This window comes from Roseivirga spongicola (assembly GCF_034376045.1).
In the GTDB taxonomy this organism is placed as follows: Bacteria; Bacteroidota; Bacteroidia; order Cytophagales; family Cyclobacteriaceae; genus Roseivirga; species Roseivirga spongicola.
In genome coordinates this window covers 1,211,099-1,268,769 of sequence record NZ_CP139724.1, presented here as the reverse complement: position 1 = coordinate 1,268,769, position 57,671 = coordinate 1,211,099, and the positions used below count along the sequence as shown (strand labels likewise).

Genomic DNA, 57,671 nt, shown 5'->3' with positions numbered 1-57,671 from the left:
ACTACGGTAATGGTGGTACTAAACATGGTGGAAAATGCGGCTATGGCAATTATAAGGTACGCCCAGTCTCCAATAGCACTGGTGTAGAGCCTTACCACCTGATCTGAAAACTCGGCACTATTACTAGATAGCTCCACACCCGACCCGTACATTACGTATGCCCCTAGCGTAAGAAAACATAAAGCCAGAAAGGCGGTGATGAGGTATCCGAAATTGAAATCGAAAAGTATTTCTTTCAACTTAGGTTGATAGCCGGTTTGCTTCATCCTCTCAACCGCCCACAGGCTATTCCAGGTACTCAGGTCGACCGCAGTGGGCATCCATCCCATAAGGGCAATTAGGAATATTATGCCTTCTCGTTCCATTAGTTCTTTCGGAACAAAGCTTTCTATGGGCTGAATTTGACCTTTCCCCAATACCCCAAAGAAGGCCACCAAGGTAGATATAAGGAGTACTGAGCCAATAATTTTTAATAAGCCATCTAGCAAGCTATACTTACCAAAAGCCAGCAGTAGAGTACAAAACGCTAAAATACACCCAGAGAGAATGGTGGGGTCGAAAGACCAACCCATGAGGTTATTGAGCATGCCAGCCGTTACAAAAGTAACTGCTGCCGTAACGGTGAACATAGAAGCTAAGCTCAACAGAAAGTAGACCCAAAGCACCCACTTGCCTTCTTGCTGATAGCCCTCTAAAATGCTCTTTTTTGTAGCTCCCGCATACCTGCTTCCGAATTCAAAGAAGGGATACTTGAACAGGTTGGCTAGAATTATAAAAACAATGAGCTGAAATCCATAGTCCGCACCAGCTCGAGTAGATTGGACCAAATGCGAAACGCCAATACAGGTGCTGGCAAATAGAATTCCAGGCCCCATGGCCTTGAGTAGGTGTTTTCTATCGAGAGACATTTCAAAAAAAATTAATCTTCCTAAAATATGGAAAGTGTTGATGATCTCATAAGCAAGTTTGATGACTGAAAACTGTCAATGTGGCTGAATTATTAGTTGATTCTTGATTAATCAAGACATTATGGCGCAAAAAATACGAAAAAATCGCTTGGTACGATTTTCACATATACTGGGGCAAATGATTGATAAAACTAAAAGCTCAGAAGATATGAATATGATAAAAAGAACCCCAAGCATGTTTGTTCCAAACACAATGGACAAATTTTTCGACAAATTCTTTAATGAAGGTTTAGAGAATGGTGCGAATACTTTTAATCCTAGAACCGATATAGCCGAGACTGAGAAGTCTTTCGAAATTGAAGTAGCGGTTCCTGGTTTCAACAAAAAAGATTTCAACATCGATTTGAATGATGGTCTGCTTACCATCAGTGGTGAAAGAAAGTTTGAGAAAGAGAAAAGCGAGAAGAACTTCTACTCTATTCAGACCGAGTATGGTTCTTTCAAAAAGTCTTTCCAATTGCCAGATAATATTGTGAGCGACAAAATTGAGGCAAGCTATGAAAATGGAATTTTAAGCTTGGTAATTCCAAAAGACGAGACCAAGAAGTTAGTGAGTAAGATAACCGTGAAGTAGGTTTGTGTTGTTGAGGTTGATTAGGGGCCGCCAGTTTTGGCGGCCTTTTTTCGTGGTGAAAATTGTTAAATGGAGTTAAGAACTGCTTTATTTTGAATAAATTAAAACTTGCGGTTTTACAGAATCGTTATGAAGTCACATTAGAACGGTAAGTGTATGGTTTCGAGAAGACAGTTTTTTCTAGGTTTATTGGCCTCTTCTTTATTAGGAGGCATAATTGTGTTGGTGGGAATGAGCCTTATTGGTTCTGGCGGAAACGGACAAAACATTGGCCTCGGCAATCCCTCAGCAGTAACTACCTCTTTTGGAGAGATAGATAGTTCTACTAAAGACTACATCGTTCCTGAAGGCATTAATTTCATTAAGGCCTCTAGGGCAGCAGTTCCTGCGGTGGTTCATATCACAAATACTTCTACCTACAACAGGTCTGGTTCATTTTCGAAATGGTTTGGAAGAGGAGAAAGAACTCGTCAGTCTACTGGCTCTGGTGTAATCATTTCCAAAGACGGATATGTTGCCACCAATTATCATGTGGTAGACGGAGCGGATGAGCTTGAAGTACGCTTAGACGATAATAGAAGATATGATGCGGAGTTAATTGGAGTAGATGAAGACACTGATTTAGCTTTGATCAAAATTAAAACCGACAACCTTCCTTATGTTGAGTTTGGCGATTCAGATCAGGTAGACATTGGTGAATGGGTGCTTGCCGTGGGAAATCCGTTCGACCTAAATAATACTGTTACAGCAGGAATTGTAAGCGCAAAAGCTAGAAACATCAACCTGATTCAAAGTGGAAGAGAAAGAAACTACGGAATTGAGTCTTTCATTCAGACTGATGCCGTTGTAAATAGAGGTAATAGCGGTGGAGCACTTGTAAACCTTGAAGGAGAACTTATCGGAATTAACACCGCAATTGCTACCAATACAGGAACTTTTAATGGCTACTCATTCGCGGTACCCTCTATTCTTGTGAAGAAAGTAATGGACGATCTACTTGAGTTTGGCGAAGTTCAGAGAGGCTTGCTAGGAGTTACCATAACAGATGCTGATGGAAGAACAACCGATGAGTTAAGTGGGGTTCTTATTCGCGAAGTAAACCCAGGAGGCGCAGCCGATAAAGCAGGAATAAAGGCGAACGATGTAATTGTGGGAATCAATGAAAGAGCTGTTAGAACCACAAGTGAACTACAGGAATTGGTGGCTAGACAAAGGCCGGGTGATCAGATTGTAGTTAAGTTCAAGCGTAATGGAAAGCAAAAGGAAACCAATCTTACACTTAGAAAGAAAGATGATTTTGTAGCAGATCTTTCACCAGAAGAAATTCAGTTGAGCTACAAAATTGAAGGTTCTACTTTTATAGACATCAATGATAGAATCAAAAGTAGACTGAGAGTAGATGGTGGCGTGCAGCTACTGGAGTTAGGCGAAGGTGCTTGGAGTGAAGCAGGGATTCTTGAAGGCTTCGTAATCACTAAAGTGGGCGATGTGGACATCGAGAACCTTGAAGAGTTTCAGCAATTGATTGACGCTAAAAAGAGAGATTTCTACGTAATGGGTAAATACCCTGATGGAGAAAAGGAGTATTTCAGAATAAACTGGTAAAATATACTCAAGAATTTGAGCCTCCTTTCTGAAGTATCGGAAGGAGGCTTTTTTATTGTCTGCAGAACCAAGTCGCTCATTTTTTGCAGACCTCTAAAAATACTTGTAATGTTGAGCAAAGAACTAATCTAAGGAAACAGAAATGGAGAATTTTGGTATTGAACAGGTTCTAAAGAACCTGGGAGTTCAAGAAAAAAATAATGGAACATCAACAGGCTCAAAGTCTACTGGAAATGGCGAAGAGTTAAAATCTTACACGCCTGTTACTGGGGCATACATTGCTTCTGTAACTGCAACTACACGCGCAGAATATGACCAGGTGATAGATACTGCACAGCAGGCATTCTTGCAGTGGAGAGATGTAACTGCTCCAATGAGAGGTGAAGTTGTACGTCAGTTCGGAGAAAAACTGAGAGCACATAAAGAAGATTTAGGCAAGCTTGTTTCGTTTGAAATGGGTAAGTCTTACCAAGAGGGCTTGGGTGAAGTTCAGGAAATGATCGACATCTGTGACTTTGCAGTAGGACTTTCTCGTCAGCTGCATGGCCTAACCATTAAGTCTGAAAGACCAGGACACCACATGCAAGAGCAGTGGCATCCGCTAGGAGTAGTTGGAATCATTTCAGCATTCAACTTCCCTGTTGCTGTTTGGGCTTGGAACACTGCTTTAGCTTGGGTTTGTGGCGATGTTTGCGTTTGGAAACCTTCTGAGAAGACCCCTCTTACTGGTATCGCTTGCCAGAACTTGATCACCGAAACATTGAAGGAAAACGATATGCCAGAAGGTATTTCTTGTCTAATCAATGGTGATTACACCGTAGGTGAAATGATGACTAAAGATGAGCGTGTACCATTGATTTCAGCAACTGGATCAATCAGAATGGGGAAAATCGTTGGGCAAACTGTTGCCTCAAGACTAGGCAAGTCCATTCTTGAGCTTGGTGGTAACAATGCAATCATTGTCACTCCTGAGGCCGATCTGAAAATGACAGTAATCGGAAGTGTTTTCGGTGCTGTAGGAACTGCAGGTCAGCGTTGTACCTCAACCAGAAGAATCATCATTCACGAGTCTATTTACGACAAAGTGAAAGACGCGATTGTAAATGCCTATAAGCAACTTAGAATTGGCAACCCACTAGATGAAACAAACCACGTAGGTCCACTTATCGATACAGATTCTGTGAATAATTACTTGAATGCCATTGAAGCTGTTCAAAAAGAAGGCGGTAAAGTAATTGTTGAAGGAGGGGTACTTGAGGGCGAGGGCTACGAAAGCGGTTGTTATGTAAAACCTTGTATTGTTGAAGCTGAAAACAGCTATGCAACTGTTCAAGAAGAGACTTTCGCACCAATTCTGTACTTAATGAAGTACTCAGGTGATGTGAATAATGCCATTGCTATCCAGAATGGTGTGAAGCAGGGTCTTTCTTCAGCCATTATGACTAACAACGTACAGGAAGCCTATACTTTCCTATCAGCCACTGGTTCAGATTGTGGAATTGCCAACGTGAACATTGGTACTTCAGGAGCAGAGATTGGTGGTGCATTTGGTGGTGAAAAAGAAACTGGTGGCGGACGCGAGTCTGGCTCAGATGCTTGGAAAGGCTACATGAGAAGACAAACCAATACCATAAACTATACTGACAAGCTTCCGCTTGCTCAAGGTATTAAGTTCGACCTAGGCTAAACCAAGCTTTTATGTTGAAAATGGAAAGCGTCACTTTTCTTGTCTAGAGAGGTGACGCTTACTGTTTGTACCCTTCCTTCTCGATTCATTACAAAATCGTTCCAAGCATCTCCCTTACCACCAAACTGGTGGAACTCAAGAATTTCGCCCTGAGAGTAGCTCTCTCTCCCTACCAGCCATTCCTTAAACCACCTTCTTCTTTCATCTCTAACGGGCTGCGGATAAAGCGTAGACGATGACCAAATATGAGGAGTGTTTTTGAGTTGCTGATGATCCAATTCTTTGCCAGACCAAACCAACTGGTGCAGTTTGACTTCATTTCCTGAATGATCTATCAGAACAAGAGTGAATGGTTCTATTCCATCGAAATTATAAAGCTCTACAAAGTCTTTGACTGAATTGATTTCAAAGAATTGCAAAAGCATAATTCCTCTACTAATACGGTATGGTGGTTTATGGCTATGCTTCTCAAAACCACCATTCAATAAAACCAGAGTGAAATTTTCTTTATCTGTGGCAAACCAAGTGCCCCCAGCTTTGGGGTCTTGAGGAAAATATACCAACCTGCCGCCTAGATTCTGAGAGGTGAGTTCGTGTGTTGCCCTTTGAGGGTCTTCATCACGATTAGAAGTAATAATGAAATCTTCTTCGCCCTTAGGCAAGAAAGTTACTGTGCACATGCAAGCTGTTTTTGATACCTAACTGTAGAATAGGCAACACCAAAGTTGGCCGGAAGTTCCACTTCGGTGAAACAGGCGCCAATGGCGATTTTGATAATAGCCATATGATGTATGGCATGTTCAATATTATACTGAAGCTCTCTGAAGTATGAGCTGTTCATAGTCTGATTTTTACCTCCCTCGGCTCCATAATTAACCTGTAGAGTGATCGGAAAATCTTTTGTTATGGCATCAATCTCTTGCTTTAGCGCATGCATCTTTTCTATGGCCAACTGAGAGTTCGACTCAATCACTTTATCATGGCTCCGCTGATCATAGTTCACAAAGCCAGAGGCCGAACCAAGCATCATTAGGTCGAAAAATTCAATAATATGTCTAACATGCTTTCCAATTGTATTGCCCGAAAGCACATTGAGTCGCTCACTAAACTGATCGCCTTTAAGTTGCTTAGAAACGTCTATAAGCTGATTTAAGATAGATTTTGATACTTCTTGAAGTTCCATTTAAAAAAGTCTTGATTAAAATTAGGGCTTTTTGAGAGCTAAAAAAGGGAAATAGTGTTCTGGCTTAGTTTTTAATAATTTTCAACCATTCCATTTCAGCCTTAGGCAGCAGTTCTGTTTCTTCTTTATTCCAAAGTTTGAGAGTGTTTGTAAGCCTGAAATTGTAAAACAAATAGAGCTTGCCATCTACAATCTTGAATGTCTCCGGGTCAATTTTCACCTTGTCTCCATCTGCCATGGCATAAGCACAATAGCCCCCATATTGTGGCTCATATTTAGCTGGGTTTTCAATAAATGCTTGCTTGTTGGCTTGCGAGCTGAAGTAATAAACAATCCCATTATGGTTATAGGCTATTGATTCTTTACCCTTTTCTGCTGAGTCCGCTTTAAAATAACTTACAGGATCGTAACCCTGAATAGCCACGCCTTTCTGCAAATTGTAGTGCTTTTTAGCGTATGGTGGGTCTTGTGCCGAAAGTTGCCAGCTTGAGAGTAGGAGGAGTAAAAAGACGACTTGTTTCATGGTATTTGTTTCGGCAGATAAACGAGAAAACTGTTTGGCGCGGTTGTTCTTAAAGATCATTTGGCCGACAATTCAGGTTGAAATAAGAACAGATTACTTAAATTAATCACGAAATTTCGGGAAATGAAATTCGAGAGTAACATATCGGAGCACCCTCTATTGGCTCAGTTTACTGTTGAGCGCGCCTTGGCTTCTATTTTCTGGATGGATGAAAATGGCAGGATTCACTTTGCCAACGACACTGCCATAAATCAATATGGTTATTCGCTGAAGGAATTTCAACGGCTATCTATTCTCGATATCAATCCAAATTTTGACGAGAAGCGCTATGCAGAAACATGGGCGAAATCTAAGGAAGTTCAGAACCTTAGCTTTGAGTCTAGCCATGTAAAAAAGAATGGTGAGGAGTTTCCGGTAGAAATCTTTATTAATCACATTGAGTTCGAAGGAGAGGCGTACAACGTAAGCTTCATTCTGGATATTTCTCAAAGGCAGAGGCAAGAGCGACTCTTAAAGTCTATAACTGAGGCTACAGCCACCAAAATTGGGACTGACTTTTTCCGCACTTTGGTAGAGCGCATTTCGGAGGCACTAAACGTTCACATGGTTTTAGTTTCGGAATGTACAGATCATACCAAATCGAGGCTTAGAACACTGGCCTTTTATAAAGGAGATGAGATTAAGGAAAATGTGGAGTACGATGTGGCCGGAACCCCATGCGACATTATACTTAGAACCAATGAACCGTTGCTCATCAAAGAAAAAACGGACAAGCAATACACCAGAGAAGCTGGGGTTGAGGGCTATTTTGGTGCGCCTATTACCAACAGAGCGGGCGAAGTAATCGGTCATATTGGTCTTTTCAACAACAAAAAATTGGACCTCTCTCCAGGCGAGCAAGAAATCATTAAGATATTCTCTGATAGGGCTGCTGCAGAAATTGAGCGAAATATTTCTAGCGAAAAATTGCTTTCTGCAATGGAGGAGGTCAAAAGCCTAAAAGACAAACTAGAGGCCGAGAATACTTATTTACAAGAAGAGATTCAGCTAGAACATAATTTTGAGGAAATCATTACCCAAAGCGATCGTTTTAAATCGGTTTTAGCTACCTGTGAGCAAGTGGCAGCAACAGATGCGACAGTTCTGATTCTGGGAGAATCTGGCACAGGAAAGGAGTTGTTGGCAAGGGCGATTCACAATATTTCACCCAGAAGAAATAGGCCTTTAGTAAAAGTAAACTGTGCCGCACTGCCAGCCAATCTGATTGAGAGTGAGCTTTTCGGCCACGAAAAAGGAGCTTTTACAGGAGCTATCAGTCGTAAAATTGGCCGTTTTGAACTAGCCGATCAGGGTACACTATTCCTGGATGAAATTGGTGAGCTTCCACTGGAGCTGCAATCAAAACTATTGAGGGCATTGCAAGAGGGTGAGTTTGAAAGACTCGGAAGCACCACCACTCAAAAAGTAAATGTTAGAGTCATTGCTGCTACCAATAGAAGACTTGAAGAAGAAGTAGAAGAAGGCAGGTTCAGAGCAGATCTGTTTTACAGATTGAATGTGTTCCCTGTATATAGCATTCCGCTTCGCGAGCGAAAAGAAGATATAGCGCTTTTGGTTAAGTACTTCACAGAGCGCTTTGCAGGCAAGCTAGGTAAGCGAATTACCAATATTCCTAAAAGAGCGCTAAACGCACTTTTGGCTTATGAATGGCCTGGAAATATTAGGGAGCTAGAGAATGTAATTGAAAGGGCTGTAATTCTATCGCCCGAGAATAAGCTAGAGCTTGGAGATTGGATTCCTAAAAAAACCAAAGTTTCTAACTCTGTAGAATTAGAAACTTTGGCTCAGTTTGAAAAGAAATATATCCTTGAGGTTTTAAACCGAACATCTTGGAGGGTAAGTGGCGAAAAAGGAGCTGCAAAAATCCTTGGTATGAAAGCCACTACGCTGGAGTCAAGAATGAAAAAGCTCGGAATTAAAAGAGGCTCTGTTTAAAGTTTCAGTACAATATCAATTGCAGGAAAACCTCCCTCAAAGTACATCAAATCTATGGTTAGCTTTTTGGCTATGTACCTTAAGCCTCCCGAGATTATGGCCTCTTCACCAGAAGTTAAAATGTAGTTTTCCGTTAGGAGGGCAACCCTTTTATTCAGTCTGGTAATGCCGCCAATAGTGAGAACTCCACTACTATCAATTTCACCGTTTGCAAAAGCATAACCAGTTCCAACTGTTAAATGATGCTCTTTGCTACCGTAAGTAACTAGGCCATTTATTGTACCAGCACTAAGTTCAGCAAGAGATCCGGCAACCGTTAGGTAAGAAACAGATGCTGCTAAATTAAGCTTTGGTGCTACGGGAATACCATATTTGGCATTGGCAAAAAGTATAGGGTTCCCGCTATATAAGGAGATCAATTCTACTCCTCCAATAACACTCAGGCGGTCAGTTATTCCGTAGCTAACTAAGTTAAATAGGCCATAAATATTCTGATAATAGCCTTCGCCCTTCTCATGCGTATAGGCCGATTGGCCAATAAAGTATCTAGTTGGGTTTGGGTTAGGCATTCTGCCCTTTCCATCTAAATAAACCACTCTTTTAACTTCCGATTGCTGAAAAGTAAGTAGTCCGAGACTAACGCTGTTGATTACGATTTCTGTTTCGTTCTCAGAGATCAATTCACCTGTAATCTCCGATTTGTCTTCTAGATATACGATGACTAGTTGTGTGTCTTTTGAAGAGTTTTGCTCTTGTGCGTGTGTAAAGTTGATGGTTGCCAAAAACAGGCAAATCATCGTGACCATTGTTTTCATTGAGTTTCCTGATATTTCGTGAATATTTATTTGAATCGGTTAAGCTTGATCAATAATGACACCAAAATAGCTAAAGCGGTTGATTTTAATAATCTTTTCTTATTCACGAATATTTGTGTATTTCATGATATATCAGGAAAATGAAATTGATAGTTGTTGTCTTATTTTTAATTAAAAAACTGTATTTCAGATAGTTATATTCATTGTTTTCGCTTTGGCACATCAATTGTCAATTAAGTGACGGTTTTGCAGACGGCAGAATGACATTGTATTGAAAGACACTTATTTCTTGTTGGATGCACATCGTACACAAAGAAACTTCGTAAATCTTGAACCATTGATTACATTCAATTGACTAATGAGAACTAAGCTTCCACTTTTTTGGGTCAAAGTATTCTACTATGAGTACTGGCCATTCTGGTTTTTCTTTCTGCCCATGGTACCCTATTGGCTGTACCTGGCAATGAAAGCCAGGTCTTTGACCTACTTTACTGCGGCTAATCCAGGCATTGAACACAGCGGTGTATTTGGTGAATCTAAGATTGATATTCTTAAGAAGATCGATCCACAGTTCTTACCGAAGACACTCCACTTCAAAGCCTCAGAAGATTGGTTGAAAGTGCTAGAGGCAATAGAAACTCATGGTTTCACCTTTCCCATAATTGCTAAACCAAATGTTGGGGAAAGAGGTAGTCAGGTTGAAAAGATTGAGGATGAAGCAGCTTTAAGGAAGTACATGGAAGCTAATCCGGTAGACTTTCTGGTTCAGCAATTCATCGGCTATTCCTTGGAGCTTGGCGTACTTTACTACCGAATTCCTGGGACAGAAAAGAGAGGCATCTCTTCCATAGTGATGAAAGAGTTTCTCACTGTTACGGGAGATGGAAAGTCTAGTATTAGGCAACTCCTTCAGAAAAATGAGCGATACCATCTCCAGATTAAAAGCTTAGAGAAAAAGTTAGGTGTTAAAATGGAAGAGGTTCTTCCTTCTGGCCAAAGCGAATTACTTCAGCCTATTGGTAACCACTGTTTGGGAACCAAGTTTGTAAGCGGACAGCATCTAATTAATGAGCAGACAGTTGAGGTGTTTCATCAGATAGCCTCTAAAATTGAAGGTTTCAACTTTGGCCGATTCGACCTAAAAGTGAGCTCACCAGAAGATTTAATGAATGGAAAGAATATAAAAATCATGGAGCTGAACGGAGTTACTTCCGAAGCAGGCCATATCTATGATCCGAAGTTCAATCTTCTTCAAGCTTACAGAGATGTGGCTAAAACCATGAAAGTGATGTTTGAGGTGAGTCAGCAAAGCAGAAAGCTCGGAGCAAAAGTTACACCTGCTGGTGAAATGATTCGATTGATTAGAAGTCATTTTTCGAGCAAGCCTAATGTAACTAAATCACCCACTACTAACCTAAGTTTGCCAAATGCTTTGGATGGTATTTAGTAGTTTGCTGTTAGCAACACTCATTAGTTTTGCAGGTTCTGTGCAACTAGGGCCAGTAAACTTTGGTACCATTCATACCGCACTCAATAAGAATAAGAAGTCTGCCATACGATTTGGTTTCGGAGGTAGCCTACCTGAATTGCTCTACTGTGGCCTGGCGTTTGCCAGCGCCAATTTGCTAGACCAGTTTGAAGGCTTTCAAAACACTCTGAAATATTTGACAATTGGGGTACTGCTGATTTTCGGCACCTTTCTGATTTTTCAGAAAAGCTCTTCCACTAATTCTAAACTAAACATGAAAAGTGGTAATGAAGTATGGCTAGGGCTTACATTCGGACTTTTAAATCCACAACTATATCCGTTTTGGTTATTTGTAATTACAAACCTTAAAACGAATCAATTACTCACTTCAGACCATTGGCTGGTTCAGTCGGCATTTGTGTTTGGAGCGGCACTTGGTGCCTTTCTTTTGCAGTATCTCGTAGCAGAATTCACCTCTAGAAAGAGGGAGTTCATTTACATGAGATTAACAAAAAACTATAATCAAATATTGGGTGCAATCATTATTGCTATTGCCCTGATACAACTTTTAATGAATCTGTAGTATGCAAAAGGAAATGAAATATTGGTATCTGAAAAACTTCGATTTGTTTTCAGACCTCAGCAAAGATCAAATCAATGACCTTTCGAGTATTGCCCGTTTTGTGCGAATGAAAAAAGGTCAGGCCATTTACTTTAACAATGAGCCAAGTAAGAAGCTATATTTCCTCATTAACGGAAAGGTAAAAATTAGTGAGATTGATGGTTTCGGAAACGAACTGATCAAAAGTATTGTGCTTGGAGGAGACCATTTCGGTGAAATTTCTAATGCTGCTTATAAACAAACTCAAGAGTTTGCAGAGATACTTTCCAGCGAAGTAATTGTTTGCATCTTCAATCAAGACGAGTTTGAAGTTCTAATGCAGAAACACCCTGTTTTGGCACTTTCGTTTGCCAGAAGAATGGCCGAAAAACTGAGAGGGCTAGAGACCAGATACACCAACTTGGTTTTTAAAGACGTAAAGGCCAGACTTAAATCTTTCATTTTCGATTGGGCCAATAAAGAGGGCAAGCAAGACGAAGCCGGTCTTGTAATTAAGAACTATCTAACCCACGGAGAGATTGCCAACATCATTAGTTCTTCACGGCAAACGGTTACCACACTTATTAATGAATTGAAGGAGGAAGGTGTAATTGTGTATTCGCGCAAAATCATCACCATTCCAAATATTCATGCTTTTGCAGCCTAAGTTTTAGATTTCTTTGGTGTTGATGCAACCTGTAGAAGTGAACCCATGTCTCTCTTCTAGGTCATAAAAACTCAATACCATGAAATACTTATTCACTTTTTTCTGCTTAGTAGCAGCATTATCACTTTCGGCACAAGACACAGAGACTAGAAGCTTAAGGAGTTTCGATGAAATTTCTGTGGCACAAGGCATAGATCTTATTGCTGAAAAAGGCTCTGAAAACTCTATTAGTCTGGAAGTATCACGCATCGATTTAGAAGATGTAATTACTGAGGTGAGAGGAGATAAATTGTACGTAAAACTCTCTAGGGGCAACCACAGAAGTAATAGAGTAAGAGCAAAACTAACCTACACCGATGAAATAGAAGAAATTCACGTTTCTACCGGTGCCGAAGCAGATTTTAGGTCTGAAATTAAAGTGACAGACCTGAAGGTAACTACTTCAACTTCCGGAACGGTGTATCTTAAAACTGAGGCTAAGTCAGTTGATTTAGGAGCTACCACTTCAGGGAGAATTAAAATTCAAGGAACCACTGAAGAAGTCGATGTTTCTGCCTCTACTGGAGGAAGCATTGATGCCATGGACTTAACAGCTAACGATGCTTACGCAAGGGCCAATACCGGTGCAGATATTAGGTTGAATGCTGAAGAGAGATTGAGAGCTAGCGCGGGTACTGGCGGTTCGGTACGCTACAGTGGCAAACCAAGAACGGATGTTAGAACCAACACAGGAGGAAGCGTTAGACGCGGAGGATAATTAGCAATTATGAAGCAGCCATACTGAAAATAGATTAGTATTTTCAGTTTTTAAACGCTTCAGATATGAATAGAAAAGTACTATTTGGAGCCCTTATCGGGCTCTTTTTATTGGCTCCCTCTCTTCAAGCTCAAGACGATATTGCCGAAATAAAGAAAACCATCACCACCATGTTCGATGGTATGAGAGCCGGAGATTCCTCTATGGTTCATTCGGTAATGAAAGACGATGTGATCTTTCAGCGAGTCACTCAAAACAGAGAAGGCAAAGCCGTTGTACAAACCAGCAGCTTCCAAAACTTCCTTAACGCAGTTGGCACTCCTCATGACAAGGTTTGGGACGAGCAAATTGAATTCGGAACAATATCTATAGATGGAGATTTGGCTTCTGCTTGGACTCCCTTCAAATTCTACTTGGGCGGAGTGTTTTCGCACTGCGGTGTCAATTCCTTCAAGCTTTACCGTACAGAAAATGGCTGGAAGATATTCCATTTGGTAGACACCAGCCGGAAAGATAATTGCGCCATGAACTAAAATGAAAAACCCCGACTCGAGGTCAGGGTTTTGCAAGCAAAGAGTTAGGTTTCATCCATTTTTTAAAGACACTGAGTTGGATGATTGCTCAGCACCTTGTTTCATTAAATTCAGGGTCAAAGCTAATGAGGCATTCGACTTAAAAAAACTATTTTTAAAGAATCTTGGATTATAAGGAAAAGAAAAGAGCCGCTTAAAAACGGCTCTTTTCATTTGTTAATATTGAACAGAACAAAATCAAGGATTCTGAACTAGCTCTTTATTTACGTTCATAGCGCTGATTGGCAATAAGAACTGCCATTCTGGAGAACCAGCCGGAACCTCTGTAATTCTTGCCTGAGTTAAGCTAAAGCTTCCTCTCTGAGGTCTGAATAATGGTAGGTCTAAACGCTTTAGATCTAAAAAGTTGAAACCTTCTCCCCACAACTCAATTCTTCTTTGTACCAAAATTTCATTGAGAAGTGCTGCACCAGAATTTAAGCTTATTAAGGCATTCGGATCTCTTTGAGAAACTAAGCTGAATAATGCTGTTCTAGCTGCTAAATCGTTGCCCAGGTGAGCATTTGCTTCTGCTTCTATTAAGATCATTTCATCTGCTCTCATCAGTACAACGTCACCATCGCCAATAGTTCCAGAAGGAAGTGCCTCGAACTTCACGTTCATGTACGGATATTTGGCAAAGTTGCTTGGAATATCTATTGCAGCCATCTCTGCAGGAGTAACTGCCCAAAGACCTTTTCTAACGTCAGTGTCAGCAATAAGATCATACAAATCTGCATTGATACACTTAGGGTCGTTTCTGATGTGAGACGAGCTGTAGTTATAAGACATATAGGCAAAGAATGACGCAAAATACTCACCTTGATCTGGAATAACATGGCTGGCCCAAATCCAAGAAGGAGTATCTTGGCTATTGAATCCGTTGGTCATTTGTGCGCTGGTTGTAGCGCTAAAGCCTTGTCTGGCAGCTTGAGCATAGGTAATGGCATTGGCCCACTCTCCCTTAGTAAGTGCAACTCTTGCTAATACACCATTTACTACATTGGCACTAATCTGCGATTTATCGCTAGCATAAGTTTGTCCAGAAGCAGTAATGTTTTGCAAAGAAGAAGTAAGGTCTGTCTGAATTTGAGCATAAACCTCTTCTACTGTAGATCTAGCTTTAGAAGTACCAATACTATTAAGGTCGTCTAGGTTAATTACCACACCTAGCTGGGTGTTGTTTTGGCCTGGCACATACCTTTTTCCATAAAGTTGAACAAGGTTGAAGTGACCAAATGCTCTATAGAATAAAGCTTGTCCTTTTATGTTCTGCTTTTCAGATTCATCACCTTCAATAGCATCAATAGAATTGATGATGTTGTTGGCGTTTACAATCATGGTATAGTAATAGTCATAAGTATGACGAACCAAAGAGCCAGAGTTGTTTCTGTGGTCAATCCACTGATACGCACTAATGAACCAACCACTACCTCTTTGCGGGTTTACTACATCGCTACCAAGAAAGTCGTAATTGATCATGAAGTTGCCATAGCCAGCCCTTTCACCTTGAGAAGCGCCAGGCATGCTATACATATGTCTGTGCATTCCCTCTAGAGCTGCTCTTTGGTTTTCTATGGTGCCCAATACCTGATCGGCTGCTTGCTGATCAGTAGGGAAGGTGTCTAAATAATCTTCGGCACAAGCACTTACCAGTACTATTGCCAAGAGCATTATAATTCTTGAAATGTATTTCATTGTCTTAGTTTTAGAAGTTTAGGTTAACACCCAAAGTCATGATTCTAGATGGAGGGTAAAGCCCAACATCTTGTGTACCGTTGAATGTTTCTAGCGGGTTCATACCTTTTCTAGCGCTAACGAAGAATAGGTTTTCGGCCGATACGTACATTCTTAGGTTTGAAATACCAAGTGATTGAAGAGATGCCTTATCGAAAGTATAACCAAGGTTAATGTTTCTCAGGTTAAGGAAAGAAGCATCAGTTAACCATCTGTCTGATGTGGCAACAATGTTTACATCATTGTTTACAGATACTTTAGGTACATCAGTGATATCGCCTGGTTGTTTCCATCTGTTGGCAATGTCTATATGAACTGCTGCACCGTCATCTGTACTCATTAAGCTCTGATAGTTGGTATCATATATTTTGCCACCAATGCTATAGGCAAAGAGAACAGATAAATCGAAGCCTTTGAATGAGAAGTTGTTAGTGAATGCACCATACAAGTCAGGAATTGAAGATCCGTTATAGGCAAAAAGCGCATTGTTTTGCTTATTGGTAAGCTGAACACCATCGATAGTAGTAAAAAGGTTGGCTGGTGTTTCTTCAGAAGCTGGGTCATACACATAAAGCGGCTCTCCAGTTGCAGGGTCTACACCCCACCAATCTCTCAGCCAGAAGTCATAGATAGATCTGCCTTCAAGCAATTTTTTCGAACCGCTAATAATACCGTTTTCTCTAGAGTCTTCCGGAAGCTTAGTGATCTCATTGGAGAACATAGTACCGTTTAAGCCAAAGTTCCACTCAAAGCCATTGGTGTTAGATCTTACAATGTCTACGTTCACATCGAACTCAAGACCTTTGTTTACCATTTTACCAATGTTTCTGTTTTGAGAAGTGTAACCAGACTCACGAGCAATTGGCACTGAGAACAATAGGTTGTCTGAGTAACGGTTAAAGTACTCAACAGTACCTCTTACTCTATCCAATACTTCAAAGTCTACAGCAAAGTCTACAGAAGTGTTTTTCTCCCATAATAAATCGCCATTACCCACATTGTAGCTAAAGAAACCAGCATTGTTTGCGTTGTTTCTACCAGCAGAATAGAGTGTTTGAGAAGGATAGTATCCACCAACGTTGTCATTACCTGTTTGGCCATAAGAAGCTCTAACTTTTAATTCGTTAAGCCAACCGAAGCTGTTTAGGAAGTCTTCTTCAGAAACTCTCCAGCTACCACCAACAGACCAGAAGTTACCCCATCTTACATCTCTAGCAAACCTTGAAGTACCATCTCTTCTGAAAGAAACAGAAGCATAGTATTTTTCATTATGAGCGTAGTTTATTCTAGAGAAGAAACCCTCAGTTCTGTATTTATCAATTTGAGAGCTTACAGAAGCAATGGTGGTATAGTTATCTAGTACAGGGTTGTCTAGAACAATGTACCCAGTTTTAGCTGCACTAAAATCGTTTATCTTTTCTCCGTAATTCTCATGTCCCACAAGAATGTCGAAAGAGTTAGCTGCACCAATATCAAACGAGTAGTTGATTAGCTGGTTGAAGTTGGTAGTAATATCGAAGTTGGCACTTTTTGTTGCTCTACCTTCAGGAATATAGTCTCCAACATATGGGTTGCCATAGAACTGACCGTTAAATGTACCAATATCAACACTACCACTAATTTTAATACTTAAGTTTTCAATTGGAGTAAAATCTGCGAAACCAACAGTTCTGAAGAACAAGCTCTCATTGTAGTTGCTGTTTAGCAACATTTCTTCAGGAGCATGACGACCCGAAGTGTTGTTTGGTCTTCTTGGAATGCCAAAGCGAGCATCACCTCTGTCAAAGGCTCTTGAGCCTGTTAATGGGTCAATTATGTATTCTCCGTTGGAATCTATAGCATAAACAGGGAAGATAGGGCCCATTCTTCTTGCATTATAGAAAGCGTTAGCGAAGCCAGACCCGCCACTGGTAACGGTGTTCTGAAGTCTTACGTCTCCAGAGTTGTTCATGCCAATTTTCAACCAATCTAGCACTTTAACATCAATATTGGTTCTTAGGGTATATCTCTCAAAGTCTGAGTTTTTGAATACACCTTTCTCGTCTAGGTAGCCTATTGATGCGTAGTAGTTTACTTTTTCTGTGGCACCTTGAGCGCTGAAGTTATACTCTTGTCTGTAGCCTAGCCTTTCAATTGGGCTGAACCAATCCAGGTCATCTTCAGAATATCTGATAGAAGCATTAGGGTTAATAGAACCATCTGTTCCAATAATTGCATTGTCTGCAACATTGGTAGCGTTGTAGAACAAGAAAGGAATTAGGCCATTAGTAGACTCTGTTGCTGCTTGTTCAGGAGTACGGCCTTGAACTATTAGGTCGTTTCTTCTTGCCTCCCAATAAGTTTGGTAGTAATCTAGAGGTGCTTGTCTATCATATTCTTGAATTCCTCTGGCTGTAATTCCCTGCTTAGTTGAGAAAGAGAATTTTGGAGGAGCACCTTTTTTACCTTGTTTGGTGGTGATGATTACCACACCGTTTGCTGCTCTTGCACCATAAAGTGAAGTTGAAGCAGCATCTTTCAAAGTAGAGATAGACTCAATATCGTCTGGGCTTATCCTGTTGATGTTTCCGCTGAAAGGCACACCATCTACTACAAAGAGAGGGTTGTTGCTACCATTTATTGAACCGATACCTCTGAGCCTAATAGCTGGGTTATCTCCAGGCTGACCTGTTGAGGTGGTTACCTGAATACCCGGAGCAGAACCACCAAGAGCAGAAATAGGGCTAGTTACTGGCCTTTCTTTAATCTTTTCTTCAGTGAGTTGTGACACAGAGCCGGTAATGCTTTTGGTGTCTTGTGTACCATAAGCCACAACAACTACCTCTCCAGCATCTACAACATCTGGTACCATAGAGATATTTATTGTGGTTCGGTTGTTCACCGTTTCTTCAATGGTCCTGTATCCTAAGAATCGGAAAACAAGCACATCGGTGTTAGAGCTAACGCTGACCGTATAACGGCCTTCTTCAGTGGAGATCATACCATTAGTAGTGCCCTTAACAGAAACACTTACACCTGGCAATGCTGCACCGAACTCATCAAGAACAGTACCTGAGATGGTACGGTCTTGCCCCATCAAACTACCGCCTAGCAGTAGCAAAATGAAAGAAGCTAAAAGCTTAGTTTTAAGCATTACAGTTAGTTTAATATTGCCTTTAGACAACCAACTCAAATCACATATACAAGAATGTACACATATGGCTATTAGGTGTTACAGATGGTAAAAAGTGTTGTATGATTGGAAGAATTATTTGAAGTGATAGAAGAAGTTTAGAGGGCGAGACTTTATCTGCTGCTTGGCAAAATTCACTTCGTGCTTATTGTTAAATTCTGACTATTTTAGCGATACATTCACTATGTATGATTAAGAGAATCATTCAGTACATTTACACAGGCTGGTGCGCCATTGCTTTCGTAGTTCCTATGCTGGTTTTTGCCTTGCCAATGGTTATTCCCATTGTCATTTCGCGGAAGCTAGACAACATCACCTACTTCTTTATTCGTGTGTGGGTTTACATTTTCAGCCTACTTACTGGTATTTGGTTTATCGGTCACAATAAAAAAGTGGTAGACAGAAAGAAGTCATACATTTTTGTAATTAATCATACCTCTTTTTTAGATGCGCCTGCCATTCCCATTGCTATCCCTAGTAGTCTAGTAGCCTTGGGTAAAAAAGAGCTTTCAAAAATCCCAGTGTTTGGATGGATAACAGGCAGATTTGCCGTTTGGGTAGATAGGTCAGATACCGAAAGTAGAAAAGAAGGGAGCAAAAGATTGAAGGAGTTGCTTTCTGGTGGAACATCCGTTTTGGTAGCTCCAGAAGGAACTAGAAATAACACAGATGATCCTTTACTTCCTTTTCGCTACGGCCCATTTAGATTGGCCATAGAATCACAGATTCCAATTATTCCGGTAATCATTCATGATGCGGGTAAACTGATGAAAAGAGGAAGCCTTTTGCTAAACCCGGGAGTGGTTCATTGTTACTGTTTGCCAGAAATTTCTGTTGAAGGACTAACAGACAGTGACTTAGACCAGCTAACTCAGAGCACATACGAGCTCATGAAAAATAAAATCATTGAGCTAGACAAAGGCTAAGTAGTTTTGGCACTATTTTCGTCAAGTCAATCCCAAAACCAAACATTAGAGCTTATGAACACTTTTTACAAACAACTATTATTTGGGTTCATGGCGTTGATATTAGTAGGCTGCGCCACAGGGAAAAACGCCTTCGATAAGGGCGATTATGAAACCGCTTTAGATAGGGCTGTCAACAGACTTCAGTCTAACCCATCTAACAAAAAGGCGCAAGACGTTCTAATTGACGGTTATCGAGTAGCTTCTCAATATCATCTGAAGAGAATTCAGCAAATGAACAGAAGCTCAGACTCCTTTAAGTATGAGTCTATCTACAATGAATATGCTGCTTTGAACAGGTATTACAGAGATATTCAAAGGTGCCCTGCCTGTTTAGACTTAGTAAATCCAAAGGAGTATCTGCAAGAACAAGAAGCTGCGGCTCAAAATGCTGCAGAGGTTCAAGTTTCTCTAGGAGAAAGTGCTTTAAGTACCAATACTATTGAAGGCGGAAGACAGGCTTTTGGTCACTTCCAATCTGCTTTGCGCTACAGTAACAATCTGCCAGGAATAGACAGTCTATTAACTGACGCAAGAAATATGGGAACTGTGCGAGTTTTGGTTGAGCCAATACCGGTTCACTCAAGAAGCTTAGAGCTTACCAATGAGTACTTTGCCAATAGAATGTTTGAGTTCTTAGATGGCTTTAGCAGAGATAGATTCGTTCAGTTTTACTCTCAGGGCGATATGGAAGCTTATGACATAAGTCCAGACCATATTTTGAGCATGGAATTCGATGACTTTGTTTTGGGGCAAACCAGAATAGAATCGAAGACTAAGGAGATAAAACGAGACAGCGTAGTGGTAGGTCAGTTCAAAGATAAGGAAGGCGTATCGCACGATGTATATGGAACGGTTAAGGCCGACTTCACTACTTATAGAAAGACCTTAGCCTCTACGGGCATGCTAAACTTTGAGATCAGAGATGCCTATAGCAACCAAGTACTGGCTCAAAGAAAGCTGGGAGGCGAGGACATCTGGCAGTATGAGTGGGCATCGTTCAATGGCGATGAGCGTGCTCTCACTAAAGATGAAATAAGAATGTCTAAGCAGAAGGAGATTCCACCTCCAAGTCCGCAAGAGTTGTTTGCAGCGTTCATAGATCGGGTTTACGATCAGGCATTCACACAAGTTAGAACACTCTACAGAGATACAAGATTTTAGTTTAAGGCTCCTTCGGGAGCCTTTTTAGCTACAACCGTGAAATACCTTTTCTCATTTAAGAGACTCTCCCTCTGTCTTTTGTTTGTTCCTTTATCCAACGCATAGCTCTTTCCTCATCTTGTTCTATCGCCATTTCTACGGCTTGTTTCGCTATTTCTAGTAAATGCTCGCTTTGTTTTTTACGGTTGAAGCTTTCCTCTACCAAATCTGCTATTTGTTGTTGTTTGTCTTGGTCGATAATTGGGATAACCAAAGTTTTGATGGAGGTTTGAGTTATTAAGGGTTGTACAGACCCTCCAGCTAGTTTTTCAAGTAATAACTGGTAAGGTTGTGATGAAAAAAGGATAGAATAAACATATGGATTGAGATCATCAACCAACTTAAAACAAAGTATATTATCTGAATACACTGAATTGACTAAAGACTCATTAATAACCCCAAATAGACCGATAGTTCCAACCCTTGATGTCAACACTTCATTGAGATTCGCACTACATTGAAATTTTGTCGAGTCTACTGAATAGTTCTCGTCTGGAATTATTTCTCCTTTCGAAATATTAGTGTTTCTGAGATAATATGATGAACCCTTTGATTTAGAAATGTATGAATCAGAATATTCTCCGGTTTTGATGTAATCAATTTGATTACCTAATGTTGAGTATCCGTTTTTATACGAAATAATCTGATTTTCAACATCATCATACTTCACCTGATAATACTCTGCATCCAAACGCCCAGAGCTATCAAAGGACTCTGAAAAGTTTTTGACGTTTACAGGTTCTTGACTGGGTTGGAAATCGGCTAGGTTGAGTTCTTGGAGTAGGAGTTGTTCGGCTTGGGTGTAGGCCGATTTTGAATCAATCAAAAGCTCAAATGCCTTATCAAAGCATTCTTTTAAGTTCTCTTGAAAAGGTTTAGAGAGAAGAGGTATTTCAATTTCTTTTACCTCTTCAGGGTTTACATTTGTTTGATTAATGGATTGTCTAGCTCTCCTCTTAATGTCCCAAACTCCTTGTTTACTATTTAAAAAAGCAGAAAGATATTCTGGAAAGATCAAATCTTCATTCGGTATAAACCTTACAAGATATGATGCAAACACAAAGTCTCGATTGTCCAGCTTTTTATATAAACCTGTCCGCCCAACCCATTCAAATGAATTAGTCCTATTAAAAACTACATCCCGATCATTTAAAGTGAATGTTTTGAGCTCATTTTTTGAAATATCAGCGAATTTTGACACTTCCATATCACAGAGCATGTTATGGATTTCATTCATTCTGTAAATTGGATACCCCACTCCATCTTCATTCATGGCAATGGAAACACCATATTGAGCTTTTTTTATTATGTTACCGATCTTTTCATATTTGAGTTTTGAATTTTTAGCAGGCTCTTTTGTATAAAATTGACTATCAATTCTAAAGTCTTTGTTTAAATATGTTGAGCTAAAATCTTTTTCTTTTATCTCTAGCCCTTCTAACAAATCCCTGTATCGGGACTCATTAAAAGGGCTTAGGGCTTTCCCACAAACGAGAGTTTCTCTTTTTTAGCAAATTCCAGAAATGCTTCTGCTATGCCGTCTTTGGTGAGTCCGTCATGGTTAAAGAGGTCGTGTTTTACCACAAGGTGTCCGTGTGAGTCAAGTAGGTATTCTTCAAGGTTCGAAGGAGTAGAGTCGTAATTGTCTATGGGTTCTGCCACTTGTTCTGAGCCCTCCAAAAGTTCAGAACTTTTGGAGGGTTGTGCGTTTGGAAAATCTTTTTTTCGCACAAAAATCTTTTCACCACTGTTGTCTTTGCTTGGCTCTTGCATGGTAGCGAAGAAAATCGGGTAATCTTCTACTTTAGGGCAAAGTTCATCATCCCATTTTTGTACAAAAAGCACTGATGTTTTAGTACCTGTATGGGGTTTAAAAACATTGCCATGTAAACCTACCACAGCCAATATTCGGCATCGTTCGGCTATGTAGTCTCTAATGGCTTTGTCGGAGCTGTTATTGAATCGTCCCTGAGGTAGTACCACCGCCATACGGCCTCCAGGTTTTAAGAAATCCAGGTTGCGCTCAATAAAGAGAATGTCTCGCCCTACTTTGGTTTGGTACTTGCCGTTGGGCTTTTTACCTAAATCGTATTTCGCAAGAATTCTACTTTCCTTGATGTCGCCTGCAAATGGAGGGTTTGCCATCAGCACATCAAATTGAAAATCACGACATTCGTAAATCTCTTTTTCCTTTACATAAATTTTACCGTTTCGTTCCTCTTCAATTGTTACTGTTTTCGGTTTCGGATTAGCTAGGTGCTTACGCAAATTCTTCCAACCGTTACCGTAGACATCATACCAATCCTTGTCATTGTAGTTGTTGTCCCATCGGTCATAGTCCAAGGTATTCATATGGAGCACGTTAGTTTGTCCGTCACCAGCAATCAAGTTGAGCGTTCTGGCTACACGTACCGCCTTTTCGTCAAAGTCTATAGCAAAAACTTTGTTTTGTACATAGTCTGTCTGCTCTGGTAGTTTCTCTTCTGCAGTAAATAAATGGCTCTTAGATAAGCCTTTCGCCTTCAGCTGTTTTTCCCAAACATGAAAGATAGAGTGTACCGGAAAACCACAGCTACCAGCGGCTGTGTCAATAACTGTTTCATCAGCTTTAGGATCCATCATTTTTACACACATGTCAATCACAAAACGAGGCGTAAAATACTGTCCCTTTTCACCTTTACTATCCTTGTTGATGAGGTATTCAAAGGCTTCGTCTACTACGTCTAGATTAGAATTAAAAAGCTTAATTTTTTCCAATGATGAAACACAAATAGCTAAGTGAGATGGTGTGAGCGTTATTTTTGAGCTTTCTGTAAACACCCCTTCCCATTTCTCTTTGGCTTTTTCAAAAAGCGCTTGCATCTTTTGCTTTAGCTCTGTTTCGGTTTCGCCATAGTTTCTGAATTCAAGGTATCTGGATTTGTTACGAGTGCTTTCAAGTTCGTCATAGAGTTTAGTGAAGATGAGCTGAAAAATCTCTTCGAAGACATCGACTCCTGCATTGGCAAGAACCTCATCTTCCATCTCCTTTACTTGGTCTTTAAGTGATTTACGCTCTTTAGAAAGTTTATCATTCTCAATTAAATCGTCAATCGTCCAACGTTCCGTTAAGATGTCAGTTAGCTTTTCAGTAGCTTTTGGAATATCCGGAATATCCTTGAAGTAATTTGGGTCTCTTCGGTTGTAATAAGAAATGGACTCTCCATTACTCCATATTCCAATTGGAGCACCAGTAGCGTTACAATAAGACTTCAATTGCTCTTTACCGTCTTTCAACTTTGGCTTCTTCAGCTCTACCATTATAAAGACAGCTCTAGCATCTTGCTTATCGAAAACAACTATGTCTGCGCGTTTCTTTTCTCTACCAAAGCTTACAGCATATTCAATTTCCATTCGCTCATAGGAATAACCATACTCTTCATGCAGCACCATGAGATAGAGTTGCCTTACTGCTTCTTCTGGCTTAAGCTGAACTTCCTTTCTTCTTACTAGGCAAGTGATAAAGGGAACAAGTTTGCCTCTAGTCTCTCTTAAAGTGATGGACTCTTCAAGTTTCGAAATCTGTGAATCTGAGAATTGAGTGAGTTTGTAATTTGAGTCCTTTAAAATTTGAGCTAATGTTGGTTGCTTGGCTATTTCCATCGTAGAACTTTTCTAAAGTCACAAGTTAATGCTAGCGGTATGAATTTTCATACTTATTTATGAAAAGGGCTCAAGCATTGGTGATTACATGATCTATCTTGAACAAGTAGATAAATAATTGGTTTCTTAACAGTACTTTAACTGTTAATAATGAAAAGTAGATTTTGGCCTGTTTTGAACTTATTGGTTGTTTTCGCCACCATTTTTCTTTCCTACTACTCCAATACGGGAGCCATAAACGGAAATACAATGGGGAGCTTGAGCAATGAGTATGATAACTATTTTACCCCAGCGGGTTATGCCTTTTCTATTTGGGGACTCATTTACATAGGCCTAATCGGAAATGCCATTTACCTGCTCAGAAACACAGATAAGCCAACCACAAAAACTCAGGCCACAGGACTTACTGTTGCAAACCTTGCTAATTGTACTTGGGTGTTTTTATGGCTTTATGAATACACAGCTTTAAGCACTCTTGCTATGTCTGTAATTCTTATTGCTCTAATATCATTGACTGTTCAATTGCGAATCGGATTTCAAAAGCAATCGCTGTGGGTTTGGTGGTCAATCTCCATTTATGCTGGCTGGATTACAGTGGCCATTGCTGCCAATATTACGGCCTACCTCTCAAAGATTGGTTGGAATGAAATACTTTCTGAACCTAACTGGGCATTGACGTTGATAGTCATTACTACGCTCATTTTCACTTTTCTGATTTTAAAGCGAAGACTAGCCTATGCTGGCTACGTAGGTGTTTGGGCATTGGTGGCCATAGCCATGAAGCAATGGGGAGAACAAACAACAATACAATGGTTGGCCATTGCCTGTGCTGTACTGTTGTTTGTTCAGTCAGTCTATAAAGACTATGAATATAGAACTAAGGTACTGGCTTAGTTATTCGTCATTGCATTTAGCAGATCGTGACGCGTAAGAATATGCACTTCGTTTTGCTCATCACGAACCAATACTGCAGGATTGTCTTTAGTGATCACAGAAGAAAGAACATCTAACGTATTATCTGGTGAAACAAACTGGAATGACGGATCCATCACCTCAGAAACTGGCTTAGTTTTCAGGTCCGCATCTTCAATCATTTGAGCCAAAAGCTTGGAGTCAATAAGACTACCAACAAACTCTTTTCCGTTGGTTACCGGAAGCTGAGAAATAGAGTTGCTAGTCATAAGTTTAATAGCCTCGCCAACAGTAGCGGTTTGCTCAATGGTAGTAAGTTTACCATTTCCGTTCTGATGCTGAATTACATCTGCTGCAGAATCGAAGCTTCTGTTTTCAACAAAACCACGAGCTTTCATCCAATCGTCATTGTAGATTTTGCCTAAGTAACGAGTTCCGTGGTCAGGTAAGATAATTACCATTACATCATCCTCTTTCAGGTTCTCTTTGGCGTATTCTAAAGCACCTGCAACGGCAGAACCACAAGACCATCCGCAGAACATTCCCTCTTCACGCGCCAATCTTCTTGTCATAATAGCACCGTCTTTATCGGTTACTTTCACAAAGTGATCAATCATGTCGAAGTCTACGTTTTTTGGTAGAATGTCTTCACCAATGCCTTCGGTTAAGTAAGGATAGATCTCCTTTTCATCGAAAATACCAGTCTCTTTGTACTTCTTGAAAACTGATCCGTAAGTATCAATTCCTACAGAAACAATATCTGCATTTTGCTCTTTTAGGTATTTGGCTGTTCCACACATAGAACCACCTGTTCCAACACCGGCAGCCCAGTGTGTAATTTTGCCTTCTGTATCTCTCCAAATTTCAGGGCCAGTAGTTTCGTAGTGTGCCTGAGCATTTGAAGTATTGTCGTACTGGTTCGGGTAGAACGAGTTGGGAATATCTTGATTCAGCTTTTTAGCTACTGAGTAGTAAGAGCGCGGATCGTCTGGCTCAACATTAGTCGGGCAAACAATTACTTCTGCACCTACCGCCTTTAGAATATCAATCTTCTCTTGCGATTGTTTATCGGCTAAAGTGAATATGCACTTGTATCCTTTTGAAATTGCAGCTAGTGCAAGGCCCATTCCTGTGTTTCCAGAAGTACCTTCAATAATGGTTCCGCCTGGCTTAAGGAGCCCAGCCGCCTCAGCGTCTTCAACCATTTTTAACGCCATTCTGTCTTTCATGGAGTTACCTGGGTTAAAGTATTCTACCTTAACCAAAATAGTACCCGGAATGCCTTTATTTACAGAATTGAGCTTAACCAAAGGAGTATCGCCAATGGTTTCAATGATTGAATTATAGTATTTCATTTTTCCTTTTCTATTATAATTGGTGCAAAGCTAACTTTTCTTCGCTTGCTTGTAAAATCAAGTATTTGTTAAGCTATAAATCGTTAGACCTTAAGAACATATTCACCCTGCTGGTGTAGCGCTCTTTGTATTCAGGTCTTGTGTAAATCTGTACGTGATCACAGTCTTTGAATAACACTGGGTACACATTCATTTCTCCTTCTATTTCTTTCTCCAAAATTGGCGCTGGTGTCATGGCATCTGTATCGCTATATAAGATTAGCGTTGGCAACTTATTGTTCGAAAGCAAATAGGAGAATTTCATTTTGTCGCTCCAACCTTCAACTTCTTTATCGAAGCTACCCCATGCAAGGTTAAAGATGAAGTCAGGAATGCCCATTTCTTTTCCTGCCAAGCGAGAGGTTTCTTTAACATTACTCAAAGGACTGTCCAAAATAAGCTTGTGAACCTTAAGTCCGTTGTCTTTCTGAAATTGTACCAAATCGGGACGGTTAACTGCGACAGCACTGGCCATTGCCCCCATTGAGAAGCCATAAAGCACGAAATCAGTCTGTTCGAACCGCTCGTTTAGCATCTTCATACTGCCTACTATATCTTCAGCAAACTCATAACCCAAGGCTGTTTTGGCTTCTTCCGATTTGCCAGAGTTTCTTAAATCAGGAATGAAGATATTGTACAATGAATCTAAACCTTGCTCTTTCACCAAAGCCAAGTATTTCATGGTTTTCAATCGGTTAGATGTTCTACCATGGTTAATCATTAAGGTCTGTTTAATGCCTTCTTTGCTGGCAGGAACGTACCATCCGTTTAGAGCCAAACCATCAGTTAAAGTTTCATAGTCTATCTCCTCATAATTTGGGAAACCATAATCGGCAGGGTTTCTATTAGAGCCAATTCCATAATTCTCAACCATTTCTGGGTTGCTAGTAACATACTCAAAAGTATAACGATCGTAATCTGTAATTAGGCTTACGAACTTAGGAATGGCTAGAAAATAGAAAGCGAGGACTATCAGCACTATGCTGATGGCCAGAATTCGAAGAAACTTTTTCATATGAGCTTATTTAGAAACTGAAGCTAAAAGGTAAAGAACAGCCATTCTTACAGCCACACCATTTTCTACCTGATCTAAGATGATGGCATGGTCGGAGTCGGCAACATCACTGCTTAATTCTACCCCTCGGTTTATTGGCCCAGGGTGCATGATGGTAATCTCTTTGTTAAGCGAATCGAGGAGCTTTTTGTTCACTCCATAGTACAGTGAGTACTCCCTTAAAGATGGGAAGTATTTGATATGTTGTCTCTCTAGCTGAATTCGAAGAATGTTGGCTACATCGCACCACTCTAGTGCTTTACGAACGTCTAGTTCAACCTTAATTCCTAGCGTATCGATGTATTTTGGCAAAAGGGTAATTGGTCCACAAACCATTACTTCGGCACCAAGTTTTTGAAGGGCAAAGATGTTGGAAAGCGCTACTCTTGAGTGAAGGATATCACCAATAATTGCCACTTTTTTACCTTCAACATTTCCTAACTTCTCTCTGATTGAAAAGGTATCTAGTAAAGCTTGAGTAGGGTGTTCGTGAGTGCCATCACCAGCATTGACAATGTTGGCGTCTATATGCTTTGAAAGAAAATGCGGTGCTCCCGGGCTAGAGTGGCGCATTACAATCATATCTACTTTCATAGATAGAATGTTATTAACCGTATCGAGGAGGGTTTCTCCTTTTTTAACGGAACTGCTACTGCTAGAAAAGTTGATTACATCTGCAGAAAGCCTTTTTTCAGCAAGCTCAAATGAAAGCTTTGTACGTGTAGAGTTTTCAAAGAAAACGTTGGCGATTGTAATGTCCCTTAAAGAAGGAACCTTCTTTATGGGTCTGTTAATTACATCTTTGAACTCTTCAGCTGTCTGAAAAATGAGCTCTATATCTTCTCTAGAAAGATCTTTTATCCCGAGGAGATGTTTAGTGCTCAATTTATCCATTAGTCTTCCTTATTAATTAGCCACACGTTATCTTCTTCTACACCCTTTTGATGCTTCCATTCAACCAATACCCTTTGGCTTTCTATGGTGTTAACCTGTTTGCCCACATAGTCTGGGAAAATGGGTAAATGACTGGAATACTTTCTTTTTACCAAAACCAATAATTCTACTTTGCTTGGTCTGCCAAAAGCGTGCATTGCATCTAAAGCGGCTCTAACGGTTCTTCCGGTAAAGAAAACATCGTCAATAAGTACTACTTTTTTGTTTTCCACCAAAAAATCGATTTTGGTTTCATTGGCACGAACTGGGTTGTCTCTTCTTCTGAAATCGTCTCTGTAGAAAGTAGCATCCAAGTAGCCGAGTTGAATATTGCTGTTGGTAAGCTCTAACAGTTTTTCTTTAATTCTTTCGGCAAGGAAAATACCTCTGGGCTGAAGACCCAATAATACGGTGTTCTCGAAATTTTGATGATTTTCTATCAGTTGCTGACAGAGACGGCCAATGGTTATGGCTAACTGAGGATGACCTAAAAGAAGCCGCTTTTGCATTTCAGGATACAAATATAAGAAAAGGAATTGCTCGTGGAAGAAGGTGCCTAATTTTAATCTTCGGTTGTGGCTAAGGCTTTAATAGAATTAACAAAAAACACTCTTCTGTTCTTAGCATTTGTGTTACCAGGTTTAATAGTTTGGACTCCATATACTAAGAATCTGTTGTCGTACCAACGGGTTACGCCTTGATACCCCTCCTTTGTAAAATTCACCTTATCACCAGGCTCCATTAGCACCAGTGGTTCTACTGAAGGTTCTTCATCTAGACCGTTTAAGTTGCTTAATCTCAATTCCTCTTTATGATAAAGCGCATAATAGACTTGACTTCCTTTTATTTGAAAAGCTCCAAAGTTATCTAAAACGTCTTCCTTTGATTCGTCTATAGTTGCGCTTCTATCCCATACAAGATTTCCCTTTCTGTCTACCATTATGGCAAAGGCATGAGTAAAATCCCAATTAACCTGCCTTGCCGATTGATTGTAGTTCATTAGATTAGGATCGTTTGTTGATAAGTTTCTTGTGGGAAAGCTATTGCGAAAATGTGGACTCAGCCCTGCCTGATTTCTCATATAGCTTTGTGTGTTCATACTTAATGGTTTAAAAAATTCTCCTACCATTATAAGCCCTTCTGGAGTTTCTATTAATTCGCGAAACAACCCATCGGTCTTATATCTCCAATCTTTCGATTCTTGCCTAGCCTTTAATGCTCGCTTTTTGAGCTTTTCGGCTCTTCGTTCTCCGTTGTGATCTAAAAAAGTATCAAACTCTCCAAAGCTCACATATTTCATACTTTGTTGGCCGGTTCTATCTACATGATTAATAAAGATACCTGAGGGGAATGTTCCTGCTTTGATGGCATATAGGCCAATCACTATTTGTTCTTTATTATAAATGGAAGAAGAAATAGCATTCAGCAGATGATGATCTCTAATGGTTTCTATTTCATAGTCGCGAACGGCATTGCCTCCAAAATCATAGGTATTAATGTTAATCGTTCGATCCTTCTTACTGTCATTCTTTGAAGAAAGCACATTGAAGGTCACACTATCTGCATTAATTCTTACCTCAAGAAGTTCAGAGTTGTTTTGATAAACATTAGATAGCGTTCGAACTTTTTGATTGTCTATATCATATGCAAAAACAGCAGGCCTTTCATCTATATATCCGCCAATTATTGCCGTATTTCTTAATACTTCAAACTCTTGAATCTCCAAGTCTACGATGCTACGAGGTTCAAAAGCTTCCATCTTTCTAGTCTCCTGATCGATTACCACCAGTTTTATCTCTCTAGATACCGATGTGTTTTGGAATAGTAGATAGGTTTTTTTCTGAGCATAATGATATCCCTTAAGAAATAGCTGTCTCTTAACGTCTAGTGTATCTGTCCAATCAAGCTTGAGGTCATTATTCAAATGATGGAAAATAATTGGGTAATCTTTGAGACCAGACTGTATTACTGGTTCAATAATTAGTGCCCCTTGCTCTTCTTTAGAAACTACTATATAATCATCATTATTCCAGTCATGAGGTATTTCATATCTGGCCAGGTGATTTATCTGTGCATTTAGCTCTAAGCCCACCAAGACTAGAAAACATAGAGAGAATAGTTTTTTCATGCCTCAGACATCTTGATAATATAATCGAACTCTTCTTTTTTAACTGGCTGAACAGATAGACGAGAGATCTTCAAAAGAGTCATATCTTTTAAAAACTCTTCTTGCTTTATCTCATCTAGTGAAACTGATTTTTTAAGTTTCTGTTTAGGAGCAAAGTCTACTACTACCCATCTATCATCATCGGTAGTGGGGTCTGGATAGTATTCAGTTACGCATTCGGCAATACCTACAATAGATTTTTCTTTTACGCTATGATAGAAAAACGCTAGATCCCCTTTCTTCATCGCCTTCATATGATTTCTGGCCGCATAGTTCCTAACGCCATCCCAGTGGTCTTTCCCCAGCCTTACCAAATCGTCATAAGAATATTCATTTGGCTCAGATTTTATCAACCAGTAGTTCATAATCACTTATTTTTAACTTTGTAAGGCGTAAGACAATAGTTAGTCTTTCCAGCTATAAAAAGCAAGTTTTATACACTCTCATTAACAAAGCATAGTCAATTGGATAACTCAACAATTCTTAAACAACTCAAACTGCAGGCTGCACTTATGGAGCTTCACGATGAAAACTCTTTCAAGATCAGGGGTTATCAGAACGCAGTCTTCCAACTCGATAAATCTGATTTCGATTTGGTGAACATGAGTTTATCAGATTTAGAAGGTTTACAAGGAATTGGAAAAGGAATTGCCACTACCATTCATGAAATAGCCAACAAAGGGGTATCACAAGCCTTGGAAGAATATTTGGCCACAACACCCGAGGGTATTGTTGAGCTGTTAGACATGAAAGGAATTGGACCGAAAAAGATTAAAGTGCTTTGGAAAGAGCTGGGTATTGAGAGCGGCCACGAATTAAAGGAAGCAGCCAACTCAGGTTTGGTAGCTAAATTGAAAGGCTTTGGTGAAAAGACTCAACAGACCATTATTGATGCGCTAGAGTTTAAAGAAGCTAACGCGAACAAGCTCCATTATGCCGATGCAGAAGTGCTTGCCACAGAGATCATCGAAATCTTAGGAGCATTCAAAAATGCCGAGAAAGCCGAGGTAACCGGAGATATGCGCAGAAAGCTAGAGGTGGCCGATACTATAGAAATTCTAGTGGCTTCCAATGATTTCGATGCTCTGGAAGATGAGTTAAATGATAGTGAAGACTTCAGCCAATTATTAGAACTGAGCGGTCCAGTTATCTGGAGAGGCCTTTTCAAAGAACATAAAATCACTGTTGAGCTCATTCTTTGCAAACCTGAAGACTTTGTGAGAGAGCAGTTTTTGAAAACGGGTAATCAGCTTCATTTGAGCATTCCTATTGCGAACAACAAGTCATTAAGAGATATGGCTTATTTGGAAAAATATAGTTCGGAAGAAGAGCTTTATGCTTCGCTGAATATGGCTTATGTTGAACCAGAAATGAGAGAAGGTGGCTTCGAAATTGAACTAGCCAAAAGCAATAAACTGCCTAAGCTGGTTGAAATGGAAGACCTCAAAGGTATTCTACACAACCACTCCACTTACTCCGATGGAAAACATACGCTGCGGCAAATGGCGGAATACTGCAAAGAGTTGGGCTATGAATACCTAGGCATTTGCGACCATAGCAAATCAGCTTTCTACGCCAATGGACTGGACGAAGAAAGAGTTGCAAAGCAGCATCAAGAAATTGATGAGCTAAACAAAGAGCTTGCACCATTTAAGATTTTCAAAGGGATTGAATCTGATATTCTAAACGATGGAAGCCTAGATTATTCTGATGAGGTTTTAGCCAGCTTCGACTTTATTGTCGCTTCTGTTCACTCGGTGTTGAACATGAACAAACAGAAAGCAACCCAGCGATTATTAACTGCCATAGAAAATCCATATACCACGGTTCTGGGTCACCCAACTGGACGACTTTTATTGAGAAGAGCGGGTTACCCGATAGATCATAAAGCGGTGATAGATCATTGTGCAAAGCATAATGTGGTGATTGAAATTAATGCCAACCCATGGCGGTTAGACTTGGACTGGAGATGGGTGAACTATGCGCTGGAGAAAGGCGTTAAGCTTTCCATTAACCCTGATGCTCACCAAATGGAAGGTTATCATCATATGAAATTTGGTTTATTGACTGGTAGAAAAGGAGGGTTAACAGCCGAGATGACCTTCAATGCTTTGAGCCAAGAAGAGATAGAAAAACATTTTGCTGAGAAAAGAGCGAAAGCTCCTGCGCATGCCTAAAAAAGTACTGATTATCCGTTTTTCCTCCATTGGGGATATAGTGCTCACTACTCCAGTCATCAGAGCTATCAAAACTCAGGTAGACGATGTTGAGGTACACTATGCTACTAAAAAGCAGTATCACTCTGTATTGGAAGCAAACGCCTATATCGACAAGTTTCATTTATTAGATGGTGACCTGAAAGCCCTGATTGAGGACTTGAAAAAGGAGAATTTCGACTTTGTGGTTGACCTTCACAATAACCTCAGAACAAGAAGAATTAAGTCTGGCCTCAGCACTGAATCTGCGGCTTTCCCCAAGCTGAACTGGGAAAAATGGTTGATTGTAAACCTTAAGATTGATAAGCTCCCTAATGTTCATATAGTAGATCGATACCTAGAAGCTGCAGCACCTCTAGGGGTGAAAGTAGATGCTCTGGGCTTGGATTACTTCATTCCAGAAAAAGATGAAGTAGAGAAAGATTGGCTACCCGAAACTCATAGAGGAGAGTTTGTGGCTTTTGCAATTGGTGGTAATCATGAAACCAAGAAGCTTCCATTAGATAGAATGATAGAGCTTTGCGATAAAATCAATAAGCCCATTGTTTTATTAGGTGGAAAGGAAGACGCTGAAAATGGGGAAAAGATTGCCGATTTCTTCGATAGGAAGTATGAAACAGAAGACTTTAAAGAACCATTGAATGAGCTAGGTAAGAAAGCCTTAATCTACAATGGCTGCGGTAAGTTTTCCATCAATCAGAGTGCCTCAATACTCAAACAAGCTTCTTATGTTTTCACTCACGACACGGGAATGATGCACATTGCAGCCGCACTGAAGAAGAACATATTTTCCATTTGGGGAAACACCATTCCCGAGTTTGGCATGTACCCGTACCGAACCAAATTCACAATTCTAGAGAAGAAGGGACTCAGTTGCAGGCCATGTTCTAAGATTGGGTATAAGAAGTGCCCTAAAGGACATTTTAAATGTATGAATGAAATTATCTTCGACTTCTGGCTACCTTAGCGATTATGGCTAGCTCAAAAGTATATCGTCATTCCCGACAACGATCGGGAATCTCCTTATTATGTTCTAAAGGCTAAAAGTAGATCCCCAATCAAGTTGGGGATGACGGAAACAATTACTTTTGAGCTAGCCTTATTCAGATTCTTCTATGAAACACAAATCACTGCAAACCATATCCCTAATTCTGGTATTAATCTCACTGATCATGGAAGTGGGTTATAATCAGGCGTGGTATGAGTTTAACAACCCGCAGGCGCTATTTGGTATTTCACTTGCCCTGGTTTTGGTTTCCATGTCGCTTAATGTTAAGATCATCAGAACAATGGGCATACAAGCTCATACTCGTAAAACCAGTCAATTAGCCTTGGTAGTCACTGCCATTTACGCTGTGGCTGTATTTGGCTTTGAGCTTATTTAGTTCCTGCCCGATAGGTACTTCTTTCTCTGCCTTTTGCTCATTTCTTGAGTGATGAGAGCTGCAGGCTGAGACGAGGTATAGCTTTCTCCAACACGCCATGGCTTTTTAGACTCTTTCGTTCTGAAAGAAGGGTTAATAAAAACAGTTTTAAGCCACTCGTTATAGGGTAGTTTGCGATCTACTTCTAAGGTCTGATAACCTATTGAAAGAAATAGTTTACGATTTATATCTACCGTACCAAGGGGTTGACCCGCAAGTATCTTATCACCAGTTTTCACATTTATGCCCTTTTGGTCAAAACCTAAATAATCTGCAAAACTTCCATCGAGATGAACTATTCTTAGCCTGTTTTTCATTTCCCCACCAGGGAGCTTATCTTCCACATACTCAACCTTCCCTCCTCTAACAGCGGTGATTGTGAAGGAGTCTTTCACTTCGAACTCAACTCCGTAAAACGTAGAAATTCCGTCATGATACTTTATGGGAGTAACGAAGGGTTCTTCAGTCTTTAAGTTAGAGCTGGTGAGAGTAACCGATTTGCCATCAGGGACAGGCAGAACGTAGGTATGTCTAGACAGTTTTGGGTTAACTATTCCTTCTGTGTAGTAGAACGAAAAACTACAGTGTCTTGGGCTCGAGAAAAATTCAAACAAATGGTGGACACCTGGCCTGAAGTCACTTACAAAAGGTAACGGAACCGAAGCCTTCAGTCCAACTGTATTTTCGAAGTCAATTACTATTGAGACCGTGTTTGTTCTGTTACTTTTAAACCAGAAACCTTTGGATCTCTCGCGATATACCTCCATCTGATAGGGAAACCCTTCTTGCCTTAGAGAATATGTTTCTTTATCAAAAAAACCTACACCTTCCTTAATAAGTGGCTTTTCAGATACTATGGTTTGGGCTTGTGATAGTATAGGAAGTACAAGAAATATAAATATTGCGGCATTTTTCATGTTGATTATCAATCAATTACCGAGCCAGAAACTACTTTGAACTCTTCAAGTACTTTTTCTTTTCTCGTTTTCCCATTTCTTGTGTTATTAAATCGGTGCTTATGGTTGAAATATAGGTTTTTCCAGGTTCAAGCAACCCTTCATAATTCTTAGTCTTGAACTTTGGCCTTACATATTTATTACTACTCCAGTCTCTATAATTTTTTCCATCATCTGGGTCGATATGCAGATGGCTGACAGTGATCAATAAGGTTGCATCTCCCATTTGATTAGTTTGGGTAGCAATGGCCAGCGGATCTCCAGGGTTTACTTCATCTCCTTCACTTACTTGAACACTTTCATTTCTAAAATTACTGTAGCGGGCTACAGTACCATCTTCATGCCTAATTTTTAAAAAATTTCTATTTTTAGTGTAAGTGTATTTGAGAGTATCAGTTTGATTTTCTTGCTGAATTGCTTCAACAATTCCTTTACGAATGGCGGTGATAGTATCTCCATCTACCAGCTTGAAAGCAAGACCATAGTAATCGGTATCATCCTTTTGGCCAAGAACATCCTTTACCGTATTCGTATTAAAAACGGCTATCTTAGTGCCAGCAGTAGTGGGAAGTAAATACTGTACATCTTTGACCTTTGCATTATGTGTCCCAAACCAATACACCCATCCATAATCGAAGCTGGGTGTATTTGTTCCCATCTTTTCTAAAGTAAATAGTCTTGTTGTACCTGTTCTAATTGTTTTAACGGCTGGTAGTGTTGTACTGGCATTTAGGCTACTAAGCCTGTTAAAGTATACTACTAACGTAATGTATTCATTGGTAGAATTTTTTGCTTCAAAAATATATTTTTCAGTCGTTTTATCATATTTATAAGAAACGCTGACTGGCCTTTGAGCGAAACCTAATGAACTTATTGAGACTAAAAAGATAATTAGAAGTATTCGTTGTGTCATTTTTTCTGTTTTGGATGCAGATTAATGGAAACAACTTTAACAGACAAGATTTTCTATCCTCTTTTCCCAATAATTAAAGTTGAAGGAGTTCAATTGTTTGTCCATGGAAGCACGAATGGCGTCTGTCATTAGGTTGCCTATACTGCATTCATGATTGTGATCTACCTTTCTATCGGCTTTGAGTTCTTCAGCATTAACATCACGGCCTCAGTCCCTAATGTGAGCTTGGATATATAACATTTATCATTTCATCGAAAATAAGACAACTTCCCGCATCGCAGTTTCGAACATTGTCTGGCGAAAGGCTTTGGTGATATTTTTGAAATTTCTCGATAAGATCAGCCCAATCGTAATACCCGGAAATGTAGGGAGGAGTTTTTTTGCAAGAGGGGTATAATGATGTTCAATGTTCCTACACCTTTTGGAACGTTTGTGACCTTCCATTTAACTGAGGTGGATCTGACCCACCGTTCAAACAATTGATTAAAGTCTTCTTCCTCAGCTTTTTCTACAAAATCGACTTGGAGCACCTTCCCTTCCAAGTCAATTGTCAGATTTAGGGTTGCCGAGTGGTAAGTAAGGAGCTCTTTCTTTGAGTTTCTTGGCTTCCTCACGGCTCATTTGATAAACTAAATATTCTTTTAAACTCCTTTCATCCTCAAAGTATATCGAAAGATTTTGTTGCGAAAAGCAATGGAGGCAAATAAAAATAGGATTAGAGTTAAAATTTCTTTTCTCTTCATTTTAGTGAGCTTTTCAATTACAGTTGGTTCCTTTAGTGCCTGTTCTATGTTCAGTGTTGATCGTATTTCGGGTTGGGTTCAGTGCCTCAATGCCGTATAAAGTGAGTGCTTCCAGTTCATTGGCTGGTAGGTTGGGGTGTAGCTCCAGCACCGCGTTCCTTAAGTCGGTCATATTATTGTTGAGCTGTAATGTGTATGGAATTGAATCTATGATTGACTTTATTAATTCGGTCTTTTTTTAGTCATTCATTTTTGAAGACAGGGCCTTTGTAATTTCTAATTTCTGGTAAAATAACGCAATTCGTTTGGAAGCACCCGCTAATCTTATTGATGGTCAAGGATTTGTGATAGTCCTGATATTTTTTCACCAGGTCCAGCCTATCAAGTTTTGGATCCATTGGCGTGGTTCTTTGCAGGAATGGTATAATGATATTTACAGAATCAGTATTCGTTGGAGCGTTGGTAATCTCCCATTTTCCAGAGGTCGACCAAACCCACTTTAAAACAAGATTATTAAAATCACTATCCGTGCTGGATTCTATAAAATATATATTACTAACACTTCCATAGAGATTTAGGCTTACTCGCACAGTGGCCGATTGTACGTAGGGTTCTTTCTCAGTGAAAGACTTGGCCAGCTTGCCATCAAATTGTGAGGTCAAATACTTCTCTAGACTGTCATCGTCATCGAATTCCACCCTTAAAGCCGTTTGAGAATAACTGACTCCTAGAATCAAGAAAAACATGAGTATCCATATATAACTATGTTTCATAATATGATCAATTACAATTGGTTCCTTTAGTGCCCGTTCTGTGATTACTGTTAAGTGCACTCTGAGTTGGCGTGAATGCCCTGAAAGCCGTTGTAACTAACGCACAGGAGCATACATGCCATTTACGATTTCATTTAAAATAATACAGCTCCCCTTTTCACAGTTCTCTATATTGTCAGCGGAAAGACTTTGATGGTATGTTTGAAATTTTCTCGAAAGACTATCCCAACCTTTTAAGGCTGGGTCTGGGGGCGTTTTTTGTAAAAAAGGTATAATGATGTTCAACGTCTCCACCCCTTTTGGAACGCCTGTAACCTTCCATTTACCTGAGGTTGATCTGGCCCACCGTTCAAACAATTGATTAAAGTCTTCTTCCTCAGCCCTTTCAACAAAATCGACTTGGAGCATCTTTCCCTTAAGGTCAATGGTCAGATTAAGAGTCGCTGAATGGACGTAGGGAGGTCTTTCTTTCAGTTTCTTAGCTTCTTCACGGCTCATTTGATAGACTAAATATTTTTTTAAACTCCTTTCATCTTGAAACTCTATTGAAAGATTCTGTTGCGAAAAACAGGAGAGGGTATTTAAGAGTAGAATCACACTTAGAATAGCTTTTCTTTTCATATCAATCATTGTTTCTAATTACAATTGGTTCCGTGAGAGCCGGTTCTGTGATTACTATTAATTGTACACCAACTCGGGTTCTACTCCTGAAAACCATTGTAACTAACGCACTGCAGGATACATGACATTTACAATCTCATGAACAATAATGCAACTACTAGCTTCGCAATTCTCAATATTGTCAGGCGAAAGGCTAGTGTGGTAATTTTGAAATTTTTCAATCAGATCAGTCCAATCTTTATATCCAGCATAAGGGGGGGTTTTTTGCAAAAAAGGGATAATAATGTTTAGAGTTTCCACTCCTCCGGGAGCATCTGTGACCTTCCATTTACCTGAGGTTGACCTGACCCATCGTTCAAACAATTGATTAAAGTCTTCTTCCTCGGCCCTTTCAACAAAATCGACTTGGAGTATCTTCCCTTTCAGGTCAATGGTCAGGTTAAGAGTTGCTGAATGTATATAAGGAAGCCTTTTTTTCAATGGCTTGGCTTCCTCTCTGCCAAGTTGAACTACCATATATTTTGCTAGACTCATCTCATCTTGGAACTCTATTTTCAGTTCTTTTTGCGAAAAACAGGTATTGGTTAATAAAAACATTAGCAAAAACAATACTTCTTTTCTTTTCATAATAATGGGTGTTATTAATTGCAATTAGTTCCTTGACTACCAACTCTATGGTTATTATTTGTTATATGCTGTGTGGGTGTTAATGCCTGAAGACCGTGTAAGGTAAGTGCTTCTAATTCATTGGTCGTAAGATTTGGATGAACCTCTAGTACAGCATTTCTGAAGTCAGTCATATAGTTATTGAGCATGATATGATGTTGTACATCCTTGGGGTTCATCCCATTAGCTATTAAGGAGTCGAATAACTGGAGGTATTCATTTGAAAAACTAGGCACGTGCCTATCCCTAACCATTTCGTAGAATAAGAAAGTAGCATGCAAAAATTCATGGTATAGGGTTGCTGTGACATACTCTTGCGAACTAGAGGTTAGATCAGGGTTAATATAAATTTCAATTAAGAATGCGTTCCGGTTTTCCGTTTCTCCATCAGTTGTAGTCCCAGCATAACTATTGTCCGTAAGTATTTCCAGCTCAAACTCTCCACCACCTATCAATCCCATAGCATTTTCTAGACTGTCCATCAAGTTATTTGTTAGGGTGTCTTGAATGGCATTGTCTATTTTTTCTTTCAGGCAAGGGTCCGTTACGCTGTTCTTTATTTCGGAGATAGGATCTTCCATAGGAGGCCCATCGCCACTGCCCCAATCATCATCATCTAGGTAGTCCATTTGACACTCGTACCAGGTGTATGTACCTATGGGCTGCCACTCGGTACACTCTTCCCAACCTGAGGCATCATAGTCACAATACCTTTCGTAAAGGGTCATTACCTGAATTACACAACCGCCTTGGTCTACATTGCCACCGTTATTAATACCAGAACGGACAATGTCTAAGTTAACATTGGGTGTTCTTTTGAACAGTTTTATCTTGGATGTAGCCACTCCGTTTTCAAAAACGTGCCCTCCTCTAAGGTTTCCAGAAAAGTCTGAGTAAATCATTTTTCCGTCAAACCCTTGCTCCAACAAACTTAGGTAGCCATAGCCTTCTTTTGGCATATCAAAGTCCTCTTCCGGTATAATATTCAATACCACCAAAGTATATTCTTCTTCTAAGGCAATTAACGCAGAGCGATGCACCTTTGCCCCATCAGTAGTATTGACAACGTCTGAAGATGTGTTTTGTGTTACGTTGTCTATCCTATAGTATTGCAAAGGCACATCTATATAGGTTTTACCATTTCTTTCCGATACAATAGCCCGTTCCCAAACTGGTTGCTTAGCCTGATTCGTATGTCCAACAACGGTTGATCTAGGCTTTGATCCAAAAGAGTTCTCGTACCATTGCTTGGCCCTGGAAACTTCATCGGCCAGGTTAGTGCTGGGGCTCAGCTCTGGAGCCTGTTCACAGGCGGTTGCTAGAATTAAAGCAAGCGAAAGGAAGATTATGGCATTGCTGTATTTTATCATTACTTTGTTTTTATTGAATAGGCCAAAGAATAAAAATATTTTTCAACTTATATATCAAAAGGTAATATAATGTGATTATTACAATTTTAGTTTAAACTAATAAATTTAGAAAAGTACTTGGTCATACCCTTGAAAAACCTGTTGCTCTCAAAGCTTGGTGGTAGAGGGAACGCTTTTGGAAACTCCCGCATTTAAATTTCAAGTGGAAACCAGTTCCTCGACTTTTTTCTGCCAGTGCTCAAATCTAAAGGCATTGAGTTGCTTCTCCATAGAAGCGCGAATGGCATCTGTCATTAGGTTACCTATGCTGCCTTCATGATTATTATCTACCTTTCTGTCGGTTTGCATTCTCCTGCATTTACCTAATTGGAAGTAGGCTTCGAGGAAGGATATATCTAAAAGTAAAGTTGGTTAATGCAGCATTATACTCAGTAGCTTCTTGGTTGATTATAGGGAAAGAGGTGTGATTGGTGGGATATGTAAGAGGGGCCATAGAATGGACTGATAACAATCAATATTTTTACTATAATGATTTGGGATACGTGTTTTTTACTGATACGGAGAAGCAATACGTCATAATCCTTCGGGGTTAGCAGACTATTTCGTATGATGAGGATAAGAAAATAGATTGGACAAACTCTAAAAGATGGAACTTCTAGTTGAGAACAAGTTTAAGATCGTAATTCTATTGTTGGTATTGATACTACCTACATACTTTCTAGTGCTAAGTCCAAAAGCTAGAAAGGCTAGACTCAACGTAACTAATTCAAAACGAATAGAAGTTGATATGGATATTGATCAGGTGGTCAAAATAATGGGTTTGCCTAATGAAAAGCTTTCGAGAAAAGAAAACCAATACGAACTTGAAACTTTCTATTATGCCCCTCCCGCGTTTGCCTCAGACGGAATTTTCATCAACTTTAATAAGGAAGGAAAGGTCGAGAAGATCGTTCTATATGAATAGAAAGTTTTGTGTATTTCAATTATTACTAGTAGCTCTTATGCTTCTGTATATACTTCGTTAGGTAATACCAATACTAAAAAGCTAACAACTAATTGTTCTTCTCAACCTATCGACAACATATTATGAATTTGCATTGCATTTTTTCTAATCGAATGAATTGTGATCATTAACTTAATTCACAAGCTTTTCAATCCTCTTTTCCCAATAATCAAAGTTAAAGGAGTTCAGTTGTCTGTCCATTGAAGCACGAATGGCGTCTGTCATTAGGTTGCCTATGCTGCCCTCGTGATTGTGATTCACTTTTCTGTCGGCTTTAAATTCTCCAGCATTTACATCTTTCCCAACTTGGATGTAAGCTTCGCGAAAAGGCACTCCTGAAAGTACTTGTCGGTTCACTTCTTCCACTGTAAACAGGTAATTGTATTTGTCTTGATCAATTTTTGACGCATTAATCTTGATATGCTGAAGCATGTATTCGGCCATTTCCAAACAGGCTTTCAAATCTTCCAGAGCCGGGAAAAGCAATTCCTTGAGCAACTGCATTTCGCGGTGATAACCCACAGGAAGGTTAGCTGTGAGCATAGCAATGTCATTCGGCAGGGCCACAATACGATTGCATTTACCACGTATCAGTTCAAACACATCTGGATTCTTTTTGTGAGGCATAATGCTCGAACCGGTCGTCAGTTCATCTGGGAAAGTAAGGAATCCAAAATCTTGTCCCATGTAAAGACATACATCCATCGAGAATTTACCCAAAGTGGCGGCAATGGATGCCATTCCGCTGGCTAATTGTTTCTCTGCCTTTCCTCTAGACATCATCGCATAAACCACATTATGGTGCATGGCTTCGAAGCCTAACAAGTTAGTTGTCAATTGGCGATTCAAGGGGAATGACGAACCGAAGCCTGCTCCTGAACCTAGAGGGTTTTTGTTGACCATTTGATAGGCCGAATGAAGCGCATTCAGGTCATCGACCAAACCTTCGGCATAAGCTCCAAACCATAGTCCGAATGAGCTCGGCATAGCCACCTGCATGTGCGTGTAACCCGGGATTAGGACCGATTTATATTCTTCGCTCAAAGCGGTCATTCTATCGAAAAGGACCTTTGTTCCCTCCACAATTTCTTTGACCTCGGAACGCATGAAAAGCTTCAGATCCACTAAAACTTGGTCGTTTCTGGAGCGACCACTGTGAATTTTCTTACCAACATCACCCAGCTTTTCGGTGAGCATAAACTCAATTTGAGAATGAATATCTTCCACATCCTCCATCATCTCAAACTCACCAGATTCCATTGTTCTGTAAATGGCTTTGAGTTCGGTATGTATGGCTTCTTTTTCTTCTGCTGTCAGTAAGCCGATAGACTCCAACATGGCAGTATGAGCCAGTGACCCCTGCACATCAAATGGTGCTAGGAATATGTCGAATTCAAGGTCTCTTCCTACTGTAAACTGCTCAACCTTGGCCGAGCTTTCTATGTCTTTTTTCCAGAGTTTCATGTGATGAAGTTGGAAGACGGAAGACGGAAGACGGAAGTATTACTTCGGTCCTCTGTCTTCGGTCTTCATTTAATTTTAGTTGTTACCGTCATTGCGAGAAACAAACTGAGCGTCCCGAGACATCGGGAGCAGAAGTTTGTGACGAAGCAATCTCCTACATTCTCGCAGTGACGTTCATAAATTTCGTTATCAGTTCAATATACAATTCTATTCCCTGCTCAATTTCCTTCAGGTAAATATACTCATCTGCCGTGTGTGATCTTGCAGAATCTCCCGGGCCTAGCTTGAGGCTTGGAAAAGGCATTAAGGCCTGATCGGACAATGTTGGAGACCCATATTTAGTCATTCCGAGGCTTTCTCCAGCTTTCACAATTGGATGATCTGCCTGAATAGACGATGGGTTAAGTCGGGTGGATCTGGCTACCACTTCGCAATCAATCGACTGCTGAATAAATTCCAGCACCTCCTGATTGCTCATGACATCCGTAGTCCGAACATCTACCACGAACTGGCAAAGATCTGGTACTACATTATGTTGAGTTCCGGAATTCACCTGAGTAACAGACATTTTAATCGGTCCAAGCCACTCAGATTCTTGTTCAAAACGATAAGTTCTGAACCAATCAATAACAGGTAAAGCGTTGTAAATGGCATTTTCTCCCTCATTTCTGGCGGCATGACCGGCCTTTCCTTTTACAGAACAGTCAAGCACCATCAATCCTTTTTCGGCAACAGCCATTTGCATCAAGGTAGGTTCTCCTACAATGGCAAAGTCGAGCTTTCCCAATTCTGGCAAAGCCAGAGCAACACCGTTCTTACCAGAAATCTCTTCTTCAGCTGAAGCCAGCAAGATGATATTGTAAGACAATTCCTCTTCATAAAAATGAAGGAAAGTGGCGATTAAAGAGACCAGGCATCCACCAGCATCATTACTTCCTAGGCCATAGAGTTTTCCATCTTCTACAATGGCTTTGAAGGGGTCTTTGGTATACCCTGCATTGGGCTTCACCGTATCGTGATGCGAGTTGAGCAATAGCGTTGGTTTTGAAGCATCGAAACGTTTGTTCTTCGCCCAAATGTTATTCTGTAGTCGCTCTGTTTCAACACCATTAGATTTCAACAGCGATTCAATCAAATCCGCTGTTTTATCCTCCTCTCTGCTCATTGAGGGAGTTTCTATCAGCTGTTTGAGAAGCGATATAGCTAGTTCTTTCAATTCCATGTCAGCAAATCTTTATAGTTACCGTCATTGCGAGGCGCAAAATGAACAAAGTGAAATTTTGCAACGAAGCAATCCCTCGTTGAGTCTCGAAAAGCGATTAGGAGACTGCTTCGTCCTCTCGAATTCTCGAGAGTCCTCGCAGTGACGTTCTGATACGTTATTGCCAGAAACAATCTCTCTGTTTGAAAGCACAATGCAACGGATTCCGTCATTCAGAGTGGAACGTAGTGCAGCGAAGAATCTCCAAGTTCCAGAAATGAGCCCCCATCTCTCATCTTCCCCCGAGGGGGAAGACGGCACATTCTGCTTAGAATGACACTTTTGAAGGCTGATATTTAAGCTTGATTCTTTCATAATCGAATAAGAGTTCCTGCTTCAGCTTGATTCAGGTCAGAGAACTGAATAATTCTTACACTTTTCACTCCTGCATTCAGGGCATCAAAGGCATTGTCCAGCTTTGGAATCATCCCGCTATTGATTACTCCTGAATCCTTGTATTCCTGATAATTTTTAGGCTCAAGCACCGGAATCACTACTTTGTTTTCAAAGTCAGAAAGCACTCCCGGTTGCTCGAAGCAATAAACCAGTTCCACCTCAAATTCTCGGCTCATAGCAACAGCCAATACCGAAGCGATGGTATCTGCATTGGTGTTGAGCATATGCCCTTCACCATCGTGAGTGAGTGCACCGAACACCGGATTCACTCCTTGATTTAACATGCTTTGAAGTAAGGAAGTGTTGACACCATCTGCTGTAATATCACCTACAAAGCCGTAGTCAATCTTCTTGACAGGTCGCTTTTTGGCTAGCATGACATTGCCATCAGCGCCAGTTAATCCAATCGCATTGAAGCCTTTGGACTGCAACTGAGCCACAATTTTCTTATTGGTTAAACCACCATAAACCATGGTCACCAGATCGAGGGTTTCAGCATCTGTGATTCTGCGTCCATCCACCATTTTCGCTTCAATACCCAGCTTGTTCCCAATCTGCGTAGCGATTTTCCCGCCACCATGCACTAAAATGGCCGGCTCAGTTCGTTGAGCAAAATCAGTCAGAAACTGATCCAATGACTTGGGGTCATCGATCACGTTCCCACCTATTTTGATTATGGTTAGTTTGTTCATTTTGTTTCTTTTCTCTGTCGGATTCTGTCATTCAGAAGGAGACCCGCTTTAGCGGTCGACTGAAGAATCCCCAATTAGATGCACCTCTTGGAGATTCTTCGGTCGCCTCATCCCCGATATTCATCGGGATGATTCTCCCTCTGAATGACGCGTACCTTTTACTCTAGCACTACCGTTAAGCTCCTCCTTTACAAGGAGGAGTTTGAGGAGGTAAATAACTCCGCAAACACAGCCTGAGCGCTATACACTCTGTTCTTAGCCTGTTGCAGGTGAATGGCATTTGGGCCATCCAGAATTTCATCTTTAATCACCAAACCTCTTCTGACCGGCAAACAGTGCATCACTTTGGCATTGTTCGTCACGGCCAGTTGCTCATTGCCAAAACTCCAGCTTTCATCCTGGCTCAAAATCTGACCATACTGCTTGTAAGATGACCAGTTCTTCACGTATACAAAGTCAGCACCTTCAAGGGCCTTCATCTGGTCATATTCAACAGGTACTCCACCAGCAAACTCTTCTGCCAGCTCATATCCTTCGGGATGAGTAATGGTTAGGTCTACAGGTGCCTCTCGCATCCATTCTACAAATGAATTAGGAACGGCTTGAGGCAATGCCTTAACATGCGGAGCCCAGGTGATTACCACCTTTGGTCTTTCAGATTTTTTCCAGTTCTCTTCGATAGTCATCCAATCCGCAAGGCTTTGTAGAGGATGTCTGGTGGCGCTTTCAAGGCTGACTACCGGAAGGCCAGAGTACCTTATAAATGCATTCAACAACTGCTCGGAATAGTCGGTATTTCTGTCTTTCAGCTCAGGGAAAGTACGAACCCCCAACACATCGAAGTACTGCCCCATTACGCCAGCGGCTTCTTTAATATGCTCGGCTTTGTTGCCGTTCATCTTCACTCCATCTTCGAATTCGAGTGCCCAGCCATCTTTTCCAATATCTAGCACAATGGCTTCTGCACCAAGGTTCTGAACAGCTACCTGCGAACTCAGGCGTGTTCTCAGACTTGGATTGAGAAATATCAGTCCAGCCCTTTTTCCTCTGGCAAAATCAGGAGTGAAAGGATTAGTCTTGATTTCCAGGGCCCTTTTTACCAGACCACCCGGGTCTTTTACATCTTTGACAGAAGTGAAGTTTTTCATACAAAGTTTTTGTGTTGATAGGTTTCGAAGTTTGGAGGTTGATTAACTTCTAAACTTGTGAACACCTCAACGACTCAACATAAATTATTCAATTCAATTTTTAGTGCTTCAAGGAATTGGATTAACTCCTCCTTGCTAACGGCCAGTGAAGGCAATAATCTCATCGTGTTTTTATCGCCAGCTGAGCCGGTAAATATTTTATGAGCGAAAAGCAGATTCTTTCTTAGCTCAGCTACCGGAAAATCGAAGCTCATGCCCAGCATAAGACCCATTCCACGTACTTCTTTAATTTGTGGAATAGCCTTGAGTTCTGCTATCAACCATTCTCCCAATTCAGCGGCATTCTCCATTAGCTTCTCTTGCTCGATTACTTCAAGTACGGCCAATGAAGCGGCACAGGCCAAATGATTTCCACCAAAAGTAGTGCCCAACATTCCATGCCAAGGCTGAATGTGAGGAGCAATCAAAATCATAGCTACGGGAAATCCATTACCAATTCCTTTCGCCAGTGAAATAACATCAGGTTGAATGCCACTGTGCTGATAAGCGAAGAACTTTCCTGATCGACCTGCTCCAGATTGCACTTCATCCATGATTAACAAGGCACCGGCTTCTCTACAAAGTGCCGAAACCTGCTGCAGATAATCATTGCTTGGTACATAGATGCCCGCAACTCCTTGCATGCCTTCAATAATGACAGCAGCTGTTTGATCATCAAGCTCAGCTTTAAGTGCCTCAATGTCATTCATCGGTACAAAAACCACCTGATGATCTGCATTGAATGGCGCAACAATTTTAGGGTTATCAGTAGCGGCAACAGCACCTGAAGTACGACCATGGAAGGCTTGCTTCATGGCAATCACTTTTTTTCTTCCAGTGTGGAAGGAAGCCAGCTTCAAAGCATTTTCATTCGCTTCGGCACCCGTGCTACAAAGGAATAATTGATAGTCTTCGCAGTTTGAAATTTCACCCAATTTTGCAGCCAGCTCCTCCTGAATAGAATTCTGTACCGCATTGGAATAGAAACCAAGAGCGTTCAACTGATCGGTCAGTCTCTTCACATAGTGTGGATGTGTGTGACCAATTGAAATTACAGCATGCCCTCCGTAGAGATCAAGGTATTCTGTTCCGTCTTTATCCCAAAGCTTTGAACCCAATGCTTTTACTGGCTCAATATCGTAGAGGGGATATACATCGAATAATTTCATTTTCTATCTCTTTGCTGTCATTCCCGTGATTCTGATGCTTCGGAACGGGGATCTCCCAATTGATAGAGAGAGATTCCCGCCTGCGCGGGAATGACGTACTTTCTTAGTTGTTTTTATGGCCTCACCCCAAACCCCTCTCCATGGAGAGGGGCTTTTGCGATGTGCTAGTTTTATATTCTTCAGTCTACTCTTGCAGACTGCTAAGCCTTCCCCCTTGGGGGAAGGTCCCGAAACATCGGGAGGATGGGGGCTCAAAAAGCACTCGCCTTCAATTTCAGCCCGGTGGTTTCTTCTAACCCGAACATCAGATTCATGTTTTGTACGGCCTGGCCGGAAGCTCCCTTTAACAGGTTGTCAATAGCTGATTGAACCATCAGATAACCATTGTGCATTTGTAAGTGAATGAAGCATTTGTTGGTGTTAACCACCTGCTTTACGTCTAAAGGGCTATCGGTTACCCAAGTGAACGGGTGTCCGTCATAGTATTCCTTATATACCCTCACGGCTTCTTCCAAAGGCCATTCGCAGTATTGGTAGGCAGAGATCAGAATACCTCGGGTGAAGTTTCCACGATAAGGAACAAAGTTGATGTTGTTTTCAAACCAAGGTTGATACTGCATCAAAGACTTTCGGATTTCCGCTAAATGCTGATGCTGAAATTCCTTATAAGTAGAAATATTGTTATTTCTCCAGCTAAAGTGAGTTGAGTCTGAAGGCATTACACCGGCACCGGTAGATCCAGTGGTTCCTGAAACATGTACTTCCTTGAGCATACCGTTGTGAGCCAATGGAAGCAAGGCCAATTCGATGGCTGTGGCGAAACAACCTGGGTTGGCTACAAAATTGGCCGATTTGGTGGCTTCTCTGTTCAGCTCAGGTAGTCCATACACTTTGCTGTCATCCAATCTGTAGTCATGAGCGAGGTCAATGATCTTTACGGAATCATCCACTTGATTGGCTTCCATGAACTTCATAGAGTCGCCATGACCCATGCAGAGGAATAAAACATCTAGATCGCTGTGCCATTCTGGTACGAACTCCATTTCGGTCTCACCCAACAGATCATTGTGAGAAGAATAGAGCTTTTTACCCGCCTGACTTCGGCTTTGAACGAAGCTGATTTCAGCTTCTGGATGGTTCAGTAGCAGGCGGATGAGCTCTCCACCTGTGTATCCAGCACCACCTATAATTCCAACCTTAATCATATCTCTTCTTCGTTTACCTGATGGTAAATGGCGTTCTGGTTACCAAATATTTTGGCAAAGCCTCTTACATCGTCACCAGTCCATGATTTATTCATTTCTCCATAGTGGCCGAATTTAGCAGACATCAGGTCATGAGCTGATTCAATACCGTTGACCTGATATCTGTAAGGGAATAGTGTCAGGAATACATCGCCTGAAACATTACGCTGAGTGCTTTTCAGCATGGCCTCAAGGTCACGCATTACAGGGTCCATGAATTGGCCCTCATGCAGCCAGTTGCCATAGAAAGCTGAAACCTGATCCTTCCAATAAATTTGCCACTTGCTGAGCACGTGTTTCTCCAAGGCCTGGTGAGACTTGATCAACAGTACACTGGCTGCGGCTTCAAAACCAACGCGGCCTTTGATACCGATGATAGTGTCGCCCACATGAATGTCTCTTCCTATTCCGAAAGGACCGGCTATTTTCTCCAGTGCCAAAATGGCTTCGGCTGGTTTGTGGTATGCTTTGTCGTTAATGGCTTTGATTTCACCCTTTTCGAAAGTCAGTTTTAATTCCTCTGCCGCTGTCTTTGTAACTTGAGTAGGGAAAGCAGATTCCGGCAGGTTACCATTAGATTTTAGGGTTTCCTTTCCTCCAACAGAAGTACCCCATAGGCCTTTGTTAATGGAATACACAGACTTGGTAAAATCCCAGTCTACACCTTTAGATTGTAGATATTCAATCTCTGCCTCTCTAGAAAGCTGCATGTCACGAATAGGAGTGATGATTTCCGCTTCAGGCATAAAAGTTTGGAAAATCATATCGAAGCGAACCTGATCGTTTCCAGCCCCTGTGCTACCATGAGCAATGGCCTTGGCACCAACTTCCTTGGCATACTGCGCAATGGCTACGGCTTGGGAAACACGTTCAGCACTTACTGAAAGAGGGTAAGAGCCGTTTTTTAGAATATTTCCGAAGATGAGGAAGCGAACTACCTTTTCATAGTAGTTGTCCGTTTCATCTATGGTTTTGTGCGATTTTACGCCTAAGCTTTTCGCTCTATCTTCAATTCTTTTGATTTCCTCAGCATCAAATCCACCAGTGTTTACTACCACCGAATGAACCTCCAGGCCTTTATCTTCAGATAAGTACTTCACGCAAAATGAAGTGTCTAAGCCACCGCTGAATGCTAGTACTACCTTATTATTTTCCATTTTCTTTGTTCTTTTTTCTTTCGTCAATTTTCAACATTACGCTCTTCTTGAACTTGATCCATCGTTCAAAAAGCTTCAGGTCTTTCTCCAATTCCCTTTCGGTCCAAACTGTCCTCTTAGGCTTAGCATTTTTCTCCCAAGCAGGGTTATAGAGCATGGCGGTACAGATACAGTTTTTCCTATTCTTAGCGGTGAGTATATCGAAGTTCACACAGGTTTTACAGCCAGCCCAGAAGTCTTCGTCTTGTGTTAATTCTTCGTAAATGACAGGCTTGTAACCCAGTTCTGAGTTGATTTTTAAGACAGCTGCACCAGTGGTTAAGCCAAAGATTTTTGCTTCAGGAAATTTCTTTCTAGAGAGTTTAAAGACTTCTGCTTTAATGCGTTTGGCCAGGCCGTGACCTCGAAACTCAGGATTAACAATTAGGCCAGAGTTAGCCACAAATTGCCCATGACTCCAAACCTCTATATAGCAGAAACCGGCCCATGTTCCATCTTGTGTATGAGCAATTACTGCCTTTCCCTCGTCCATTTTTTTGGATACATATTCAGGGGTTCTTTTGGCAATACCAGTGCCTCTTTTGGCTGCCGAGGCAGCAATTTCATCGACTATGGTCTGTGCATAGTGCAGATCTTCTGAGGTTGCGGGTCTTACGGTAATTTTTATTTCCATTTTGGATTTAGACTCTAGCTGACGACTGAAGTCACAAGCTAACAAGTAATAAAATAAGGATAATTAAGAAATATAGAAGGTTATGTCACCACGTAGGTAACAATGGAATATGTAGGCGACTAGCGCCTATCTTGCCTGATAGTGCTCACAGCCCTCACTCCTCTAGCGATATTAGAGGCTCCTGGTGGGGTTAATATGTTGGCTGCGTTTTGCATTTGAGGGAACAAAGGAAATAAAAAGTTTGAACTTTGAGTGAATTGCAGAATTTTTTTTGATACTCGGTGTGATTTTTTTCAAAAGCCTGCGATAAATAGACCAAACACAAAACATTGAAAGCAAGAGAAGAAGATTTCTTAGAACTCATCAAGCAGCACGAAAGACTGATTTACAAGGTCAGCTTTAACTACTGCCGCTATGCAAAAGACAGGGAAGATCTGGTGCAGGAAATCATCTTTCAGCTGTGGAACTCTTATCCGGGATTCAAACCTGATTTTAAGGTGAGCACCTGGATGTACAAGGTGGCTTTGAACACAGCGGTGAGTTTTTATCGGAAGCATGGAAAGAAAAAGGAGCAGGAAATTGCTCTGGACGACAGCAATATACACAGTCTGCAAACAGCTTCTACTGATAGCAAAGATGAACAACTCAAAATATTGGAAGGCTTTATTCAGGAATTAGAGCCAGTTAATAAGGCTCTGATTATTCTTCAGTTGGAAGGAGAGAGTATTGCCAGCATTGCTCAGATTGTTGGCCTCTCAGAAACCAATGTGGCCACTAAGCTCAGCAGAATCAAGAAATCATTAGCTCAGAAATTCAAAAGTCAAAATATCTAAGTCATGGAAAACAACGAATTACTACAACTCTGGAAAGGTTATGATCAGAAACTCGATCAGCTTTTGGAGATAGACAAAAAGAGAACCTATGAGAAAGCTCTGGATTCAGCCAAAAAGCGCTTCCATAAACTTACTTATGAACCAATTTTTGAGATTGTTCTGGCCGTCATCTTTATGTCATTCTCCGGTAGGTTAATGGTAGCCGTTTGGGGAGTTTGGCCTCTTACTGTAATAGCTGTGGCATTTCATGCCTTCCTTATCGCCACCATCATTTTCGATTTAAACCTCATTTACAGAGTGAAATCATTGAATTATGATTTACCGATGGCAGAATTGCAGAAGCAGATTCATCAACTCAAAAAAGCTAAAATACTCGAGATAAAGTTGATTCTCTGGGGAGTTGCCACCTTAGCCGGACCATTCGTATTTGCCTTTTTATATGTGCTTTTAGGTCAAGGGTATATTGGTGAAATTCCGAATCAGTTTTGGTACGTGAATGGAAGCCTTTGTCTGATTCTGGCCTTTGTGGCAGTACACCTTTCTGCAGGGCTTTCAACACCTAAAACGAAGCTGCAAAAGTGGTTTACTTCCAAATTAAAGTTTGGAGGGCTTGATGAGTCTACAGCAATTTTAGCTGAGCTCAAGGCTTAAAGAAGATGGACAGAATACGCATTAAAAAGTAGCCGGCAAATGGCAGAATTGGTGTGGCATAAGTGTATGCCCACCATATTTTGGACTTGGTGTCTTCTCCATGAAATGTTGCTGACCAATTGCCCGAAAGAGCATAGGTCATAGGAATCCACAAAACACCCAACACAAGGCTGATCAAAACACAGATTCTAAATACTTTGAGAGGAATAGGGTGAACCTTTCTGGTGCTTCTAATGATGAGGAAATTCAGCGGAAATAGAATGAACATCAGAGCTGTCATAAGATTACCCCACGGTAAACTCCCTCCTTCTACTACTGACATTGTAAGCAATGGTGAACCCGTTGCTAGTGATGTAATCACAAACATTTGGATTAGCACCGAAGCAAGAAAGAAGTATTTGATTCGTTTTTTGTTCATCTTAAACTCTAACTTAAAACAATGAACAAAGCTAACACACTTTTACTGGCAATACTGCTATTCTCAACATCATCCTTCGCTCAAAGGAAGGCTCCTAAAATTCCTGACATACTTTCCGAGAAACACTGGGCATATATTCCTAGTCAAGCTGGAGAAAATGGGTTTTATATGGCAAAGTTTGAAACCACGGTTAAAGACTATCGAGCCTTTTATATGGGTACAGGAGAAGAGTCTGCAGATCATTCACCAAAAACTAAAGTCTGGAGTTTCCAAGATGGATGGGATCAGCCCAATATGGAGTATTACTATAAACACCCTAGTTTCGACAATTATCCTATTGTTGGTGTAGACTTAAGCGATGCGAAAGCCTTTGCCGAGTGGCTTACCGTAGAATATAATAATCAACCGAAACGTGAGTTTGAAGAAGTCATTTTCAGGTTGCCAACTGAGCAAGAATGGGAATGGGCAGCGCGCGCAGGTAATGATATTGCTCCGTTCCCTTGGGGAGGACCCTATATTAGAAACTCTAAAGGAGATATTCTCGCCAATATTTTAAGAGTGAGCGACACAAACATAATCAGCCAAGTTCAAGACGATGGTTCAATTAAATTTAGTCTTGCTCAAGAACAGATGAAGAGTGTACGACCTACTAGCTATTCCACTCCAGTAAATCAATTTATACCAAATCGCTATGGCCTGTATAATATGAGTGGCAACGTGAGTGAGATGACTACTTCACTTTATGTCGAAGGGCGAAACTCAACTGTGGCTAAAGGAGGAAGTTATCTCCAGACTCCTTATTGGGCAATGATCAGTTCAAGGCAAGAGTTTGCAAAGCCAACAGCCTACACTGGCTTTAGGTTGGTGATGGAGGTGGTTGAGAAGTAGACCTCTTTCTTGCATTCAATATCTCGAACTGATAAAGAACCTTATATGGTTTTGATCCTGAAATTTATCTAGCTCAATTTCCTTCTGAGGAAGTTTTATAGCTGGTTCTTCTCCGCATTAGAACGCCAAAGATGTTTGCTGAAATAATTAAGCAGGCACCTATTACTTTATTAGTGTTCATGGTTTCGTTTAGAAAAATGTAACTAGTAAGCATAGCTATTGGCGAACCAAGGTAGAATATCAGGCTAGAATTGGTTGGTGGAAGCATTGTTGTAGCTCTTAACCAAAGTGTATGGGCTACAACAGTACAAATTACTCCGAGTATGGCTAGGTAAATCCAATCGAGCTGGGAGAGTTCCCAATTTGTTTCAGGGGTGAAAACTAGAAATACGAGCATGGCAAACGCATACTGACCAAAAGCACGAGTCATAGAGTCTATGTGTTGGTGGCGTTGCTGAACGAAAGGTAGAATGGCAAATACTAAGCCACTAGCCAAACCCACCAGAATGCCTGCAGTTACATCGTTCTTTAAATTGAAGTCTGGAACAATTAGGTAGATGCCTACCACGGCAATAAATACAGCTATTAGATCTACAGGTTTTGGTTTAACTCCTTTAATGATCCAGTTTAGGTATATCATATGTAAGCCAAAAGAAGAAACGCTTAGTATGGCCATTGAAGGAGTGGAGAGCTTTACGCTTATAAAGTAAGTAACCCAGTGCACTCCAAAGAGTAGACCTATCCAGACTAGTGCCCTCCATTCGCTTTTTCTTAGTTTGCTGATTTTTGAAGGTCCGGCTAATAGATATAGAAAAACCATACCAATAGACAAACGAACCACGCCTATGGTGAAGGCATTGGCTGCTACTTCCTTGATAAATATTGGAGTTATTCCGAAAATAAAGACTGCTATAAGCCCTTCTATGTAATAGCGAGAATTCACTGATTCAAGTTAGTGTTTAGAACAACTGCCTCCGAGACTAGAGCTTTAATAAAAAAAGCACAACCTGTGGCTGTGCTCTCTCTTCAACTAGGTTGAAATTATTCTTTTATAAGCCCCTTACGTTTCAAAATGGTCTCAATGAACTTTACCTCGTTCTGAGTCTTAAATACCGTGTAAGGAAACATCATCATTTGAGCCTTATTAATAACCAGCACAAATTGCTTCTTATCGGCCCAAGCCCTTTTCACCTGATCCCACTTCATAGGCATACCTTGCTTAGAGTTCAGTTTTATCAGAATCTGTCGGCTATCTATTTCGTAACTAAGTTTGTCAAAGAGCATTTTACTCTGCTCTAGTTGGGTTACACCAGCAAACTGAATTACCCAAAAAAGCACATAAAGTGTAAAAGCTATGAGGGCACCAATCCACCACCAGTTTGAAGGCACTACGAATGTCATGGCAGAAATAGCCAAGGCAATGAGTATAACCCACCATTGGTCGATGAAAACATTTTTAAGGCCTGCCTTCATATAGGCCTTTTTATCTAGAGCGTACTTCTTGGTTTTAACTATCATTTTTATGCTCCTTATGCACAGTGTCTAAAAAGGAACACAAACATAATGATCAAAACTAAGGCTTCAATCAATAGAACTAAAAAATTGCGTTTTGGCTTAGTCAATTACTATTCTGCTTTTAAACTTATATCCAAACTTTTAATAGAATGGGTAAGTGCTCCAACGGAAATATAGTCTACTCCGGTTTCGGCAACTGAACGAATGGTCTTTTCGGTAATGCCACCGGAAGCCTCTGTCTCTGAACGTTTTGCTATTAGTTCTACCGCTGCACGCATATCTTCATTGCTCATATTATCGAGCATAATTCTGTCTACTCCTCCAGCATCTAAGGCTTGCTGCACTTCATCTAGGTTTCTAGTCTCTACCTCAATTTTAAGTTTTAAGCCTTTTGCCTTTAAATACTCCCGAGTAGAATAAACAGCCTTTTCTATTCCACCAGCAAAATCTACATGGTTATCTTTTAGCATAACCATATCATAAAGCCCATATCTATGGTTTACCCCACCTCCTATAATTACTGCCCATTTTTCTAGCATGCGCATGTTTGGAGTCGTTTTTCTGGTATCCAAAAGTCGGGCAGAAGTTCCTTTAATCAGAGTATTCAGGTAGGCTGTTTTCGTGGCAATACCACTCATTCTCTGCATGCAGTTTAATAATAACCTCTCTCCAGATAGTATTGCCCTAACTTTTCCTTTAAGCCTAAGTATTATATCTCCCTTTTTTACTTCTTCCCCATCTTTCGCCAAGGGCTCAATGGTCATGTTAGGGTCAAGTTTATGGAAAATCAATGGGGCTAAATCCATACCGGCAATTACACCCGACTCTTTCATTAAAAGGTAGGCAGATTTCTCTGCATCTGCAGGTATGCTCGCTAAAGTTGAATGATCTCCATCACCCAAATCTTCCTGAAAAGCTCTGTCTATAAAATCGTTGAGTAATTCGCTAGTGACATAAGGTGGTCTCATATCACAAATGTAGCTAAAACCGAATTATCGTTCTTTAGTGAACTCCAATCGATATACTTTAAATACGTTGCTGAATTTTTTTGCACGAATAACCACTCTGTGATTTCCGCTAGAAGATGCGTAGGTACCAATAGCATAGATGATTCCACCAGCCGTGCTAGTACCGTCATGATTGAACTCAAAGCCTGTTGATGGATACTGCTGAAAAAACTGCTTCAACATGATTTCCGCTTGGTTTGAACTATACTCTTTCCGTTCTCCATCAAGTTTAATTTCAACCTTACTGTGAAGGTATTTGATAAGTTCTTTGGAGCTACTAGCCTTTAGCGACTCTTCAACTTTAACGATAATTACGTTATCGTCCTCTTTTTTCTGAGCAAAGGCAGAAAGAGAAAGAAACAGAGTCAGTACTAATACTGTGTATTTCAGATAGGTCTTCATGATTTAGAACTTGCTTCCGTATAACGAAAATAATGCCAATTATTCCACGGAGGGTTCAATGATTCGATCAAATTAATAGAATGAATGTTCTCTTACAAACCCCCTTGAATTTTTATATTTGCCCTTATGGAGAAACGCGTTTTATTGATGATTCTGGATGGCTGGGGACTAGCCTTAGACAAAAAGGTTTCGGCTATAGACCATGCCAACACACCAGTGATGGATAAACTATTTGAAACTTACTCACATAGTAGGTTAGAAGCTTCTGGACTAGCTGTTGGTTTGCCCGAAGGTCAGATGGGAAACTCTGAAGTTGGCCATATGAATATTGGTGCTGGAAGAGTGGTTTACCAAGACTTGGTAAAAATCAATAAAGCCGTAGAAGATGGCACCTTGGCTGAAAATGAGACTTTGAGGTCCACTTTAACCTATGCAAAAGCCAACGGAAAGAAAGTACACCTTATCGGTTTGGTTTCAGATGGTGGTGTTCACTCGCATGTTAACCACCTAAAAGGTCTTTTAAGTATATGTGCCGAAAATGACCTCAAAGAGGTGTTTGTTCATGCTTTTACTGACGGAAGAGATACTGATCCGAAGGGAGGAAAAGCCTATATGAACGATGTTGTTGAGCATTGTAAAAACACCACCGGGCAAGTTGCTTCTGTGGTAGGTAGGTACTATGCCATGGATCGGGACAATCGTTGGGAGCGTGTAAAACTAGCTTATGATGCCATGGTAAATGGTGTCGGTCAACCTTCTGAAAACATTCTTCAGTCTATTGAAGACTCATATACAGCAGGGGTTACAGACGAGTTTATTAAACCAATCATTCAGGTTGAAAATGGAAGTCCAGTTGCTAAAATTGCCGAAGGAGATGTAGTGATCTGCTTCAATTTTAGAACGGATCGTGGAAGACAAATAACTCAAGCCCTCACACAGGTAGACTTTGCAGACCAAGGCATGACAAAGCTTAGTCTGAAATATGTCACCATGACCAATTATGATGATTCCTTTAAAGGGGTAGATGTCATTTTTGGCAAGGATAATTTGAATAACACTTTGGGTGAAGTCCTTGAAAGAGCTGGTAAAAAGCAGATCAGAATTGCTGAAACGGAAAAATACCCACACGTTACCTTCTTTTTTAGTGGAGGAAGAGAGACTGAGTTTGAAGGCGAGAAAAGAATTTTATGTCCTTCTCCCAAAGTAGCTACTTATGATCTTCAACCAGAAATGAGTGCTAACGATATAAAGGAGGCCATCATTCCTGAATTGAATGCAAAATCTTCTGACTTCATTTGCTTAAACTTTGCAAATGCCGATATGGTAGGGCATACAGGCGATTTCGATGCCGCAGTAAAGGCCTGTGAAACTGTAGACACTTGTGCAGGAGAAGTTTTGGAAGCTGCTTTGGCTAGTGATTACACCACCATTGTAA

General features: G+C 40.6%; 56 protein-coding genes (2 of these 56 running past the window's edge). 20 read left to right on the top strand and 36 right to left on the bottom strand.

Annotated features, from left to right (window positions below):
* Window positions 1–908, bottom strand: the 5' portion of a protein-coding gene (locus tag T7867_RS05780; protein WP_322299947.1) for an NRAMP family divalent metal transporter. It extends 352 nt beyond the left edge of the window; only the first 908 of its 1,260 coding nucleotides appear in the window; the start codon lies at window positions 906–908; its stop codon lies beyond the left edge, outside the window.
* 178 nt (window positions 909–1,086) lie between these two features.
* Between T7867_RS05780 and T7867_RS05775 the strand changes: the two genes are divergently transcribed.
* The 3 genes from T7867_RS05775 (at window position 1,087) to amaB (ending at window position 4,834) form a co-directional block, all read left to right on the top strand.
* Complete coding sequence (locus T7867_RS05775) at window positions 1,087–1,542, top strand: Hsp20/alpha crystallin family protein (protein WP_322299946.1); 456 nt, start codon at window positions 1,087–1,089, stop codon at window positions 1,540–1,542.
* Between the two features lie 156 nt (window positions 1,543–1,698).
* Window positions 1,699–3,147, top strand: coding sequence for a trypsin-like peptidase domain-containing protein (locus T7867_RS05770; RefSeq protein WP_068216713.1), 1,449 nt, complete (start codon window positions 1,699–1,701; stop codon window positions 3,145–3,147).
* 142 nt (window positions 3,148–3,289) lie between these two features.
* Complete coding sequence (gene amaB / locus T7867_RS05765) at window positions 3,290–4,834, top strand: L-piperidine-6-carboxylate dehydrogenase (protein ID WP_068216711.1); 1,545 nt, start codon at window positions 3,290–3,292, stop codon at window positions 4,832–4,834.
* Here the strand turns inward: amaB and T7867_RS05760 are convergent.
* From T7867_RS05760 to T7867_RS05750, 3 genes are all read right to left on the bottom strand, one after another.
* Window positions 4,831–5,514 carry an NRDE family protein gene (locus T7867_RS05760; protein ID WP_068216709.1) on the bottom strand — a complete coding sequence of 228 codons (684 nt, stop codon included), beginning with the start codon at window positions 5,512–5,514 and terminating at the stop codon, window positions 4,831–4,833. The two genes, amaB and T7867_RS05760, sit on opposite strands and share 4 nt — an antisense overlap.
* The gene (locus T7867_RS05755; protein WP_068216707.1) at window positions 5,502–6,017 is read right to left on the bottom strand and encodes a hypothetical protein; all 516 of its coding nucleotides are present in this window, start codon (window positions 6,015–6,017) and stop codon (window positions 5,502–5,504) included. The genes T7867_RS05760 and T7867_RS05755 overlap by 13 nt, the downstream gene beginning before the upstream one ends.
* Window positions 6,018–6,081: 64 nt before the next feature.
* Entirely contained in the window at window positions 6,082–6,600 is a 519-nt protein-coding gene (locus tag T7867_RS05750) for a YHS domain-containing (seleno)protein (protein WP_245660202.1), read from the bottom strand.
* Between the two features lie 63 nt (window positions 6,601–6,663).
* On the opposite strand from T7867_RS05750, the gene T7867_RS05745 reads away from it, so the two are divergent.
* On the top strand, window positions 6,664–8,535 hold the full coding sequence (locus T7867_RS05745) for a sigma-54 interaction domain-containing protein (RefSeq protein WP_068216705.1): 1,872 nt from the start codon (window positions 6,664–6,666) through the stop codon (window positions 8,533–8,535).
* Here the strand turns inward: T7867_RS05745 and T7867_RS05740 are convergent.
* The gene (locus T7867_RS05740; protein ID WP_185101190.1) at window positions 8,532–9,350 is read right to left on the bottom strand and encodes a hypothetical protein; all 819 of its coding nucleotides are present in this window, start codon (window positions 9,348–9,350) and stop codon (window positions 8,532–8,534) included. The two genes, T7867_RS05745 and T7867_RS05740, sit on opposite strands and share 4 nt — an antisense overlap.
* A 358-nt stretch (window positions 9,351–9,708) precedes the next feature.
* Here T7867_RS05740 and T7867_RS05735 point away from each other — a divergent pair, with 358 nt between their 5' ends.
* The 5 genes from T7867_RS05735 (at window position 9,709) to T7867_RS05715 (ending at window position 13,376) form a co-directional block, all read left to right on the top strand.
* Window positions 9,709–10,797 (top strand): ATP-grasp domain-containing protein, encoded by a 1,089-nt coding sequence (locus tag T7867_RS05735; RefSeq protein WP_157717515.1) that lies wholly within the window; start codon window positions 9,709–9,711, stop codon window positions 10,795–10,797.
* Window positions 10,778–11,401, top strand: coding sequence for a LysE family translocator (locus tag T7867_RS05730; protein ID WP_084375561.1), 624 nt, complete (start codon window positions 10,778–10,780; stop codon window positions 11,399–11,401). Before T7867_RS05735 ends, T7867_RS05730 begins: the two co-directional genes overlap by 20 nt.
* A 13-nt stretch (window positions 11,402–11,414) precedes the next feature.
* Window positions 11,415–12,086: a Crp/Fnr family transcriptional regulator gene (locus tag T7867_RS05725; RefSeq protein WP_185101188.1), complete on the top strand. Its 672-nt coding sequence runs from the start codon at window positions 11,415–11,417 to the stop codon at window positions 12,084–12,086.
* Between the two features lie 79 nt (window positions 12,087–12,165).
* Window positions 12,166–12,843 carry a head GIN domain-containing protein gene (locus T7867_RS05720; RefSeq protein ID WP_068216697.1) on the top strand — a complete coding sequence of 226 codons (678 nt, stop codon included), beginning with the start codon at window positions 12,166–12,168 and terminating at the stop codon, window positions 12,841–12,843.
* 65 nt (window positions 12,844–12,908) lie between these two features.
* On the top strand, window positions 12,909–13,376 hold the full coding sequence (locus T7867_RS05715; RefSeq protein WP_068216695.1) for a hypothetical protein: 468 nt from the start codon (window positions 12,909–12,911) through the stop codon (window positions 13,374–13,376).
* Window positions 13,377–13,613: 237 nt separating this feature from the next.
* Here T7867_RS05715 and T7867_RS05710 read toward each other — a convergent pair whose 3' ends face one another.
* Window positions 13,614–15,113 carry a RagB/SusD family nutrient uptake outer membrane protein gene (locus tag T7867_RS05710; protein ID WP_068216693.1) on the bottom strand — a complete coding sequence of 500 codons (1,500 nt, stop codon included), beginning with the start codon at window positions 15,111–15,113 and terminating at the stop codon, window positions 13,614–13,616.
* Window positions 15,114–15,123: 10 nt separating this feature from the next.
* Entirely contained in the window at window positions 15,124–18,285 is a 3,162-nt protein-coding gene (locus T7867_RS05705) for a SusC/RagA family TonB-linked outer membrane protein (protein ID WP_157717514.1), read from the bottom strand.
* Between the two features lie 227 nt (window positions 18,286–18,512).
* On the opposite strand from T7867_RS05705, the gene T7867_RS05700 reads away from it, so the two are divergent.
* Window positions 18,513–19,250, top strand: coding sequence for a lysophospholipid acyltransferase family protein (locus T7867_RS05700; RefSeq protein ID WP_288340218.1), 738 nt, complete (start codon window positions 18,513–18,515; stop codon window positions 19,248–19,250).
* 90 nt (window positions 19,251–19,340) lie between these two features.
* Window positions 19,341–20,453 carry a hypothetical protein gene (locus T7867_RS05695; RefSeq protein WP_322299945.1) on the top strand — a complete coding sequence of 371 codons (1,113 nt, stop codon included), beginning with the start codon at window positions 19,341–19,343 and terminating at the stop codon, window positions 20,451–20,453.
* Window positions 20,454–20,508: 55 nt separating this feature from the next.
* Here the strand turns inward: T7867_RS05695 and T7867_RS05690 are convergent, their stop codons facing one another.
* Window positions 20,509–21,936 (bottom strand): restriction endonuclease subunit S, encoded by a 1,428-nt coding sequence (locus T7867_RS05690; protein WP_068216684.1) that lies wholly within the window; start codon window positions 21,934–21,936, stop codon window positions 20,509–20,511.
* Between the two features lie 29 nt (window positions 21,937–21,965).
* Window positions 21,966–24,134: an N-6 DNA methylase gene (locus tag T7867_RS05685; RefSeq protein WP_322299944.1), complete on the bottom strand. Its 2,169-nt coding sequence runs from the start codon at window positions 24,132–24,134 to the stop codon at window positions 21,966–21,968.
* Window positions 24,135–24,284: 150 nt separating this feature from the next.
* On the opposite strand from T7867_RS05685, the gene T7867_RS05680 reads away from it, so the two are divergent.
* Window positions 24,285–25,028, top strand: coding sequence for a tryptophan-rich sensory protein (locus T7867_RS05680; protein ID WP_322299943.1), 744 nt, complete (start codon window positions 24,285–24,287; stop codon window positions 25,026–25,028).
* Here the strand turns inward: T7867_RS05680 and T7867_RS05675 are convergent.
* The 6 genes from T7867_RS05675 to T7867_RS05650 form a co-directional block, all read right to left on the bottom strand.
* A complete protein-coding gene (locus tag T7867_RS05675) occupies window positions 25,025–26,401 on the bottom strand; it encodes a pyridoxal-phosphate dependent enzyme (RefSeq protein ID WP_322299942.1) in 1,377 nt (458 codons plus the stop codon). The genes T7867_RS05680 and T7867_RS05675 overlap by 4 nt on opposite strands.
* Before the next feature lie 73 nt (window positions 26,402–26,474).
* Window positions 26,475–27,455 (bottom strand): alpha/beta hydrolase, encoded by a 981-nt coding sequence (locus T7867_RS05670; protein WP_273514503.1) that lies wholly within the window; start codon window positions 27,453–27,455, stop codon window positions 26,475–26,477.
* 6 nt (window positions 27,456–27,461) lie between these two features.
* A complete protein-coding gene (locus T7867_RS05665) occupies window positions 27,462–28,388 on the bottom strand; it encodes an aspartate carbamoyltransferase catalytic subunit (RefSeq protein WP_068216662.1) in 927 nt (308 codons plus the stop codon).
* Window positions 28,388–28,936, bottom strand: a complete 549-nt coding sequence (gene pyrR / locus T7867_RS05660; protein WP_068216660.1) for a bifunctional pyr operon transcriptional regulator/uracil phosphoribosyltransferase PyrR — start codon at window positions 28,934–28,936, stop codon at window positions 28,388–28,390. The genes T7867_RS05665 and pyrR overlap by 1 nt, the downstream gene beginning before the upstream one ends.
* 53 nt (window positions 28,937–28,989) lie before the next feature.
* Entirely contained in the window at window positions 28,990–30,555 is a 1,566-nt protein-coding gene (locus tag T7867_RS05655; RefSeq protein ID WP_068216658.1) for a hypothetical protein, read from the bottom strand.
* On the bottom strand, window positions 30,552–30,959 hold the full coding sequence (locus tag T7867_RS05650) for an EVE domain-containing protein (protein ID WP_068216656.1): 408 nt from the start codon (window positions 30,957–30,959) through the stop codon (window positions 30,552–30,554). Before T7867_RS05650 ends, T7867_RS05655 begins: the two co-directional genes overlap by 4 nt.
* A gap of 99 nt (window positions 30,960–31,058) precedes the next feature.
* On the opposite strand from T7867_RS05650, the gene polX reads away from it, so the two are divergent.
* From polX to T7867_RS05635, 3 genes are all read left to right on the top strand, one after another.
* The gene (gene polX / locus T7867_RS05645) at window positions 31,059–32,771 is read left to right on the top strand and encodes a DNA polymerase/3'-5' exonuclease PolX (RefSeq protein ID WP_068216654.1); all 1,713 of its coding nucleotides are present in this window, start codon (window positions 31,059–31,061) and stop codon (window positions 32,769–32,771) included.
* Window positions 32,764–33,777, top strand: coding sequence for a glycosyltransferase family 9 protein (locus T7867_RS05640; protein ID WP_068216651.1), 1,014 nt, complete (start codon window positions 32,764–32,766; stop codon window positions 33,775–33,777). The genes polX and T7867_RS05640 overlap by 8 nt, the downstream gene beginning before the upstream one ends.
* Before the next feature lie 148 nt (window positions 33,778–33,925).
* Window positions 33,926–34,195: a hypothetical protein gene (locus T7867_RS05635; protein WP_157717512.1), complete on the top strand. Its 270-nt coding sequence runs from the start codon at window positions 33,926–33,928 to the stop codon at window positions 34,193–34,195.
* Here T7867_RS05635 and T7867_RS05630 read toward each other — a convergent pair.
* The 8 genes from T7867_RS05630 to T7867_RS05595 all read right to left on the bottom strand — a co-directional run bounded on the left by T7867_RS05630 (window position 34,192) and on the right by T7867_RS05595 (window position 40,624).
* Complete coding sequence (locus T7867_RS05630) at window positions 34,192–35,151, bottom strand: M23 family metallopeptidase (RefSeq protein ID WP_068216647.1); 960 nt, start codon at window positions 35,149–35,151, stop codon at window positions 34,192–34,194. The genes T7867_RS05635 and T7867_RS05630 overlap by 4 nt on opposite strands.
* A gap of 31 nt (window positions 35,152–35,182) precedes the next feature.
* Window positions 35,183–36,103: a M23 family metallopeptidase gene (locus tag T7867_RS05625; protein WP_322299941.1), complete on the bottom strand. Its 921-nt coding sequence runs from the start codon at window positions 36,101–36,103 to the stop codon at window positions 35,183–35,185.
* A gap of 756 nt (window positions 36,104–36,859) precedes the next feature.
* Window positions 36,860–37,018 (bottom strand): hypothetical protein, encoded by a 159-nt coding sequence (locus T7867_RS05620; RefSeq protein WP_157717511.1) that lies wholly within the window; start codon window positions 37,016–37,018, stop codon window positions 36,860–36,862.
* Window positions 37,019–37,088: 70 nt separating this feature from the next.
* On the bottom strand, window positions 37,089–37,619 hold the full coding sequence (locus tag T7867_RS05615) for a hypothetical protein (RefSeq protein WP_157717510.1): 531 nt from the start codon (window positions 37,617–37,619) through the stop codon (window positions 37,089–37,091).
* Between the two features lie 96 nt (window positions 37,620–37,715).
* Window positions 37,716–38,240, bottom strand: coding sequence for a hypothetical protein (locus T7867_RS05610; protein ID WP_157717509.1), 525 nt, complete (start codon window positions 38,238–38,240; stop codon window positions 37,716–37,718).
* Window positions 38,241–38,342: 102 nt separating this feature from the next.
* The gene (locus T7867_RS05605) at window positions 38,343–38,867 is read right to left on the bottom strand and encodes a hypothetical protein (RefSeq protein WP_068216637.1); all 525 of its coding nucleotides are present in this window, start codon (window positions 38,865–38,867) and stop codon (window positions 38,343–38,345) included.
* A 14-nt stretch (window positions 38,868–38,881) separates the two neighbouring features.
* Window positions 38,882–40,276 (bottom strand): hypothetical protein, encoded by a 1,395-nt coding sequence (locus T7867_RS05600; protein ID WP_068216635.1) that lies wholly within the window; start codon window positions 40,274–40,276, stop codon window positions 38,882–38,884.
* A 198-nt stretch (window positions 40,277–40,474) separates the two neighbouring features.
* Window positions 40,475–40,624 carry a hypothetical protein gene (locus T7867_RS05595; protein ID WP_157717508.1) on the bottom strand — a complete coding sequence of 50 codons (150 nt, stop codon included), beginning with the start codon at window positions 40,622–40,624 and terminating at the stop codon, window positions 40,475–40,477.
* A gap of 298 nt (window positions 40,625–40,922) precedes the next feature.
* Between T7867_RS05595 and T7867_RS05590 the strand changes: the two genes are divergently transcribed.
* Window positions 40,923–41,240, top strand: a complete 318-nt coding sequence (locus T7867_RS05590) for a hypothetical protein (protein WP_068216633.1) — start codon at window positions 40,923–40,925, stop codon at window positions 41,238–41,240.
* Between the two features lie 171 nt (window positions 41,241–41,411).
* Here the strand turns inward: T7867_RS05590 and argH are convergent, their stop codons facing one another.
* The 8 genes from argH to T7867_RS05550 form a co-directional block, all read right to left on the bottom strand.
* Entirely contained in the window at window positions 41,412–42,743 is a 1,332-nt protein-coding gene (gene argH / locus T7867_RS05585; protein ID WP_068216631.1) for an argininosuccinate lyase, read from the bottom strand.
* A gap of 154 nt (window positions 42,744–42,897) precedes the next feature.
* The gene (locus tag T7867_RS05580) at window positions 42,898–43,965 is read right to left on the bottom strand and encodes a M20 family metallo-hydrolase (protein WP_068216630.1); all 1,068 of its coding nucleotides are present in this window, start codon (window positions 43,963–43,965) and stop codon (window positions 42,898–42,900) included.
* Window positions 43,966–44,315: 350 nt separating this feature from the next.
* Complete coding sequence (argB, locus tag T7867_RS05575) at window positions 44,316–45,092, bottom strand: acetylglutamate kinase (protein ID WP_068216626.1); 777 nt, start codon at window positions 45,090–45,092, stop codon at window positions 44,316–44,318.
* Between the two features lie 188 nt (window positions 45,093–45,280).
* Window positions 45,281–46,240, bottom strand: coding sequence for an N-acetylornithine carbamoyltransferase (locus tag T7867_RS05570; RefSeq protein ID WP_068216624.1), 960 nt, complete (start codon window positions 46,238–46,240; stop codon window positions 45,281–45,283).
* 74 nt (window positions 46,241–46,314) lie between these two features.
* Entirely contained in the window at window positions 46,315–47,448 is a 1,134-nt protein-coding gene (locus T7867_RS05565) for an aspartate aminotransferase family protein (protein ID WP_068216622.1), read from the bottom strand.
* A 251-nt stretch (window positions 47,449–47,699) separates the two neighbouring features.
* Window positions 47,700–48,653, bottom strand: coding sequence for an N-acetyl-gamma-glutamyl-phosphate reductase (gene argC / locus T7867_RS05560; RefSeq protein WP_068216620.1), 954 nt, complete (start codon window positions 48,651–48,653; stop codon window positions 47,700–47,702).
* Window positions 48,650–49,849: an argininosuccinate synthase gene (argG, locus tag T7867_RS05555; protein ID WP_068216618.1), complete on the bottom strand. Its 1,200-nt coding sequence runs from the start codon at window positions 49,847–49,849 to the stop codon at window positions 48,650–48,652. Before argG ends, argC begins: the two co-directional genes overlap by 4 nt.
* Window positions 49,839–50,522: a GNAT family N-acetyltransferase gene (locus tag T7867_RS05550; RefSeq protein ID WP_068216616.1), complete on the bottom strand. Its 684-nt coding sequence runs from the start codon at window positions 50,520–50,522 to the stop codon at window positions 49,839–49,841. Before T7867_RS05550 ends, argG begins: the two co-directional genes overlap by 11 nt.
* Before the next feature lie 329 nt (window positions 50,523–50,851).
* Between T7867_RS05550 and T7867_RS05545 the strand changes: the two genes are divergently transcribed.
* On the top strand, window positions 50,852–51,355 hold the full coding sequence (locus tag T7867_RS05545; protein WP_068216614.1) for an RNA polymerase sigma factor: 504 nt from the start codon (window positions 50,852–50,854) through the stop codon (window positions 51,353–51,355).
* Between the two features lie 3 nt (window positions 51,356–51,358).
* Window positions 51,359–52,006, top strand: coding sequence for a hypothetical protein (locus tag T7867_RS05540; protein ID WP_068216612.1), 648 nt, complete (start codon window positions 51,359–51,361; stop codon window positions 52,004–52,006).
* Here the strand turns inward: T7867_RS05540 and T7867_RS05535 are convergent.
* Window positions 51,996–52,424 carry a hypothetical protein gene (locus tag T7867_RS05535; protein WP_068216610.1) on the bottom strand — a complete coding sequence of 143 codons (429 nt, stop codon included), beginning with the start codon at window positions 52,422–52,424 and terminating at the stop codon, window positions 51,996–51,998. The two genes, T7867_RS05540 and T7867_RS05535, sit on opposite strands and share 11 nt — an antisense overlap.
* A 21-nt stretch (window positions 52,425–52,445) precedes the next feature.
* On the opposite strand from T7867_RS05535, the gene T7867_RS05530 reads away from it, so the two are divergent.
* Window positions 52,446–53,312, top strand: a complete 867-nt coding sequence (locus T7867_RS05530) for a formylglycine-generating enzyme family protein (protein WP_068216608.1) — start codon at window positions 52,446–52,448, stop codon at window positions 53,310–53,312.
* Window positions 53,313–53,385: 73 nt separating this feature from the next.
* Here the strand turns inward: T7867_RS05530 and T7867_RS05525 are convergent, their stop codons facing one another.
* The 4 genes from T7867_RS05525 to T7867_RS05510 all read right to left on the bottom strand — a co-directional run bounded on the left by T7867_RS05525 (window position 53,386) and on the right by T7867_RS05510 (window position 56,236).
* A complete protein-coding gene (locus tag T7867_RS05525) occupies window positions 53,386–54,255 on the bottom strand; it encodes a DMT family transporter (protein ID WP_068216605.1) in 870 nt (289 codons plus the stop codon).
* Between the two features lie 98 nt (window positions 54,256–54,353).
* Window positions 54,354–54,830, bottom strand: a complete 477-nt coding sequence (locus tag T7867_RS05520; protein WP_068216603.1) for a YcxB family protein — start codon at window positions 54,828–54,830, stop codon at window positions 54,354–54,356.
* 107 nt (window positions 54,831–54,937) lie between these two features.
* A complete protein-coding gene (gene nadC / locus T7867_RS05515; protein ID WP_068216601.1) occupies window positions 54,938–55,795 on the bottom strand; it encodes a carboxylating nicotinate-nucleotide diphosphorylase in 858 nt (285 codons plus the stop codon).
* Window positions 55,796–55,819: 24 nt separating this feature from the next.
* On the bottom strand, window positions 55,820–56,236 hold the full coding sequence (locus T7867_RS05510) for a DUF4783 domain-containing protein (protein ID WP_068216599.1): 417 nt from the start codon (window positions 56,234–56,236) through the stop codon (window positions 55,820–55,822).
* Window positions 56,237–56,362: 126 nt separating this feature from the next.
* Here T7867_RS05510 and gpmI point away from each other — a divergent pair, with 126 nt between their 5' ends.
* Window positions 56,363–57,671, top strand: partial view of a 2,3-bisphosphoglycerate-independent phosphoglycerate mutase gene (gene gpmI, locus T7867_RS05505; protein ID WP_068216597.1) — the 5' portion only. It continues 209 nt past the right edge of the window; only the first 1,309 of its 1,518 coding nucleotides appear in the window; it begins with the start codon at window positions 56,363–56,365; its stop codon lies beyond the right edge, outside the window.

Excerpts from the sequence above, each read along its gene's own strand:
- T7867_RS05775 (WP_322299946.1), top strand. The coding sequence starts at position 1,087 with ATGATTGATAAAACTAAAAGCTCAGAAGATATGAATATGATAAAAAGA.
- T7867_RS05770 (WP_068216713.1), top strand. The coding sequence starts at position 1,699 with ATGGTTTCGAGAAGACAGTTTTTTCTAGGTTTATTGGCCTCTTCTTTA.
- amaB (WP_068216711.1), top strand. The coding sequence starts at position 3,290 with ATGGAGAATTTTGGTATTGAACAGGTTCTAAAGAACCTGGGAGTTCAA.
- T7867_RS05760 (WP_068216709.1), bottom strand. The coding sequence starts at position 5,514 with ATGTGCACAGTAACTTTCTTGCCTAAGGGCGAAGAAGATTTCATTATT.
- T7867_RS05755 (WP_068216707.1), bottom strand. The coding sequence starts at position 6,017 with ATGGAACTTCAAGAAGTATCAAAATCTATCTTAAATCAGCTTATAGAC.
- T7867_RS05750 (WP_245660202.1), bottom strand. The coding sequence starts at position 6,600 with ATGATCTTTAAGAACAACCGCGCCAAACAGTTTTCTCGTTTATCTGCC.
- T7867_RS05745 (WP_068216705.1), top strand. The coding sequence starts at position 6,664 with ATGAAATTCGAGAGTAACATATCGGAGCACCCTCTATTGGCTCAGTTT.
- T7867_RS05740 (WP_185101190.1), bottom strand. The coding sequence starts at position 9,350 with ATGAAAACAATGGTCACGATGATTTGCCTGTTTTTGGCAACCATCAAC.
- T7867_RS05735 (WP_157717515.1), top strand. The coding sequence starts at position 9,709 with ATGAGAACTAAGCTTCCACTTTTTTGGGTCAAAGTATTCTACTATGAG.
- T7867_RS05730 (WP_084375561.1), top strand. The coding sequence starts at position 10,778 with ATGCTTTGGATGGTATTTAGTAGTTTGCTGTTAGCAACACTCATTAGT.
- T7867_RS05725 (WP_185101188.1), top strand. The coding sequence starts at position 11,415 with ATGAAATATTGGTATCTGAAAAACTTCGATTTGTTTTCAGACCTCAGC.
- T7867_RS05720 (WP_068216697.1), top strand. The coding sequence starts at position 12,166 with ATGAAATACTTATTCACTTTTTTCTGCTTAGTAGCAGCATTATCACTT.
- T7867_RS05715 (WP_068216695.1), top strand. The coding sequence starts at position 12,909 with ATGAATAGAAAAGTACTATTTGGAGCCCTTATCGGGCTCTTTTTATTG.
- T7867_RS05710 (WP_068216693.1), bottom strand. The coding sequence starts at position 15,113 with ATGAAATACATTTCAAGAATTATAATGCTCTTGGCAATAGTACTGGTA.
- T7867_RS05705 (WP_157717514.1), bottom strand. The coding sequence starts at position 18,285 with ATGCTTAAAACTAAGCTTTTAGCTTCTTTCATTTTGCTACTGCTAGGC.
- T7867_RS05700 (WP_288340218.1), top strand. The coding sequence starts at position 18,513 with ATGATTAAGAGAATCATTCAGTACATTTACACAGGCTGGTGCGCCATT.
- T7867_RS05695 (WP_322299945.1), top strand. The coding sequence starts at position 19,341 with ATGGCGTTGATATTAGTAGGCTGCGCCACAGGGAAAAACGCCTTCGAT.
- T7867_RS05685 (WP_322299944.1), bottom strand. The coding sequence starts at position 24,134 with ATGGAAATAGCCAAGCAACCAACATTAGCTCAAATTTTAAAGGACTCA.
- T7867_RS05680 (WP_322299943.1), top strand. The coding sequence starts at position 24,285 with ATGAAAAGTAGATTTTGGCCTGTTTTGAACTTATTGGTTGTTTTCGCC.
- T7867_RS05675 (WP_322299942.1), bottom strand. The coding sequence starts at position 26,401 with ATGAAATACTATAATTCAATCATTGAAACCATTGGCGATACTCCTTTG.
- T7867_RS05670 (WP_273514503.1), bottom strand. The coding sequence starts at position 27,455 with ATGAAAAAGTTTCTTCGAATTCTGGCCATCAGCATAGTGCTGATAGTC.
- T7867_RS05665 (WP_068216662.1), bottom strand. The coding sequence starts at position 28,388 with ATGGATAAATTGAGCACTAAACATCTCCTCGGGATAAAAGATCTTTCT.
- pyrR (WP_068216660.1), bottom strand. The coding sequence starts at position 28,936 with ATGCAAAAGCGGCTTCTTTTAGGTCATCCTCAGTTAGCCATAACCATT.
- T7867_RS05655 (WP_068216658.1), bottom strand. The coding sequence starts at position 30,555 with ATGAAAAAACTATTCTCTCTATGTTTTCTAGTCTTGGTGGGCTTAGAG.
- T7867_RS05650 (WP_068216656.1), bottom strand. The coding sequence starts at position 30,959 with ATGAACTACTGGTTGATAAAATCTGAGCCAAATGAATATTCTTATGAC.
- T7867_RS05640 (WP_068216651.1), top strand. The coding sequence starts at position 32,764 with ATGCCTAAAAAAGTACTGATTATCCGTTTTTCCTCCATTGGGGATATA.
- T7867_RS05635 (WP_157717512.1), top strand. The coding sequence starts at position 33,926 with ATGAAACACAAATCACTGCAAACCATATCCCTAATTCTGGTATTAATC.
- T7867_RS05630 (WP_068216647.1), bottom strand. The coding sequence starts at position 35,151 with ATGAAAAATGCCGCAATATTTATATTTCTTGTACTTCCTATACTATCA.
- T7867_RS05625 (WP_322299941.1), bottom strand. The coding sequence starts at position 36,103 with ATGACACAACGAATACTTCTAATTATCTTTTTAGTCTCAATAAGTTCA.
- T7867_RS05620 (WP_157717511.1), bottom strand. The coding sequence starts at position 37,018 with ATGACCGACTTAAGGAACGCGGTGCTGGAGCTACACCCCAACCTACCA.
- T7867_RS05615 (WP_157717510.1), bottom strand. The coding sequence starts at position 37,619 with ATGAAACATAGTTATATATGGATACTCATGTTTTTCTTGATTCTAGGA.
- T7867_RS05610 (WP_157717509.1), bottom strand. The coding sequence starts at position 38,240 with ATGAAAAGAAAAGCTATTCTAAGTGTGATTCTACTCTTAAATACCCTC.
- T7867_RS05605 (WP_068216637.1), bottom strand. The coding sequence starts at position 38,867 with ATGAAAAGAAAAGAAGTATTGTTTTTGCTAATGTTTTTATTAACCAAT.
- T7867_RS05600 (WP_068216635.1), bottom strand. The coding sequence starts at position 40,276 with ATGATAAAATACAGCAATGCCATAATCTTCCTTTCGCTTGCTTTAATT.
- T7867_RS05595 (WP_157717508.1), bottom strand. The coding sequence starts at position 40,624 with ATGCAAACCGACAGAAAGGTAGATAATAATCATGAAGGCAGCATAGGT.
- T7867_RS05590 (WP_068216633.1), top strand. The coding sequence starts at position 40,923 with ATGGAACTTCTAGTTGAGAACAAGTTTAAGATCGTAATTCTATTGTTG.
- argH (WP_068216631.1), bottom strand. The coding sequence starts at position 42,743 with ATGAAACTCTGGAAAAAAGACATAGAAAGCTCGGCCAAGGTTGAGCAG.
- T7867_RS05580 (WP_068216630.1), bottom strand. The coding sequence starts at position 43,965 with ATGGAATTGAAAGAACTAGCTATATCGCTTCTCAAACAGCTGATAGAA.
- argB (WP_068216626.1), bottom strand. The coding sequence starts at position 45,092 with ATGAACAAACTAACCATAATCAAAATAGGTGGGAACGTGATCGATGAC.
- T7867_RS05570 (WP_068216624.1), bottom strand. The coding sequence starts at position 46,240 with ATGAAAAACTTCACTTCTGTCAAAGATGTAAAAGACCCGGGTGGTCTG.
- T7867_RS05565 (WP_068216622.1), bottom strand. The coding sequence starts at position 47,448 with ATGAAATTATTCGATGTATATCCCCTCTACGATATTGAGCCAGTAAAA.
- argC (WP_068216620.1), bottom strand. The coding sequence starts at position 48,653 with ATGATTAAGGTTGGAATTATAGGTGGTGCTGGATACACAGGTGGAGAG.
- argG (WP_068216618.1), bottom strand. The coding sequence starts at position 49,849 with ATGGAAAATAATAAGGTAGTACTAGCATTCAGCGGTGGCTTAGACACT.
- T7867_RS05550 (WP_068216616.1), bottom strand. The coding sequence starts at position 50,522 with ATGGAAATAAAAATTACCGTAAGACCCGCAACCTCAGAAGATCTGCAC.
- T7867_RS05540 (WP_068216612.1), top strand. The coding sequence starts at position 51,359 with ATGGAAAACAACGAATTACTACAACTCTGGAAAGGTTATGATCAGAAA.
- T7867_RS05535 (WP_068216610.1), bottom strand. The coding sequence starts at position 52,424 with ATGAACAAAAAACGAATCAAATACTTCTTTCTTGCTTCGGTGCTAATC.
- T7867_RS05530 (WP_068216608.1), top strand. The coding sequence starts at position 52,446 with ATGAACAAAGCTAACACACTTTTACTGGCAATACTGCTATTCTCAACA.
- T7867_RS05520 (WP_068216603.1), bottom strand. The coding sequence starts at position 54,830 with ATGATAGTTAAAACCAAGAAGTACGCTCTAGATAAAAAGGCCTATATG.
- nadC (WP_068216601.1), bottom strand. The coding sequence starts at position 55,795 with ATGAGACCACCTTATGTCACTAGCGAATTACTCAACGATTTTATAGAC.
- T7867_RS05510 (WP_068216599.1), bottom strand. The coding sequence starts at position 56,236 with ATGAAGACCTATCTGAAATACACAGTATTAGTACTGACTCTGTTTCTT.